48 protein-coding genes, 1 tRNA gene and 1 pseudogene (1 of these 50 only partly in view) are annotated in these 57,494 nt (G+C 72.3%); 19 read left to right on the top strand and 31 right to left on the bottom strand.

What is annotated here, in order from left to right; all coding sequences use genetic code 11:
• The 12 genes from ACZ4U4_RS08780 to ACZ4U4_RS08725 all read right to left on the bottom strand — a co-directional run.
• On the bottom strand, positions 1-456 hold the 5' portion of the coding sequence (locus tag ACZ4U4_RS08780) for an L-threonylcarbamoyladenylate synthase (protein ID WP_030280723.1). Its footprint begins 192 nt before the window's first position; only the first 456 of its 648 coding nucleotides appear in the window; the start codon lies at positions 454-456; its stop codon lies off the left edge, out of view.
• 50 nt (positions 457-506) lie between these two features.
• Positions 507-1,352: a peptide chain release factor N(5)-glutamine methyltransferase gene (prmC, locus tag ACZ4U4_RS08775; protein WP_030280725.1), complete on the bottom strand. Its 846-nt coding sequence runs from the start codon at positions 1,350-1,352 to the stop codon at positions 507-509.
• A gap of 58 nt (positions 1,353-1,410) precedes the next feature.
• Positions 1,411-2,490 carry a peptide chain release factor 1 gene (prfA, locus tag ACZ4U4_RS08770; protein WP_467870515.1) on the bottom strand — a complete coding sequence of 360 codons (1,080 nt, stop codon included), beginning with the start codon at positions 2,488-2,490 and terminating at the stop codon, positions 1,411-1,413.
• 164 nt (positions 2,491-2,654) lie between these two features.
• The gene (rpmE, locus tag ACZ4U4_RS08765; protein WP_467870513.1) at positions 2,655-2,879 is read right to left on the bottom strand and encodes a 50S ribosomal protein L31; all 225 of its coding nucleotides are present in this window, start codon (positions 2,877-2,879) and stop codon (positions 2,655-2,657) included.
• A gap of 221 nt (positions 2,880-3,100) precedes the next feature.
• Complete coding sequence (locus tag ACZ4U4_RS08760) at positions 3,101-4,249, bottom strand: LCP family protein (RefSeq protein ID WP_467870511.1); 1,149 nt, start codon at positions 4,247-4,249, stop codon at positions 3,101-3,103.
• A 367-nt stretch (positions 4,250-4,616) separates the two neighbouring features.
• Positions 4,617-6,677 carry a transcription termination factor Rho gene (gene rho, locus ACZ4U4_RS08755; protein WP_467870508.1) on the bottom strand — a complete coding sequence of 687 codons (2,061 nt, stop codon included), beginning with the start codon at positions 6,675-6,677 and terminating at the stop codon, positions 4,617-4,619.
• Positions 6,678-7,054: 377 nt separating this feature from the next.
• Positions 7,055-7,972, bottom strand: coding sequence for a homoserine kinase (gene thrB, locus ACZ4U4_RS08750; RefSeq protein WP_467870505.1), 918 nt, complete (start codon positions 7,970-7,972; stop codon positions 7,055-7,057).
• 321 nt (positions 7,973-8,293) lie between these two features.
• The gene (gene thrC / locus ACZ4U4_RS08745) at positions 8,294-9,379 is read right to left on the bottom strand and encodes a threonine synthase (RefSeq protein ID WP_467870503.1); all 1,086 of its coding nucleotides are present in this window, start codon (positions 9,377-9,379) and stop codon (positions 8,294-8,296) included.
• An 8-nt stretch (positions 9,380-9,387) separates the two neighbouring features.
• Entirely contained in the window at positions 9,388-10,689 is a 1,302-nt protein-coding gene (locus ACZ4U4_RS08740) for a homoserine dehydrogenase (RefSeq protein WP_467870502.1), read from the bottom strand.
• Positions 10,690-10,827: 138 nt separating this feature from the next.
• Positions 10,828-12,219 (bottom strand): diaminopimelate decarboxylase, encoded by a 1,392-nt coding sequence (gene lysA, locus ACZ4U4_RS08735; protein WP_467870500.1) that lies wholly within the window; start codon positions 12,217-12,219, stop codon positions 10,828-10,830.
• Positions 12,220-12,245: 26 nt separating this feature from the next.
• The gene (nrtL, locus tag ACZ4U4_RS08730; protein WP_467870498.1) at positions 12,246-13,289 is read right to left on the bottom strand and encodes an ArgS-related anticodon-binding protein NrtL; all 1,044 of its coding nucleotides are present in this window, start codon (positions 13,287-13,289) and stop codon (positions 12,246-12,248) included.
• Positions 13,290-13,401: 112 nt separating this feature from the next.
• A complete protein-coding gene (locus tag ACZ4U4_RS08725; RefSeq protein ID WP_467870496.1) occupies positions 13,402-13,968 on the bottom strand; it encodes a response regulator in 567 nt (188 codons plus the stop codon).
• Positions 13,969-14,244: 276 nt separating this feature from the next.
• Here ACZ4U4_RS08725 and ACZ4U4_RS08720 point away from each other — a divergent pair.
• Positions 14,245-14,316, top strand: a tRNA-Arg gene (locus tag ACZ4U4_RS08720).
• Between the two features lie 103 nt (positions 14,317-14,419).
• Here the strand turns inward: ACZ4U4_RS08720 and ACZ4U4_RS08715 are convergent.
• The 8 genes from ACZ4U4_RS08715 to ACZ4U4_RS08680 form a co-directional block, all read right to left on the bottom strand.
• Positions 14,420-14,998, bottom strand: coding sequence for a NifU family protein (locus ACZ4U4_RS08715; RefSeq protein ID WP_467870494.1), 579 nt, complete (start codon positions 14,996-14,998; stop codon positions 14,420-14,422).
• Entirely contained in the window at positions 14,995-16,932 is a 1,938-nt protein-coding gene (gene feoB, locus ACZ4U4_RS08710; RefSeq protein ID WP_467870491.1) for a ferrous iron transporter B, read from the bottom strand. Before feoB ends, ACZ4U4_RS08715 begins: the two co-directional genes overlap by 4 nt.
• A complete protein-coding gene (locus ACZ4U4_RS08705) occupies positions 16,929-17,228 on the bottom strand; it encodes a FeoA family protein (RefSeq protein WP_467870489.1) in 300 nt (99 codons plus the stop codon). Before ACZ4U4_RS08705 ends, feoB begins: the two co-directional genes overlap by 4 nt.
• A 143-nt stretch (positions 17,229-17,371) precedes the next feature.
• The gene (locus ACZ4U4_RS08700) at positions 17,372-18,391 is read right to left on the bottom strand and encodes a cytochrome c oxidase assembly protein (protein ID WP_467870487.1); all 1,020 of its coding nucleotides are present in this window, start codon (positions 18,389-18,391) and stop codon (positions 17,372-17,374) included.
• Between the two features lie 146 nt (positions 18,392-18,537).
• Positions 18,538-19,164 carry a hypothetical protein gene (locus tag ACZ4U4_RS08695; RefSeq protein ID WP_467870485.1) on the bottom strand — a complete coding sequence of 209 codons (627 nt, stop codon included), beginning with the start codon at positions 19,162-19,164 and terminating at the stop codon, positions 18,538-18,540.
• Positions 19,161-19,877, bottom strand: a complete 717-nt coding sequence (locus ACZ4U4_RS08690; protein WP_467870483.1) for a hypothetical protein — start codon at positions 19,875-19,877, stop codon at positions 19,161-19,163. The genes ACZ4U4_RS08695 and ACZ4U4_RS08690 overlap by 4 nt, the downstream gene beginning before the upstream one ends.
• On the bottom strand, positions 19,874-21,157 hold the full coding sequence (locus tag ACZ4U4_RS08685) for a putative T7SS-secreted protein (protein WP_467870481.1): 1,284 nt from the start codon (positions 21,155-21,157) through the stop codon (positions 19,874-19,876). Before ACZ4U4_RS08685 ends, ACZ4U4_RS08690 begins: the two co-directional genes overlap by 4 nt.
• Positions 21,158-21,159: 2 nt before the next feature.
• Positions 21,160-21,432, bottom strand: coding sequence for a hypothetical protein (locus ACZ4U4_RS08680; RefSeq protein WP_467870478.1), 273 nt, complete (start codon positions 21,430-21,432; stop codon positions 21,160-21,162).
• Between the two features lie 242 nt (positions 21,433-21,674).
• Here ACZ4U4_RS08680 and ACZ4U4_RS08675 point away from each other — a divergent pair, with 242 nt between their 5' ends.
• Positions 21,675-22,250 carry a hypothetical protein gene (locus ACZ4U4_RS08675; protein ID WP_467870476.1) on the top strand — a complete coding sequence of 192 codons (576 nt, stop codon included), beginning with the start codon at positions 21,675-21,677 and terminating at the stop codon, positions 22,248-22,250.
• Positions 22,251-22,334: 84 nt separating this feature from the next.
• Here the strand turns inward: ACZ4U4_RS08675 and ACZ4U4_RS08670 are convergent, their stop codons facing one another.
• Together ACZ4U4_RS08670 and ACZ4U4_RS08665 are read right to left on the bottom strand one after the other, a co-directional pair.
• Positions 22,335-23,669 (bottom strand): M64 family metallopeptidase, encoded by a 1,335-nt coding sequence (locus ACZ4U4_RS08670; protein ID WP_467870472.1) that lies wholly within the window; start codon positions 23,667-23,669, stop codon positions 22,335-22,337.
• Positions 23,670-24,013: 344 nt separating this feature from the next.
• The gene (locus ACZ4U4_RS08665; protein ID WP_467870470.1) at positions 24,014-25,300 is read right to left on the bottom strand and encodes a cytochrome P450; all 1,287 of its coding nucleotides are present in this window, start codon (positions 25,298-25,300) and stop codon (positions 24,014-24,016) included.
• A 632-nt stretch (positions 25,301-25,932) separates the two neighbouring features.
• Here ACZ4U4_RS08665 and ACZ4U4_RS08660 point away from each other — a divergent pair.
• The 4 genes from ACZ4U4_RS08660 to ACZ4U4_RS08645 all read left to right on the top strand — a co-directional run bounded on the left by ACZ4U4_RS08660 (position 25,933) and on the right by ACZ4U4_RS08645 (position 29,982).
• Positions 25,933-27,378: an FtsW/RodA/SpoVE family cell cycle protein gene (locus tag ACZ4U4_RS08660; RefSeq protein WP_467870468.1), complete on the top strand. Its 1,446-nt coding sequence runs from the start codon at positions 25,933-25,935 to the stop codon at positions 27,376-27,378.
• Positions 27,375-28,829: a penicillin-binding transpeptidase domain-containing protein gene (locus tag ACZ4U4_RS08655; RefSeq protein ID WP_467870465.1), complete on the top strand. Its 1,455-nt coding sequence runs from the start codon at positions 27,375-27,377 to the stop codon at positions 28,827-28,829. The genes ACZ4U4_RS08660 and ACZ4U4_RS08655 overlap by 4 nt, the downstream gene beginning before the upstream one ends.
• Positions 28,830-28,882: 53 nt before the next feature.
• Positions 28,883-29,353, top strand: a complete 471-nt coding sequence (locus ACZ4U4_RS08650; protein ID WP_467870463.1) for an HD domain-containing protein — start codon at positions 28,883-28,885, stop codon at positions 29,351-29,353.
• A 155-nt stretch (positions 29,354-29,508) separates the two neighbouring features.
• Entirely contained in the window at positions 29,509-29,982 is a 474-nt protein-coding gene (locus ACZ4U4_RS08645) for a VOC family protein (RefSeq protein WP_467870460.1), read from the top strand.
• A gap of 64 nt (positions 29,983-30,046) precedes the next feature.
• Here the strand turns inward: ACZ4U4_RS08645 and ACZ4U4_RS08640 are convergent, their stop codons facing one another.
• The gene (locus ACZ4U4_RS08640) at positions 30,047-31,192 is read right to left on the bottom strand and encodes a ferritin-like domain-containing protein (protein ID WP_467870458.1); all 1,146 of its coding nucleotides are present in this window, start codon (positions 31,190-31,192) and stop codon (positions 30,047-30,049) included.
• Between the two features lie 221 nt (positions 31,193-31,413).
• Here ACZ4U4_RS08640 and ACZ4U4_RS08635 point away from each other — a divergent pair, with 221 nt between their 5' ends.
• The 5 genes and pseudogenes from ACZ4U4_RS08635 (at position 31,414) to ACZ4U4_RS08615 (ending at position 36,461) form a co-directional block, all read left to right on the top strand.
• Positions 31,414-32,361: an AurF N-oxygenase family protein gene (locus ACZ4U4_RS08635; RefSeq protein WP_467870456.1), complete on the top strand. Its 948-nt coding sequence runs from the start codon at positions 31,414-31,416 to the stop codon at positions 32,359-32,361.
• A 71-nt stretch (positions 32,362-32,432) separates the two neighbouring features.
• On the top strand, positions 32,433-33,173 hold the full coding sequence (locus ACZ4U4_RS08630) for a TetR/AcrR family transcriptional regulator (RefSeq protein WP_467870454.1): 741 nt from the start codon (positions 32,433-32,435) through the stop codon (positions 33,171-33,173).
• A gap of 70 nt (positions 33,174-33,243) precedes the next feature.
• The gene (locus ACZ4U4_RS08625) at positions 33,244-33,510 is read left to right on the top strand and encodes a hypothetical protein (protein WP_467870452.1); all 267 of its coding nucleotides are present in this window, start codon (positions 33,244-33,246) and stop codon (positions 33,508-33,510) included.
• 519 nt (positions 33,511-34,029) lie between these two features.
• Positions 34,030-35,037 (top strand): annotated as a pseudogene (locus ACZ4U4_RS08620) (chitinase); the annotation flags it as partial.
• Positions 35,038-35,240: 203 nt separating this feature from the next.
• Positions 35,241-36,461, top strand: a complete 1,221-nt coding sequence (locus ACZ4U4_RS08615) for a C40 family peptidase (RefSeq protein WP_467870449.1) — start codon at positions 35,241-35,243, stop codon at positions 36,459-36,461.
• Positions 36,462-36,499: 38 nt separating this feature from the next.
• On the opposite strand, the gene ACZ4U4_RS08610 is transcribed toward ACZ4U4_RS08615, so the two are convergent.
• The 5 genes from ACZ4U4_RS08610 to ACZ4U4_RS08590 all read right to left on the bottom strand — a co-directional run bounded on the left by ACZ4U4_RS08610 (position 36,500) and on the right by ACZ4U4_RS08590 (position 42,338).
• Entirely contained in the window at positions 36,500-37,762 is a 1,263-nt protein-coding gene (locus ACZ4U4_RS08610) for a styrene monooxygenase/indole monooxygenase family protein (RefSeq protein ID WP_467870447.1), read from the bottom strand.
• Between the two features lie 62 nt (positions 37,763-37,824).
• Positions 37,825-38,445: a GTP-binding protein gene (locus ACZ4U4_RS08605; protein WP_467870935.1), complete on the bottom strand. Its 621-nt coding sequence runs from the start codon at positions 38,443-38,445 to the stop codon at positions 37,825-37,827.
• A 34-nt stretch (positions 38,446-38,479) separates the two neighbouring features.
• A complete protein-coding gene (locus ACZ4U4_RS08600) occupies positions 38,480-38,881 on the bottom strand; it encodes a DUF742 domain-containing protein (RefSeq protein WP_467870445.1) in 402 nt (133 codons plus the stop codon).
• The gene (locus tag ACZ4U4_RS08595; protein ID WP_467870442.1) at positions 38,878-39,369 is read right to left on the bottom strand and encodes a roadblock/LC7 domain-containing protein; all 492 of its coding nucleotides are present in this window, start codon (positions 39,367-39,369) and stop codon (positions 38,878-38,880) included. The genes ACZ4U4_RS08600 and ACZ4U4_RS08595 overlap by 4 nt, the downstream gene beginning before the upstream one ends.
• The gene (locus ACZ4U4_RS08590; protein ID WP_467870440.1) at positions 39,369-42,338 is read right to left on the bottom strand and encodes a nitrate- and nitrite sensing domain-containing protein; all 2,970 of its coding nucleotides are present in this window, start codon (positions 42,336-42,338) and stop codon (positions 39,369-39,371) included. Before ACZ4U4_RS08590 ends, ACZ4U4_RS08595 begins: the two co-directional genes overlap by 1 nt.
• Positions 42,339-42,952: 614 nt before the next feature.
• Here ACZ4U4_RS08590 and ACZ4U4_RS08585 point away from each other — a divergent pair.
• Complete coding sequence (locus ACZ4U4_RS08585; protein ID WP_467870933.1) at positions 42,953-43,798, top strand: hypothetical protein; 846 nt, start codon at positions 42,953-42,955, stop codon at positions 43,796-43,798.
• A gap of 74 nt (positions 43,799-43,872) precedes the next feature.
• Here the strand turns inward: ACZ4U4_RS08585 and ACZ4U4_RS08580 are convergent, their stop codons facing one another.
• A complete protein-coding gene (locus tag ACZ4U4_RS08580; protein ID WP_467870438.1) occupies positions 43,873-44,367 on the bottom strand; it encodes a MarR family winged helix-turn-helix transcriptional regulator in 495 nt (164 codons plus the stop codon).
• A 413-nt stretch (positions 44,368-44,780) separates the two neighbouring features.
• Here ACZ4U4_RS08580 and ACZ4U4_RS08575 point away from each other — a divergent pair, with 413 nt between their 5' ends.
• On the top strand, positions 44,781-45,644 hold the full coding sequence (locus ACZ4U4_RS08575; protein WP_467870436.1) for a lysozyme: 864 nt from the start codon (positions 44,781-44,783) through the stop codon (positions 45,642-45,644).
• A 90-nt stretch (positions 45,645-45,734) separates the two neighbouring features.
• Here ACZ4U4_RS08575 and lon read toward each other — a convergent pair whose 3' ends face one another.
• Positions 45,735-48,218, bottom strand: coding sequence for an endopeptidase La (lon, locus tag ACZ4U4_RS08570; protein ID WP_467870434.1), 2,484 nt, complete (start codon positions 48,216-48,218; stop codon positions 45,735-45,737).
• Positions 48,219-48,410: 192 nt separating this feature from the next.
• On the opposite strand from lon, the gene ACZ4U4_RS08565 reads away from it, so the two are divergent.
• Positions 48,411-49,199 carry a GNAT family N-acetyltransferase gene (locus ACZ4U4_RS08565; protein ID WP_467870431.1) on the top strand — a complete coding sequence of 263 codons (789 nt, stop codon included), beginning with the start codon at positions 48,411-48,413 and terminating at the stop codon, positions 49,197-49,199.
• A 33-nt stretch (positions 49,200-49,232) separates the two neighbouring features.
• Here the strand turns inward: ACZ4U4_RS08565 and ACZ4U4_RS08560 are convergent, their stop codons facing one another.
• Positions 49,233-50,021, bottom strand: a complete 789-nt coding sequence (locus ACZ4U4_RS08560; protein WP_467870429.1) for a rhomboid-like protein — start codon at positions 50,019-50,021, stop codon at positions 49,233-49,235.
• A 185-nt stretch (positions 50,022-50,206) separates the two neighbouring features.
• Between ACZ4U4_RS08560 and ACZ4U4_RS08555 the strand changes: the two genes are divergently transcribed.
• The 5 genes from ACZ4U4_RS08555 (at position 50,207) to ACZ4U4_RS08535 (ending at position 57,351) form a co-directional block, all read left to right on the top strand.
• Positions 50,207-50,962, top strand: coding sequence for a spermidine synthase family protein (locus ACZ4U4_RS08555; RefSeq protein WP_467870427.1), 756 nt, complete (start codon positions 50,207-50,209; stop codon positions 50,960-50,962).
• Between the two features lie 141 nt (positions 50,963-51,103).
• Positions 51,104-51,844 carry a response regulator transcription factor gene (locus ACZ4U4_RS08550; RefSeq protein WP_030280798.1) on the top strand — a complete coding sequence of 247 codons (741 nt, stop codon included), beginning with the start codon at positions 51,104-51,106 and terminating at the stop codon, positions 51,842-51,844.
• Entirely contained in the window at positions 51,841-52,965 is a 1,125-nt protein-coding gene (locus ACZ4U4_RS08545; protein ID WP_467870424.1) for a HAMP domain-containing sensor histidine kinase, read from the top strand. Before ACZ4U4_RS08550 ends, ACZ4U4_RS08545 begins: the two co-directional genes overlap by 4 nt.
• A gap of 259 nt (positions 52,966-53,224) precedes the next feature.
• Positions 53,225-57,004, top strand: a complete 3,780-nt coding sequence (locus ACZ4U4_RS08540; protein WP_467870421.1) for a multifunctional oxoglutarate decarboxylase/oxoglutarate dehydrogenase thiamine pyrophosphate-binding subunit/dihydrolipoyllysine-residue succinyltransferase subunit — start codon at positions 53,225-53,227, stop codon at positions 57,002-57,004.
• Between the two features lie 164 nt (positions 57,005-57,168).
• Positions 57,169-57,351, top strand: coding sequence for a DUF6104 family protein (locus ACZ4U4_RS08535; RefSeq protein WP_030280801.1), 183 nt, complete (start codon positions 57,169-57,171; stop codon positions 57,349-57,351).
• The last annotated feature ends 143 nt before the right edge of the window (positions 57,352-57,494 follow it).

Raw genomic sequence — 57,494 nt, 5'->3', positions numbered from 1 at the left:
CGGGGAGGGGTGTCCCGTGAGGTTGGCGCTGGAGACCGCCATCGGGCCGAACTCGGTGAGCAGCTCGATGGCGACGGGGTGCAGCGGCATGCGCACCGCGACGGTGCCGCGGGTCTCGCCGAGGTCCCAGGTCAGCGACGGCTGGTGGGTGGCGACGAGGGTCAGCCCGCCAGGCCAGAACGCGTCGACCAGCTCCCACGCCTGCTCCGAGAAGTCGGTGACCAGGCCGTGCAGGGTGTTGGGCGAGCCGATGAGGACCGGTGAGGGCATACCGCGACCGCGGCCCTTGGCCTCCAGCAGGTCGCCGACGGCGTCGGCGCTGAACGCGTCGGCGCCAATGCCGTAGACGGTGTCGGTCGGCAGGACGACCAGCTCGCCGCGGCGGACGGCCGACGCGGCCTCACGCAGACCGGTCGCGCGGTCGGTCGCGTCGCTGCAGTCGTATCGCCGTGCCATTTAACGGTCCTCCTCGTGCGGAACGGATACATCGGGCGTCGGGGTGGCCGTCATGGCGACACCCGGCGCGCGGTGGCGAAACGGGGCCGGTTGTTGAGGTCCGGGTGATCGGCCGCGTCGGCCCAGCCCCGTTCCTCGGCGAAGATCCACGGCACCTGGCCGCCCTGGGTGTCGGCGTGTTCGATGACGACGAGCCCGCCGGGCCGCAGCAGCCGGTGCGCGGTCCGCTCGATGCCCCGGATGGTGTCAAGCCCGTCCTCACCGGAGAACAGGGCCAGCTCGGGGTCGTGGTCGCGGGCCTCGGGGGCGACGTACTCCCACTCGGTGAGCGGGATGTACGGCGGGTTGGAGACGACCAGGTCGACCTGGCCGTCCAGCTCGGGCAGCGCGGTCAGTGCATCGCCCTGGTGGAGGGTTACCCGCGAGCCCTCGACGTTGCGCCGGGCGTACGTCAGGGCCTGTTCGGACAGTTCCACGGCGTGCACCGTGGAGCGCGGCACCTCCTGCGCCAGTGCGAGGGCGATGGCACCGGAGCCGGTGCACAGATCGACGATGACCGGCTCGACGACATCCATCGCGCGCACCGCGTCTATGGCCCAGCCGACCACCGACTCGGTCTCCGGCCGGGGCACGAACACGCCCGGGCCGACGTGGAGTTCGAGGTAGCGGAAGAAGGCGCGGCCGGTGATGTGCTGGAGCGGTTCGCGGGCCTCGCGGCGGGCGATCGCCTCCCAGTACCGGGCGTCGAAGTCGGCGTCGGCCACCGTGTGCAGCTGGCTGCGCTTGACGCCGTGGACGTGCGCGGCCAGTTCCTCGGCGTCGAAGCGCGGTGAGGGCACGCCGGCGTCGGCCAGCCGCTGGGTGGCCTGGGCCACCTCGGCGAGCAGCAGGTTCACGGGTTCCTCCAGCCGGGTCGTGCGGGCGTACGGGTCTTACGGGGTGGGTGGTGCGGGCCTACTGCGCGGCGGCGAGCTTGGCCGCCGAGTCGGCGTCCACACATGCCTGGATGACCGGGTCCAGCTCGCCGTCGAGCACCTGGTCCAGGTTGTACGCCTTGAAGCCGACGCGGTGGTCGGAGATGCGGTTCTCCGGGAAGTTGTACGTCCGGATGCGCTCGGAGCGGTCGACGGTGCGGACCTGGCTGCGGCGGGCGTCGGACGCCTCGCGCTCGGCCTCCTCCTGGGCGGCGGCCAGCAGCCGCGAGCGCAGGATGCGCAGGGCCTGCTCCTTGTTCTGGAGCTGGCTCTTCTCGTTCTGGCAGGAGACGACGATGCCGGTCGGCAGGTGGGTGATGCGCACCGCGGAGTCGGTGGTGTTGACCGACTGGCCGCCGGGGCCGGAGGAGCGGTAGACGTCGATCCGCAGGTCGTTGGGGCCGATCTCGACCTCGACCTCCTCGGCCTCGGGCGTGACGAGCACACCGGCGGCGGAGGTGTGGATGCGGCCCTGCGACTCGGTGGCGGGGACGCGCTGGACGCGGTGCACACCGCCCTCGTACTTCAGCCGGGCCCAGACGCCCTGGCCGGGCTCGGTGGCCCCGCCGCCGCCCTTGGTCTTCACGGCGACCTGGACGTCCTTGTAGCCGCCGAGGTCGGACTCGTTGGCTTCCAGGATCTCGGTCTTCCAGCCGGCCCGCTCGGCGTAGCGCAGGTACATCCGCAGCAGGTCACCGGCGAAGAGCGCGGACTCCTCGCCGCCCTCACCGGCCTTGACCTCCAGGATGACGTCCTTGTCGTCGCTCGGGTCGCGGGGGACGAGCAGCAGCCGCAGCTTCTCGGTCAGTTCCTCGCGCCGGGCGTCGAGCTCCTTGACCTCGTCGGCGAAGTCCGGGTCGTCCGCGGCGAGTTCGCGCGCGGTCTCCATGTCCTCGCCGGTCTGCTTCCAGGAACGGTAGGTGGAGACGATCGGGGTGAGTTCGGCGTAGCGCTTGTTGAGCCGCATCGCCTCGCGCTGGTCGGCGTGGACCGCGGGGTCGGCCAGCTTCTTCTCCAGACCGGCGTGCTCGCCGATCAGTTCCTCGACCGCCTCGAACATCGTGGGGTTCCTTAGCTGACTGGTGTTTCCGGGTGCCGGTCACCTGGTGCGGCTGGGGTGCCGCGGCGTTGCCGGACCCCCGGCCGGGTCCGTGGCCTGGACGACAAAACGCCGGTCCGGTCGCCCCTCGGAGGGGCGACCGGCAACCGGCGCCTTGCGGGTCGCTACTTCTTGGCCGAACCGGCGGTCTTGCCGAAGCGCGCCTCGAAGCGGGCCACGCGGCCACCGGTGTCCATGATCTTCTGCTTGCCCGTGTAGAACGGGTGGCACTCGGAGCAGACGTCGGCGCGGATGGTGCCGCCGTCGACGGTGCTACGGGTGGTGAAAGACGCGCCGCAGGTGCAGCTGACCTGCGTCTCGACGTACTCCGGGTGGATGTCGCGCTTCAAGGGGATCTCCTAGGTTCGGGAGTGCTCCGGGTCGTGCCGCGGGTTTGCGTCACGTGAACCGGGGCCGACGGTCCAGTCTGCCAGGACTTGTCGCATCTCCCAAAACCGGGGTGGACCGACGGGTATTCCCCACCCCCGCGGCGGGGAAACCCCCGGACGTCCGGCGGTTACCCGCCGTTCCCGCCCCTCCACATCGCGTGGCGACCGCGAGGCGACGGGCCCTACTTCACGTACGAGCCGGTGCCGCCCTTGTCTCCCGCGGAGTCCTTGAGTGCGGACTTCGGTATGGCGCGGTCCTGCCGCAGCGCCTCCCAGACCTGCTCCGTCTGCCGGGGCAGCGGGGCGACCCGCGCCGGGTCGAGCTTGTCGTACTCCACGGGCAGCGTGACCATGTGGATGCTGTCCGAGCCGATACCGCCGAGGGTCTTGGCGAGGCCGGTGAGCGCACCGATCGAGTTGAGGTCGGTGTCGGTGGTGACGGTCCTGGTCGCGGTGGACGCGATGTCGTAGAGCTTGGCCGGGCTGGTGAGCACGCCGACGTTCTTGACCTGCTGCATCAGCGCCTTGACGAAGGTCTGCTGGAGCTGGATGCGCCCCAGGTCGCTGCCGTCGCCGCCGGGGACGCCGTGCCGGGTGCGGACGAGCCCGAGGGACTGCTCACCGGTCAGGACGTGGTGTCCGGCGGGCAGGTGGAGGTGGCTGGAGTTGTCGTCGATCGGCTTGCTGGTGGTGATTTCGACGCCGCCGAGCGCGTCGATGAGCTTCTTGAAGCCGGTGAAGTCGACCTCGACGAAGTGGTCCATCCGGATGCCGCTGAGCGATTCGACGGTCTTGACGGCGCATGCGGGGCCGCCGACCTCGTAGGCGGTGTTGAACATCACCCGCTGTGCGCCGGCCACCTCCTTGCCGTCCTTCACGCAGGCGGGCCGGGTGATGAGGGTGTCGCGCGGGATGCTGACGACGCTCGCCTTCTTGTGGCCTTTGTAGACGTGCAGCACCATCGCGGTGTCGGAGCGCGCACCGCCCTCGTCGGCGCCGTACTGAGCGTTCTTGCCGGCCCGGGAGTCGGAGCCGAGGACGAGGATGTCGAGGGAGCCGTTGTCGACGTTCTCGGGGCGGTCCTTGCCGAGGGCGGCGTTGATGTCGATGCCCTTGAGGTTGCCGTTGAGCTGGTAGTAGACGTAGCCCAGCCCGGCGCCGGTGAGCAGCAGACAGCTCACCCCGGCGCAGAGCGTGATGGTCAGGGCGCGGCGGCGCCGGCTGGGCGCCTTGCGGCGGCGCCGGCTGGGCGCCTTGCGGCGGCGCCCGGTGGCGCGTATGCGGCTGCTGCGGCTCGCCGCCGTCCTCTGCGTCCCGTTGCTGTCGCCCATGTGCTCCTCGGTCCGTGTGCGCTGCCCCCGCCCGCCCCGTGCGGGCACGGCGCGTCATGTCGTGGGAGACGGGGAGCCGGACGGAAGGGTTGCACAGCGCCCTGTACGCCCCGGCCGGGCGCGGGCGCGCCCGCGCGCCCCGGCGGTTGGCCGGTATGCCCCTCCCGACCTGGTGTGATGGCCGGTTTCCGGACATCGCCAAGCGGCCGGTTCCGGGCATCTCCTGTGCGAAAGGTCTCAGCGGGACACCTCCGGACGGAGGTATACGGACCGGTCGTCGGCGGTTCACACCATCCGGTCCCGGACGGCACAAAGCCCCCGCACTCGCAAGTGCGGGGGCTCCGTGGCGGCGTCGCGCGGACGGGCGTCAGTCGTTGCCGTTGCCCGTGGTCGGCGTCGTCTTCTGGATCTGGAGCAGGAACTCCGCGTTGGACTTCGTCTGCTTCATCTTGTCCAGCAGCAGCTCGATCGCCTGCTGCTGGTCGAGGGCGTGCAGCACCCGGCGCAGCTTCCAGACGATGGCCAGCTCGTCGGCGCCCATCAGGATCTCCTCCTTACGGGTGGACGACGCGTCGACGTCCACCGCGGGGAAGATCCGCTTGTCGGAGAGCTTGCGGTCGAGCTTGAGCTCCAGGTTGCCGGTGCCCTTGAACTCCTCGAAGATCACCTCGTCCATCCGCGAACCGGTCTCGACCAGCGCGGTGGCCAGGATGGTCAGCGAACCGCCGTCCTCGATGTTGCGCGCCGCACCGAAGAACCGCTTCGGCGGGTAGAGCGCGGTCGAGTCGACACCACCGGACAGGATGCGGCCGGAGGCGGGCGCCGCGAGGTTGTACGCGCGGCCCAGACGGGTGATGGAGTCCAGCAGGACGACCACGTCGTGACCCAGCTCGACGAGGCGCTTGGCGCGCTCGATGGCCAGCTCGGCGACGGTGGTGTGGTCCTCGGCGGGACGGTCGAAGGTCGAGGAGATGACCTCGCCCTTGACCGACCGCTGCATGTCGGTGACCTCTTCGGGCCGCTCGTCGACGAGGACGACCATCAGGTGGCACTCGGGGTTGTTGCGGGTGATCGAGTTGGCGATCGCCTGCATGATCATGGTCTTACCGGTCTTCGGCGGGGCCACGATCAGACCACGCTGGCCCTTGCCGATCGGCGTCACCAGATCGATGATCCGGGTCGTCAGACCGCCCGACTCACCCTCCAGGCGCAGTCGCTCCTGCGGGTAAAGGGGCGTCAGCTTCCCGAACTCCGGACGCTGGCGGCCCTGTTCGGGCGCCACGCTGTTGACGGTGTCGAGACGGACCAGCGCGTTGAACTTCTCGCGCCGCTCACCGTCGCGCGGCTGCCGGACCGCACCGGTGACGTGGTCACCCTTGCGCAGACCGTTCTTACGGACCTGGGCCAGCGAGACGTACACGTCGTTCGGGCCGGGCAGGTAGCCGGAGGTCCGGATGAACGCGTAGTTGTCGAGGATGTCGAGGATGCCCGCGACGGGGATCAGGACGTCGTCCTCGGAGACCTGCGGCTCGTTGCCGAAGTCCTCGCGCCCGCCGCGACGGCCCCGGCGGTCGCGGTAGCGGCCGCGGCGGCCACGGCGGCCACCCTCGAAGTCGTCGCCGTCGTCGTGGCGGTTGTCACGGTTGTCGCGCTGACGGTCGCGGCGGTCGCCCTGGTTGCCGGAGTCGTTGCCGTCGTTCTTGTTGCGGCGGCCCTGCTGGCGGTCGCGGCGGTCACCGCGGTCACCCTTCTGGCCGCGGTCCTGACGGTCCCCGCGGTCCTGGCGGTCGCCGCCCTTGTGCTGCTGGTCGGACTGCTCGCCCTTGGCGGGCCGCTCGTCGACGGCGGTGTCGGCCTTGCCCTTGGGCTCGGCCTTGGTGTCGGCAGCGCCCTCGGGGCTGCCGGCGGCCGCGGTGGCGCGGCGGCGACGGCGCTCACCGGCCGGCTGCTCGTCGGAGGGAGCACCTCCCTGGTCGAGCGAAGCCGAGACCTTGGGGGCCGGCTGACCGGGGATGTCGATCTGCTGCTGACCGGCCTGCTTGTCGGCGCTCTTGTCGGCCTTGGCCGGCTTCTCGGCGGCCTTGGTGTCGCCCTCGCCCGTACGGGCCTTGGAGGTGGTGCGGCGCTTGGGCTTGGTGTCGGTCTCGGCGGGCGCGTCGGCCTTGGCGGAGCCGGAGGAACCCGCGGCCTGCCTCTCCTTGATGACCTCGATCAGCTGGCTCTTGCGCATCCGCGCGGTGCCCTTGATGCCGAGGCCGGAGGCGACCTGCTGCAGCTCTGCCAGGACCATGCCGTCGAGGCCGGTACCGGAACGGCGGCGCCGCGTGGTGCCGGCAGCACCGGTGGCAGGCGCGGCGGGAGCGTCCGTGGCGGGCGCGGTGGCACTGCCATCGGTGCGCACGCCCATCAGATCGGTGGTGTCGCTCACGAAGGGTCCTTCCCTGGAGCGGGCGTCGGCCTGTCTGGCTCGGCGACCGGTTGTGCTGTCCGGCTGGTGGTCCTGCGGTGTTGCGAACCGGGCCGGGGCGGTGGTCCCGCCGGATACGGCGGAAAGATCAGTTCATTGGTACGGCGCGAAGGGATGCTGTGTGACCCATGTCCGTCACGCCGATTCCGGAGCGTGCTCACTCCTGCTCGGGCTATTGCTTCGAGCAGTTTGGGAGGCTCCCGGAAGAAAGGTGGTCCCGATAGGGACACGAAGCATCGCGCCACTCAGGCGTCGAGTACTGACTTGAGGTTAACACTACCGGATCCAACAAACATTCCCCCTTCCCAAGACCGGCAATCGTCGATCACCCGCAGCGGTCACCCGGCGAGCGGCAGGACGCATGCACCTGCCGCGTCGAGGGTCAGCCGGTTGGCCGCCCAGCCCTCTCCCGCCAGTGCGGCGACCTTGTCGGCCGAGTCCTCCTCGGCCAGGGCGAGCACCGTGGGGCCCGCACCGGAGATGACCGCGGGGACACCGTCCGCACGCAGTCGGTTCACCAGTGCCACGCTCTCCGGCATCGCGGGGGCGCGGTATTCCTGGTGAAGTCGGTCCTCGGTCGCGGCCAGCAGCAGCTCGGGGCGCCTGGTCAGCGCCTCGACGAGCAGTGCGGCGCGACCGGCGTTGGCCGCGGCGTCCACGTGCGGGACGGTGCGCGGCAGCAGTCCGCGGGCGGTCTCGGTGAGCACCGGTTTCCCGGGGACGAAGACGACGGGGACGATCGAGTCGGCCGGCTCCATCCGGATGGCGCGGGCCGCCCCGGTGTCCGTCCAGGCCAGGGTGAAGCCGCCGAGCAGACAGGCGGCGACGTTGTCGGGGTGGCCCTCGATCTCGGTGGCCAGCTCCAGCAGCGCGGTGTCGTCGAGCCGCTGCTCACCGCCGATGGTGACGGCGCGGGCGGCGACGATGCCGGCGCAGATGGCCGCCGACGACGAGCCGAGGCCGCGGCCGTGCGGAATGCGGTTGGCGCAGACGATTTCCAGCCCGCGCGGCTGCCCGCCGAGCAGGTCGAAGGCGGTGCGCAGGGAGCGTACGAGCAGGTGGCTCTCGTCGCGCGGGAGGGTTTCACTGCCCTCACCTGCGATGTCTACATGCAGACCGGAGTCGGCGACCCGCACCACGACATCGTCGTACAGCCCCAGCGACAGGCCGAGGGCGTCGAAGCCGGGGCCGAGATTGGCGCTGGTGGCGGGGGTGCGCACCCGGACGGCGGCGGCACGGAACGCGGGACCGGCCATCGCTCGATGACTCTCCTTGATTGAAACTGCGGTACTGCCCCGCGCCACCGCGGCGCCGAGGCGCCCGGCCGGCCGGCGGGGACTGTGTCTGACCTGCCCTGCACACCACTGCGTCATGCCGTGCGGAGGGGAGTTGGCTGCCAGCCTATCGAAGGAAGGTTCTGTGGCGACATAGGGCGCACGGGAGGCGCACGATGCGTGTCGCACGCCGAGCCGTGCCTCACTTCCGACTTTGCAGCCTTTGCACTCTTTGCTGCACGGCGGGTCACCTGCTCCGGGAGCCGGTGACCCGCCGTACGCCCGACGTGTGCGGTTGCGGAGCTACCCGAGACCGAGGCGCTGGGCCGCGGCGTCCGCGTCGATCGGGACGGTGACGGGCTGCGGCGCACCGGCCACCGCCCAGTCGGGGTCCTTGAGGCCGTTGCCGGTCACCGTGCAGACGATGCGCTGACCGGGGTCGACCTTGCCCTCGTCGGCGGCCTTGAGCAGACCGGCGACCGAGGCGGCCGACGCGGGCTCCACGAAGACACCCTCCTGCGCGGCCAACAGCCGGTAGGCGGCGAGGATCTGACGGTCCGTCACCTCATCGATGGCGCCGCCCGACTCGTCCCGCGCCTGCTCCGCGAACGACCACGAGGCCGGGTTGCCGATGCGAATGGCGGTGGCGATGGTGTGGGGCTCCTTCACGACCTCGCCGCGCACGATCGGGGCGCTGCCGGACGCCTGGAAGCCCCACATCCGCGGGGTGTGCGAGGCGATGCCGTCGGCGGCGTATTCGCGGTAGCCCCGCCAGTACGCCGTGATGTTGCCGGCGTTGCCGACGGGCAGCACATGGATGTCGGGCGCGTCGCCGAGCATGTCGACGATCTCGAACGCCGCGGTCTTCTGACCCTCGATGCGCACAGGGTTGACGGAGTTCACAAGTGCGACCGGATATTTGTCCGAAAGTCCACGGGCGAGCGTCAGACAGTCGTCGAAATTTCCGTCGATCTGGAGGATCTTCGCGCCGTGCACCAGCGCCTGGCCCATCTTGCCGAGAGCGATCTTGCCCTGCGGGACGAGCACCGCGCAGACCATCCCGGCGCGCACCGCGTACGCGGCGGCGGAGGCGGAGGTGTTGCCGGTGGAGGCGCAGATCACCGCCTTGGCGCCCTCCTCCTTGGCGCGGGTGATGGCCATCGTCATCCCGCGGTCCTTGAAGGACCCGGTGGGGTTGGCACCCTCGACCTTGAGGTGCACCTCGCAGCCGGTGCGCTCGGACAGCACCTGCGCGGGGACGAGCGGCGTGCCGCCCTCCCGCAGGGTGACCGCCTCGGTCGTGTCGCTGACCGGCAGCCGGTCACGGTATTCCTCGATGATTCCGCGCCACTGACCGTTCGCGGCGGACGCGGTGGAATTGGCAGACATGGGTTCCTTTACTCCCCTTCGACCCGCATGATGCTGGCGACACCGCGGACGGTGTCCAGCTCGCGCAGGGCCTCGACGGTCGACGACAGGGCGGCGTCGGCCGCCCGGTGGGTGACGACGACGAGGGACGCCTCGCCGTCGGCGTCGGGCCGCCCTTGCTGACGGACGGTGTCGATCGACACCCCGTGCTCGGCGAAGACCGTGGCGACCTGCGCGAGGACGCCGGACTTGTCGGCCACGTCGAGACTGATGTGGTACCGCGTGACGACCTCGCCCATGGGACTCACGGGCAGCTGGGTGTACGCGGACTCCCCCGGCCCGGTGGTCTCCGCGACCTTGTTGCGGCAGACCGCGACGAGGTCGCCGAGCACCGCGGAGGCGGTCGGCGAACCGCCGGCGCCCGGACCGTAGAACATCAGCTGACCTGCGGCGTCGGACTCCACGAACACCGCGTTGTACGCCTCGCGGACGGAGGCCAGCGGATGGCTGAGCGGGATCATCGCGGGGTGCACGCGGGCGGTGACGGACGCGCCGTCCGCGGCGCGCTCGCAGATCGCGAGCAGCTTGACGGTGCACCCCATCCGCTTGGCGGAGGCGATGTCGGACGCGGTGACCTCGGTCAGGCCCTCGCGGTGCACATCGTCGATGGTCACGCGGGTGTGGAAGGCGATCCCGGCGAGGATCGCGGCCTTCGCGGCGGCGTCGAAACCCTCGACGTCGGCGGTCGGGTCGGCCTCGGCGTACCCGAGCGCGGTGGCCTCGTCCAGCGCCTCGCTGTACCCGGCGCCACTGGTGTCCATCTTGTCGAGGATGAAGTTGGTGGTGCCGTTGACGATGCCGAGGACACGGTTGACCTTGTCGCCGGCGAGCGATTCGCGCAGCGGGCGGACCAGCGGGATCGCGCCGGCGACCGCGGCCTCGTAGTAGAGGTCCGCGCCGTGCCGCTCCGCCGCGGCGTGCAGGGCGGCGCCGTCGGCGGCGACCAGCGCCTTGTTGGCGGAGACGACGCTGGCGCCGTGCGCGAAGGCGGTGGTGATCAGCTCACGGGCCGGCTCGATGCCGCCGATGACCTCGATGACGACATCGACGTCATCGCGTTTGACCAGCTCCATCGCGTCGGTGGTGACCAGCTCGGCCGGGATGCCCTCCCGCACGCGGTCGGGGCGGCGGACGGCGATCCCGGCCAGCTCCACGGGTGCACCGATGCGGGCCGCGAGGTCGTCGGCGTGCGTCGTCATGATGCGCGCCACCTCTGAGCCGACCACACCACAGCCCAGGAGCGCCACCTTCAGCGGACGCGTACGCATCATTCGACCTCTGCTTTTCATCGATACTGCCGTTTTTCTTCTTGGTGATTTCTCAGTCTCACGCACCGGACGGCACTTTCCGCACCTCGTCCGGATACCGAGACATTTATGTCGTCCACGCCGGACACGCGGACGACTGCGTCATCCGACATCCAACCGCAGGAGATCCTCCTCCGTCTCGCGGCGCACGATGACCCGGCCGGAGCCCTCCGCGACGGCCACCACCGGCGGCCGCAGCGCGTGGTTGTAGTTGCTGGCCATCGACCGGCAGTACGCACCGGTCGCGGGCACCGCCAGCAGGTCGCCCGGTGCCACGTCGGACGGCAGGAAGGCGTCCCGGACGATGATGTCGCCGCTCTCGCAGTGCTTGCCGACGACGCGCGAGAGCATCGGCTCGGCGTCCGAGGTCCGCGAGACCAGCGCCACGGTGTACTCCGCGTCGTACAGCGCGGTGCGGATGTTGTCGCTCATCCCGCCGTCGACGGAGACGTACGTCCGCAGCCCCTCCAGCTCCTTGACGGTGCCGACCTCGTACAGCGTGAAGGCGGTGGGGCCGATGATCGCGCGGCCCGGCTCGACGGAGATCCGCGGCACGCTCAGCCCGGCGGCCTCGCACTCCTTGGTGACGATCTCGCCCAGCGCCTTCGCGATCTCGTGCGGCTCGCGCGGGTCGTCGTCCGAGGTGTACGCGATGCCGAGGCCGCCGCCGAGGTCGATCTCCGGCAGCTCCACGCCGTGCTCGTCGCGCACCTCGGTCAGCAGCTGGACGACGCGCCGGGCGGAGACCTCGAACCCGGCCATGTCGAAGATCTGCGAGCCGATGTGGCTGTGGATGCCGGTCAGCTCCAGGCCGTCGAGGGTGAGCGCGCGCCGCACCGCCTCGGCCGCCTGCCCGCCGGCCAGCGCGATGCCGAACTTCTGGTCCTCGTGCGCGGTCGCGATGAACTCGTGGGTGTGCGCCTCGACGCCGACGGTGACGCGGATCTGCACCCGCTGCCGCCTGCCGAGCCGCTGCGCGATGTGCGCGACCCGCACGATCTCCTGGAAGGAGTCGAGCACGATCCGCCCGACGCCCGCCTCGACCGCGCGGGTGATCTCGTCGGTGCTCTTGTTGTTGCCGTGCAGCGCGATCCGCTCGGCTGGCATCCCCGCGTCCAGCGCGGTCGCCAGCTCACCGCCGGAGCAGACGTCGAGGTTGAGGCCCTCCTCGGTCAGCCACCGCACCACCGCGCGGGAGAGGAACGCCTTGCCCGCGTAGTACACGTCGGCGCCCGTGCCGAACGCCTCCCGCCAGGCCCGGCAGCGCGCCCGGAAGTCCTCCTCGTCGAGGAAGTAGGCGGGGGTGCCGAACTCCTCGGCGAGCGTCTTCACATCGAGTCCGCCGACGGTCACCACGCCGTCGGCGTCGCGCCGGACGGTACGCGACCAGACGCGCGGGTCGAGGGAGTTGAGGTCGGCGGGCGGCCCGGCGTAGTGCCCCTCGGGCAGGACGTCGGCGTGCCGGGGCCCGGCGGGGTGGGCGGAACGGCTCATGGTGGTGGGATCCCCTCAGATGTCGTTCAAAGTCGTACGGGTGCACAGACGCCGAGCAGGCGGAGGCCGTTGGCGAGCACCGTTCCGGTGGCCTCGGCGAGGGCCACCCGGGCGCGGTGCACGGCCGAGGGTTTCTCCTCGCCGACGGGCAGCGGCCGACACCCGCCCTGCCAGCGCAGATACGCCTCGGCCAGCGCCTCCAGATGACGCACCACCCGGTCCGGCGCCCGGTACCGCGCCGCGGCCGCGACGGCGTCCGGGAACCCGCCGAGGAGGAGGTGGAGGGCGTGCGCGTCCGGGGCGGGCGCAGAGCTTTCGGCGGTGTCCTCCGGGCCGGCGCCGGTGGGCGTCTCGGGGCCGGTGTCGCCCGGCGCGCCCGTGAAACCCAGCTCGCGGGCGTTACGCACCAGCGCCTGGGTCCGGGCGTACGCGTACTGCACCCGGAAGCGCGGGTTCTCCTCCCGCTGCGCGGGCCGCTCGGGGAGCCGCACCGGGTCGTGCGCGGCCGGCCGCAGCAGCGCCCACCGCGCCTCGTCGTCGCCGAGCCGGGCGACGAGCCGGGCCAGCTCGGCCCGATCGCCGTCGGACGCTACCTGCGGCGCGGCGCCCTCCGGCAGCGCCCCGGCAGCGTCCGCGGACGCGTCGATCCGGGCCAGCGCCTCGGCGACGACGAGGCCGCGCGCGCCCCCGGAGGGCGGCGTGGCCGCGGCGCCGGGGCGGCCCGGGCGGGCGCCGCCGGTGCCGTACCGCGGGCCCTGGGCGAGAACGGTGCGGACCAGTTCGGCCGGTGCGCCGTCCCCCAGGGTGAAGTTCAGAAATCCGGGCCCGGCGACCTCGACCCGCGCGATGCCCGGGCAGCCGGCCAGCCGCTTGCGCAGCACCTCGGCGACCTCGCGGGCGGGCAGTCCGGCCCCCGCGGCGAGCTGCAGTGCGACGTTGGACGCGTAGTCCCCGGAGTGCGGCGCGGGCCGCACCACCACCCGCTCCGGCACCGCCACGGACAGCTCCCGCTCCGCCACGGCACCACGCACGGAGCGCAGGACGGTACGGGACAACTCGGCGGGGGTCACAGGACAAGCGTATGGGAGAAGGGGGGCACCCATGCGACCAGGTTTCGCCTGGTGGACACCGGGCCGCGGGCGGGGCGCCCGTCAGGCGGCCGGGGTGCGGGCGGCGGTCCGTTCAGGACGAGGCGCGGCGGTCGCCGAGATCGCCCCGCCAGCCGTGGTACCGCTCGCCGCCGTACGGCGCGAGGTGGTCCTGCCGGTCCGGATGGTCACCGCATTCGAGGTGCGCGGCATGCTCGGCGAGCCCCGGCTGCTGCCGCACCGGCGCCATCCCGGCGGCCCGCCCGGCCGCCGACCGGTCGGCCACGGCGGCCTCCCCGTCGGCCCGCAGCCGCCGCCCGTCCCGGGCCAGCCGCGCCACCGTCTGCACCATCTCCGCCGGCTCGAACGGCTTCGCCAGAAACGCGTCGACGCCCACCGACCGGCCGCTGTCCGCCTCGTCCCGGGTGCAGGCGCTGATGAGCGCGATGGGGATGTCCCAGGTCCGCGGATCGGCCCGCAGCCGCGCCGCGGTGTGCAGACCGTTCAGCCGCGGCATCACGACATCGAGGGTCACCACATCGGGTCTGACGCGGTGCACGACCTCCAGACATTCGGCACCATCAGCCGCGGTCACGACCTCGAAGCCCTCCAGCTCGAGGTTGACCCTGATCAACTGCCGGATCCCCTCGCTGTCATCCACAACAAGGATCCGACCGCACAAGCCAGGCACACGACGAGACTAGGTGCCCGCCCCCGGCGGCGTACCCCTTTTCCGCACTTCGGCCCCCGTGCGGGGGACGTTTCCCCGACCACTCCCCACACGCCTCCGGCATGCGCTAGGACCCACCCCGAGGCCCTGGTCGGAGCCGCTCCGGCCCCCTCGGAACGATCTTCGTGCCCCTCTCCTGGATCACGTGCCGGAACACCCCATCGGAGCTGGTAGTGTTCTACCCGTCGCCGAGCAACACGGCGAAACGCCCCCGTAGCTCAGGGGATAGAGCAACGGCCTCCGGAGCCGTGTGCGCAGGTTCGAATCCTGCCGGGGGCACTTCGCAGGAAGTGCCGGAAGACCCCGACATCAGTGGAGACGCTGAGGTCGGGGTCTTCTCGTATGTGCTGGCCCGGCCGGAGGGAAGGGCTTCCCCCAGCGGTCACGCCCCGCGGCGGCGCAGCGGGAGCCAGGTGCGCCTTGCCGATCGCTCGGGCTCTTCCGTGGCCCGGAGTTCGACCAGATCGGGGAACCGGTCACGCAGTTCCGACTCCAGGCGGGAGTGGAGGGTGAACCCCGCGGCCGGGCAGTGCGTGCAGGTGCCCGCCATCCGCACCTCGGCGTGCCGGTCGTGGGCGGACACGATCGTCACGTCGCCGCCGTGGGAGCGGATGTAGTCGCCGGTGGGCCCGTCCAGGACGGCTTGGAGTGCGGCGCGCAGCACGTCGTCCTCGGTGACCGCGTCGGCCGGGCGCCACCGCTGAGGGTGGAGCAGTGCGGCGCCGAGCGCATCGCGCACCCGCGCACCCGCGCCGGACCAGCTCCGGCCGTCGGCGAGCCGGATCACCACGGCCTCCGTCTCCACCTCGATGGCGGCGACGGCTTCGGAGCGGAGCATGTCCCCGAGCTCGTCCGGTGCCTCGGCGATCTCTCCGACGACCGGCAGTGTGCCGGCGGGGATCACCCAGCGGACGGCCCGCGGGTCGGCCGTGGCCTCGGGGTGCATGGGGATGACGCTCATGCCAGCAGCCCTACGAGGGTGTGCGTCAGGAAGGCCATGCCCCAGGCGAGGACGAACATGTAGCCGAAGGCGATCGCGGGCCATTTCCACGAGCCGGTCTCGCGGCGCATGACGCCCACGGTCGACATGCACTGGAGCGCGTAGAGGAAGAAGACCAGCAACGCGGCCGTCGTGGCCGGGGTGAAGAGCTTCTCGCCCTGGTGCGGCCCGTCCGTGTAGGTCATGTGTGCCAGGGCCTCGGTCGGCTGGTCCGGGTTCTGGGCGGCGGCGACCTGGCCGAGGGTGGCGACGAACACCTCGCGGGCGGAGAGCGATCCCAGCACGCCGATGTTGATCCGCCAGTCGAACCCGAGGGGTTCGAAGACGGGCTCGATGGCACGGCCGAGGTCGGCGGCGTAGCTGTGGTCGATCTCGTAGGACGAGACCGCGGTCCGGTCGGCCGGGTCGACGCCGGCGGAGCGCAGTTGTGCCTCGCTGTGCATCGGCAGGCTGAGGAGCAGCCACAGCGCGACGGTGACGAGCAGGATGATCCGGCCGACCTTGTGCAGGAAGCCCTTGCAGGCGCTCCAGATGGCGTCGGCCACCGACCGCAGCCGCGGCATCCGGTAGGACGGCATCTCCATGTAGAAGGGCAGCGCCGGCCCGCCCCGGCTGCTGAACCGCTTGAAGACCCACGCCGCCGCCATGGCCGAGAGCGCACCGACGAGGTACAGGGCGAACATGACGACGCCCTGGGCGCCGAAGGGACCGACGTGGGCACCGGGGCTCACCAGCAGGCCGGTGAGCAGCACATAGACCGTCAGCCGCGCCGAGCAGGTCATCAGCGGCGCGCCCATCATGGTCGCGAAGCGGTCCCTGGCCGACGGCAGGGAGCGGGTGGCCATGATGCCCGGGATGGCGCAGGCGAGGGAGGAGAGCAGGGCGACGAACGCCCGGCCCTCCAACCCGGCCTTGGCCATGAGCCGGTCCATCAGGAACGCTGCGCGGGAGAGGTAGCCGCTGCCTTCCAGCAGCGAGATCATCAAGAACAGCAGGGCGATCTGCGGCAGGAAGACCAGCACGCTGCCCAGGCCGCCGATCAGGGCGTTGCCGAGGAAGCCGGCGAGCAAGGGGTTCGGGACGTATGCGGTGACCAGGGTGCCGAGCCAGTCGAAGAGGCTCTGCACCGCGTCCTGCAGCGGCGCCGCGACGGTGAAGATGATCTGGAAGAACGCGAACATGGTCGCGAAGAAGACGAGCGTGCCCCACAGCGGGTGCAGCAGTACGGAATCGATGCGCCGCGTGCGGTGATCGATCTCGGGCACCTCGTAGCCCGCGCTCCGCAGCAGCGACTCCACCCATGCCTGCCGCTGTGCGGGCTCGGTGGGCGGCGGGACGACCGGCCGCTCCCAGGTGGCCCAGTCGGGCAGTACGGACTGCAACTGCGCCAGGTCGTTGCGGGACCCGCTCGTCACCGCGACGACCGGCACGCCCAACGCGCGGCGGAGGGCCGCGACATCGAGGGTGCCGCCGCGACGGGTCAGCTCGTCCCGGAAGGTGAGCACCACACAGATCGGCAGACCGGTCTGCATGACCTGGGCGAGCAGGCCGAGGGAACGGCGCAGCGTCGTCGCGTCGATCGTGACGAGGATGCCGTCGGGTGTGCCGATGCCCGGGTTGTCCGGGTCGAGCGCGTCGGCGACGACCTGCTCGTCCGGGCTGATCGGATCGAGACTGTAGGTGCCGGGAAGATCCTCGATGGCCAGCTCGTGCCCGCCGGCCCGCGCCACGCCCTCGTAGCGTGCGACGGTGACGCCGGGGTAGTTGCCGGTCTTGGTCCGCAGGCCGGTCAGGGCGTTGAAGAGCGTGCTCTTGCCCGAGTTCGGGCTGCCGACCAGCGCCAGTCGGGCCTTGCCGGTGACCGTCTGCGCCACCGGACCGCAGTGCGCGCTCATGCGGTGCGCCGTACGTGGACGCCGGCGGCCTGCACCTTGCGCAGCGCGATCTCGTACTCCACGACCTGGAAGACGACCGGGTCGCCCAGCGGCGCCTTCCGCAGCACGGTGACCTCCGTGCCGGGGGCGAACCCCAGGTCGAACAGGCGTCGCGCGGTGCTGGGCTCCATCGACGGGTCGATGCCGGTCACCTGGCCGCTCATCCCGGGCCGCAGGTCGGCCAGTCGCGTCTCCCCACCGGGTTCCGCCGGTACGGACGGACTGCTCCGACGCGCGCCCGACTGCACTGAGACCATCGCCATCCTCATCCCCGAGCCACCTGACCAACTTAGGGCAGGCTAACTTTTTACCCGGGTAGTAACAATATCTCCGCCTTCCTCACGCCGGCCCTGGGAGGCTGCGGGCCTGCGGGAGGAGCGCCGGGAGTCTGCGCACGTCCTCAGGCGCGCGGGGCGCCGCCTCCCCCGCGCCGGTACCGCTCCCCCACCACGCCCTGGTCGGTCTCCCACCAGGGGCGGGTCAGTTCCTGGGGCGGGGGCGTGGTGGCCGGTGCGGCCGCCGGGGTGGCCGGGGCCAGTTCGCGGTCGAGTCGGGCGTCCAGTGCCGCCGTCCTGCCGCGTTCGGAGCGGACCCACTCGGCGAAGACCGCGATGAGGAAGGGCAGTCCGATCAGTTCGGCGAGGGTGAGCATGAGGCCGCCGCCGATCATCTGGTCGCGCTGCGGGCTGGGGTCCCAGGGACGGTGGTGGGCGGTGTACCAGCCGCCGGCGACGAGGGTGCCGCTCGTCATCACGACGATGCCGGGGACGGAGTCGACCAGCCCGTCGACGAGGACGAGGAGCGCCCGCACCGGATGGCTGCACCAGGAGGGCAGCAGGTCCTCGCGGGTGAGCATCGGCAGGACGAAGAGGGTGCCGACGACGAGGAGTTGCAGATACATCAGCTCGTGCAGCGGGCCGTGGCGCAGGGCGGTCGTGAAGTACGGCGTGAAGTAGATCGCCAGCTCGGAGGCGAGTACCAGGACGGTGCTGACCAGCGGGAACGTCAGCAGGCGCAGCAGGCGGCCGGAGAGCGCGCCGCGCAGCCGGCGGGCGGTCGGCGAGCGGTCGTCCAGGGCCCGCAGGGCGAGTGCCAGCGGGTCGCCGAGGGCAAGGCCGAGCGGGGCGATCAGGTCGAGCACGATGTTCTGCACCGCCGCCGGCCAGAACAGTTCGTGGTCGTAGACGGCCAGCCCGGACATGGTGGCGACGACGATCGCGCCGAGCCCGAGGCCCGCGAAGGCCGCACTGCGGACGAGCGGCCATCGCTCACCGCGGCGCGCCAGCCGTACGACGCCCCAGGCGTAGAGACCGCCCAGCAGCAGCACCAGGGCGAGGGCGTACGGGTCCAGTTGCCAGCTGTCGGCCAACCGCGCCGCGGTCAGCTCCGGCAAACCGGCCGAAAGCGGTGTCGGTGTCACGGGGCACCACGCTAGACCTGCTGCCGGGCGGCGTGCGTGCGGGGCGCCGGGTGGGGGTGCGGACCGCTGCGGGGCCGCCCCGCGTGCCGGGCGACGCGGGGCGGACGGGGTGCTCGGGGCGCCGGGTCAGCGGTGCCGGTCGGGGCTCAGCGGAACCGGCTGGGGCGGGCGATGCGGGCACGTGCGGCCCGGTGCCTGCGGTCGGGGCCGGCGCTCTCGCGTTCCTTGGCGCTGTCCGCCCAGTGCTGCGGCTGCATGAACAGCAGCTCGCCGGTGCCCGGGACCAGGGCCACGCCGCCGAACGGGTCGTCCCCCGCGAACCAGACGCCCGCCTCCATCTCCGGCCAGCCGGAGCGGCTCAGCACCTCCTTCGCGCGCAGCGTGAGCGCGTCCTCGCGGCGACCGCCGAGGCGGAGGTGGAGGGTGTGGGAGGCGTACTGGCCGTCCTTCTCCACCGGGGTGCGGAATTCCAGGGGATAGGTGCGGAGCACCCGCGCGCACTTACGGGTCAGCGCCATGCGCGCCTGGAACACGACCAGGACGATCAGCCCACCGAAGAGGCCGATGAGGGCCACAGGGATCAGATAGTTGTTCTGGAACACGTACAGCTGAACCCAGAGCAGGAAGAGCACCGGGAAGGTCTTCAGGAAGCTTTTCGTGGCGAAGCGGTAGTGGTACTTCAGCACTCCGTCGAGATCCGTGCCGTCGGTCGAATAGGGGGCCGGGACGGATTGCCGGAGCTTGGCTCGTACGCGCTCTTCCGGGGTCGTCATCCGAAAGGGCTCCTTTCTGCTGCGTCGGAGCCCGAGGACCCTCCGGAATTCCCGTTCGCCGCGGACTCCGCCGCCGGGTCGGTGAAGGACACCGTACGGGCCACGCCGAGGAGTACACCTCGGTAGTCCTGGGCCAGTTCCACCGCGGGAGTGACCAGTTGCAGCATGACGATCGAGGCGTTGCCGGGGCGGGGAATGGCCACGGTGCCCTGCCAGACGGTGCCGTCGCGGGATTCCTCCTCCCCGTCCTCCCCTTCGGGCGGAGCGGCCGGTGACGGCGTGCGGCGGACCGTTTCCCATACGTATCCGGTGCCGACGGGGATTTCCACCGGGACGATGCCGTCGGCGGCGCTGGTTCCTGTGCTTTCGCCGCCCAGGAGTTGCATGAGGACGGCGTGGGGATTCATCCCCGTGGTCGCAACGGTGGAGACCGTGAGGACGGACAGGGTCGGTTCGCCGTCGTCGTCGGGGTGCATACCGAGGGCGCACCCCATCACCTCGCGCTTACGGAGCATCGTGAGGACGCCCGCGTAGAGCCGGAATATCTGGTCGGCGCGGTCGCGGTGCTCGGGAGGCAGCAGGGTGATCTGGCGGGCCGTCTCCTGAATTCCCTCGGGGGTGGGCTGGAGGTCCAGCGGGAGGTAGCCGTAAGGCAGTCCGTACCAGAATTCCGGTTTCGGTTCGGCCGCCACGGTGTCGATAAGGCCGTTCACAGGCGGATGCCCCTCATCATTTCTGCTACGTCGGTAATGATTTCGGTGGCGCCGCCCTTCGCGCCGACACCGGTGAGGATTCCCTTGGTGGTCTCGGTGCCGTCGTGCCCGAGGCCCTCCTTCGGGAGCACCCCGGCGGTCTCCAGGGACGACTCCATGTTCGCCGCCACGTTGACGCCATTGAGGGCATGCTGGAGCCCGCTGGTGGTTTGGGTGGCGGCGTCAAGTGCCTTGAAATTGAAGGCCGGTACGATTTCGCTGCCGAATTTGCCCATCTTCGAGCCGAGGGACATGGCCTCGCCGCCTTCGCGGGCTACCGCGGCTGCGAGCCCCGCCTCGCCGCCCGCCCGGGCGAGGGCACCGACGCCCGGCACCATGCCGAGGGTGTCGCCAACCATGGAGGCCCCGGCGAAAAGACCTTCCTTCCAGCCGTATTTTCCTGTCAGGGCGTCTCTGAAGTCCTCGCTGGACAGGTTCTTGGCCATGGACACCGCGCTGGCGGCGACCGCGACACCCGCGAAGACCGGCGCCAGCGGCGTCGGAAGCAGCGCCAGGACACCGGCGATGGCCCCGATGGTTCCGGCGTGGTCTACAACGAGTTCACCGAACTTCTTGAGCCCCTCCCCGATGGCGCTGAGCGTTTTGCTGAACCAGCCCGGCTCTTTGGGTGCCAGCTTGTCGTCGGCGTCGTCGAGCTTGCCGGCGACGTCGTTGGCGCGTCGCGTGTGGAGGCTTTCGAGTTCGCGCGCCTTTTTCAGGACGTCTTCATAGGCATCGTTGGCGGCGTCGGCGTGTTTGGTGGCTTCGTTGAGCGCCCGCTCGGCGGCCCGCAGACGATCCGTGGCGGCGTCCGCCTCCTCCTGGCTGGGGTATTCCTTTCCACCGAGCTTGAGGTCCGGATTCCCCTTGGCATCGTCATAACGTTGCTGGGCACTGTCGGCAGCGGCCTTCTTCTCCCGCGCGGCGTCATCGTATTTCTTCGCCAGATCGCGATGAGACGAGAGATCGTCTTCCCAGCCCTTGAGGGCTTTGGCGGCCTTTTCCAGGGAGTGGCCCGCGTTCATCACGGCAAGTTTGAGGTCGCCGTCCACCGTGTCACGGAAGGCGCTGGCCGCGTCCCCCTGCCAGCTGGAGCTGTGACCGAGAAGATAGACGATCTGCTCGTGACAGCTGTTCAGGGTGTCGGCTGCCGCCTTCACCTTGCCATGAAGACCGGAGACGGATTCAGGGATTCCGGGAACCGGATTCCAACCCAGGCTCGGATAAGGGTTTTTCGCCATGCTCAGCGCTCCCCCGCGTTGGCGGCTTCGTGGTCGTGCATCTTTTTGAGCGCCTTGGAGAGGTTGCTCTCCAGCTCCTTGTAGCTCAGTGCGGTCTTGTCCACTCCCTCGTCGACCGCCTCGATCAATTTCTTCAGCTCACCGGTGCCGTACTTCCAATGCTCCTGGAAGGTCTCACACGCCTCGTCAAGCCGCGCCGTCCCGATCTGTTCGGTACTGACGGACGAGAGGGCTTTGCGCGCACTCTCCAGATCCGATACGGACCTCTTCAACACCCGGCCGAATGATGCGAGTTGTGTGAGATCCACCTTGAACTCGTCGGACACCGGAAAACCTCTTCTCCCCCAGCAAACGAAGTGAACATACGCCGCACGAGGGGCATTTGGTGCACCCGCGTGCCGCCCGATGCGACGCCAGGCTAAGGTATAGCAGCCATCAAACATTCGTAATCTCCGGGCCCGCTGAACGGTTCCCACTCGGCACCGCAGGGCTGATGCTCGAAAAGGGGGAATTTCTGGTGACGTCTGCGGGACACACCCTTCCGGACACGGCCGCCTTCGAGGACGCGGGGACGCGGTCCGCCTGGGCTGCGGAGCGGCGGCGGGTGCGGCTCCTCCTGACCGGCTGGACGGTCCTGTACGTGGGGGCCTTCATCGCACTCACACTGCTCGACGAGTTCGGCGTCATCGCGCTGTCCGACGTGAAGTGGAGCGGGCGCCGGGGTCGCGGGGCCGGAGATCTGCTCGGCCTGGTCGGGGGCCTGATCCTCCTCGTCTACTTCTTCGTCCTCTGCTACTACGTGATCTTCCTGCGCGCCCTGAAGCGCATCCGCCGTCTCTTGGAAGCTCACCCGTGGCGCCCGGTGGCAGAGGTCCGGCAGATCCCCCGGAACAAGGACATCGGCGTACCGGTGCGGCTGCGCCTTGGCGATGCGGACGAATGGACCCGGGACATGTCCACCCGCGCGACCCGCCCCCGACGCCAATGGCCCGAGGCCCTCGAACAGGGTGCCTGGCACGCCGGTGATCTGCAGGGCCCGGGCGTGCTCGCGCTGCCGGGCGGCGGGCGGCCGATGGAGATCAAGCCTCGGTGAGGGGCGAGCGCCTACGCGAGCGGGGGCGGGCACCTGGGAGCTGCTCCCGGGTGCCCGCCCCCGCCGGTTGTGCGGCGCGGCCGCTCAGCCCCTGACCCGCCAGCTCAACTCGGTGGTGAGAAGGTCGCGCAGGGACGGGTCGCGGACCGCGTCCGTGGGGTCGGTGGCGCGGACGGTGACGGTGTGGCGGCGGCCGTCGGCGGGGACGCCGAGGGCGGCGGGGCGCACCGTGGTCGCGCCGCGCGCGGAGCGGGCCTCGCGGCCGTCGACGTACCAGCGCGGGGTGGCGCCCGGCATCGGGGTGACGCGGAGGGCGCCGCTGCGGGCGAGCGGCCGCCCGGTGGGCACCTCGGCGGTGAGCGAGGTGGCATGGCGGTGGAACCCGGCGATCATCGCCTCACGGCCGGGGAGGTTGAACTCCCGCCCCAGGGTGCGCATGATCGAGTTGTCGGTGGGGCGGTTGAGCCCCTTCTCGTAGTAGCCGCCGCCCTCGTACGCGCCGACCTTGCCGCCGTCCGGGGACTCCTGGCCCAGCCAGCGGTACCACTTCTTCTGCTGGGACTTCATCGCGTCCGCGCCGAGGGTGGAGAGGTTGGCCTCGGTGGGCTCGGGGCCGGTGTAGGTGCCCTCCTGGCCGTAGTCGTACTCGTCGGCGAGCTTGCCCAGGGAGTGGCCGGTCTCGTGGACGGCGATCTGGTCGGACTGGTCGTTGTCGGACGAGGCGGTGGCGATGCCGTCGTAACCGACCTGCGAGGAGACGTCGTTGTACCCGGCGCCGCCGTACTTGGACGAGTGGCCGAGGACGACGACGAGGTCGGCGGCGGGGGCCTTGGCGGCGTACGCCTCGACCTTGGCGGTGTCGACGCAGAGCAGCCGCTCGGTGTTGCCGCAGAAGAAGGCGGAGCCGAGGGCGGTGTTGCGGACGACGTCCTGGGTCGGGTCGCCGGAGACGCCGGAGTCGTGGGAGACGGCGTCGACGGCCCAGACGTTGAAAAGTTCGGTGTACGAGGCGTACGGCTCGACGGCCGTCATCTTCTCCCACTTGGCCCGGGCGGCCTTGTGGAAGTCCTCCTGCTGGTCGGCGGTGTAGCCGTCGCCGATGAAGACGACGTCGAGCTTGTCGGCGACCGGGCCGTTCTTGACGAGCGAGGTGACGTCGCCGTCGGCGGCGATGGAGGTGCGCGCGGCCGGGGCGAGCGGGGCGGAGGCGGGCACGGTGGTGTGGTGGGGGTGGCCGCCGGGGCCGGTGAAGTACTCGACGGGCTGCGCGGAGCGGGCGGCCGGAGCCGGTGCGGCGCCGGCGGGCGCGGCGGCGGTGAGCGCGAGGGTGGCGGCGAAGGCCGCCCCGACGGCCGCGGCGGCACGCAGGGGCGCGGGGCGCCGGTGGCCGGAGGTGCGGACGGAGGCGCGTATGCGCATGGATCCTCCCAAGTCCCGCCGACCGTACGGCGGGTGGAGCCGGATGGGCGCGATCAATGTATGGGGCGGGGAGGGGCCGGGCAACGGGGATCCGTCAAGTCAGCATGGAGTAAGGGGAGTTGGCCGGTCGGTGAGCGGTGGGGCGCCCGGCGGCCCACCGGCGAGCGGGTGGAGGCGGCCGGCCGGCCCGTACCGGCGGCCCGTCGGCTCGCCCCAGCCCCCGACCCCGCTCCGCCCCTGCGTCCGTCTCCGGCCGCCCGCCCGGCCCCGGATGCACCACACCCCGGCGCCCCCGCCCGCATCAACGGGACGGGCGCGCCGGGGTGACGCTCCGGGGCGGGGGCTCAGCCGCCCAGGTGCACCGGCAGCGAGTCGATGCCGTAGACGATGGAGAGCTTGCGGAAGCTGAGGTTCTCCGGTTCGACGGCGAGGCGCATCGTCGGGAAGCGGCGGACGAGGGCCGGGTAGGCCGCGCGCAGCTCCATCCGGGCCAGCTCGGCACCGACGCAGCGGTGGATGCCGTAGCCGAAGGCGAGGTGGGAGGGGACGTTGCGCTCGGGGTCGAAGCGCTCCATGTCGGGGCCGAGGCCGCCGTCGCGGTCCGCGCCGCTCAGGGAGCAGAGCACGACGTCGCCGGCGGCGATCCGCACGCCGCCGATCTCCAGCTCCTCGCGGGCGAAGCGCGGGAAGGCGACCTGGACGACGGTGAGGTAGCGCAGCAGCTCCTCGACGTACCGCTCGACGGCTTCGTCGCCGTCCTTGAGCGCCGCGAAGTGGTCCGGGTCCTGGAGGAGGACGAGGGCGCCGAGCGCCAGCATGCTCGCGGTGGTCTCGAAGCCGCCGGTGAGGACGCCGTCGGCGAGGCCGGCCAGCTCCTCGTCGCTGACGGAGTCGCCGTGCTCCTTGACGATCATGCCGAGGAGACCGTCACCCGGGTCCTTGCGCTGCTTCTTGACGACCTCGCGGAAATACTGGAGGGATTCCGATATGGCGCCGAAGGACGCGTTGGCGCCGCTGAAGAGGTCGAAGCGCGCGGCGCTCAGCCGCTCGAAATCCGCGCGGTCCTCATAGGGCACGCCGAGGAGTTCGCAAATCACCAGGGAGGGAATGGGCAGCGCGAAAGCCTGGACGATATCGACCGGTTCGCCGTCCTTGCCCGCCTGCTCCATCGCGTCCAGCCGCTCCTCCACGATCTCGTGGATACGCGGGGTGAGGCGGCTCAGGCGGCGCATGGTGAATTCCGGGGTGAGCAGCCGCCGCAGCCGGGTGTGGACGGGCGGGTCGGCGAAGCCCAGTCCGCCCGGGTTCTGCTCCGCCTCCGCGCCCGCCTTGCCGACGAGGTGGGTGAAGTCCGAGCTGAAGGCGTTCGCCTTGCCGAGCACCGCCTTGACCTCGTCGTAGCCGGTGACCAGCCAGACGTTCGCGGCTATCGGCACCGGCAGCTTGGTGATGGGCTCCTTCTCCCGGACGGCTCCCAGCTCGGGCACCGGGTCGAGTCCGTCGCGCCGCAGCGGCATCAGCACGGATTCGGGAAGGAAGGACATCCGCGAGAGATCGAAGCCCTTCTTCCGGGTGCGCGCGAGATACAGGCGGCCGGCCCAGGCGATGATCCGGGAACGGAGTGTCGTCATGACGCTGATACTGCCTTTCGTCGAGGGGGACGGTCATCCGCACTCGGCGGCCCGGAGGGACCGAGGAAGCGCGGGGCGTCCGCCCGGCGTGCACAGTGCCGCCGTACGCCGTAGGGGGTGTTTTCTCCGGCACCCCCGGCCCCTCGCTTGCGGCGGTCACGGCGCGGGTCCGTGACGTCGGCCGGCATCGCCGGTCGCCCGCGGCCGGCGTGACGCGCTCGGCCCTTGTCTTTCGCGTCGAGTTTACAAAGCGCCCCAGGCGGCGCCGAGGGCCCAACGGCCCTGATATGCGTCGGGGACAACCCTGGAATTCCCCCGACCCCCCGTGCGACCTTCATCCACCTCTCCCGTACGACCCGGGCCACGCCTGAACTTCCGTAACCAGGACGTCGATTTCCGGTACGGAGTTGCCCGGAGTGCGGGCTCCGTTTGTCCGCGCGGGGCGTACGCGTGCCCTTCCCCGGCACGACGATCCGCCGTCCTCCGTCGGAATCCCGCACTCCGCCGCCACCACGGTTCACTCCCTCCCGAGGGACGAACCGGAATTACCCCGGAAGTCATGGCATTCCGACATGAGCAGCACAGGATCCGACATAACACATATAAGCCGCCTTACTTGCTACGTTGCCAGGATGACGGCAACGGCCCCGCCCCCGGAACCGGCGTCGTCCGCCCCGGCGGCGGACCGGCCGCCGCCGCGCCCGCCGGTCTCCCGGCGGCGCGGCGTCGAGCTGGTCCTGCTGACCGGTGCGGTGCTGATCAGCGTCTGCGGGTACGCCGTCGTCGGGCTGACGGTGCGGGGCGCGGTGCCCGCCGGCGCCGCGGGGTACGGCGCGGGGCTCGGCGCCCTCGCGCTCCTGGCCCATCTGGCGGTGCGGTGCGGCGCCCCGCACGCCGATCCGCTGCTGCTGCCGGTCGCCGTCCTCCTCAACGGGCTCGGCCTGGTCCTCATCTTCCGGTTGGACCTGGCGACGCCCGGCCACCACGCGGCACCGGCCCAGCTGGTCTGGTCGGCGGTCGGGATCGCGCTGTTCACGGCGGCGGTGCTGCTGGTGCGCGACCACCGGCGGCTGGCGCGGTACGGGCCGGTGTGCGCGGCGCTGGCGCTGGCGCTGATGCTCGCGCCGCTGGCGTTCCCGGCGGTCAACGGCGCCAAGATCTGGATCCGGCTCGCCGGGTTCTCGATCCAGCCGGGCGAATTCGCGAAGGTGCTGATCACGGTGTTCTTCGCGGCGCGGCTCGCGGCCCACCGCACGGCGCCCCCGGCGGACGGCCCCGGCGCGGCGCGGCGCACGGCGCTGCGGATGCTCCGCCCGGTCGCCGCGGTCTGGCTGCTGACCGTCGCCATCCTCGTCCTCGAACGCGACCTCGGCACCTCGCTCCTGTACTTCTGCATCTTCGTCGTCCTGCTCTACGTGGCGACCGGCAGGCTGGGCTGGCTGGCGGTCGGGCTGCTGCTGGCCGGTGCGGGCGCGACCGCCGTCGCGGTGCTGGAGCCGCATGTGCACAGCCGGGTGGCGGACTGGCTGCATCCGTTCGCCGGTCTCGCGACGGGCGCGGGCCCCGGGCAACTGGCGCAGTCGCTGTACGCGTTCGGGGCGGGCGGGCTGCTGGGCACCGGACTCGGCCGCGGCGACTCGTACCTCATCGGCTTCGCCATGAAGTCCGACTTCCTGCTGGCGACGTTCGGGGAGGAGCTGGGGCTCGCCGGGCTGACCGTGCTGTTCCTGCTCTACGCGATCCTGGTGGCGCGGGGCTTCCGCGCCGGGCTCGGGCTGCGCGACCCGTTCGGCGGGCTGCTGGCGGTCGGGCTCGCCTCGCTCCCCGCGGTGCAGGTCTTCGTCATCGCCGGCGGGGTGATGGGGCTGATCCCGCTGACCGGGATGGCGCTGCCGTTCCTGGCCCAGGGCGGCTCGTCACTGGTGACGAACTGGCTGATCGTGGCCCTGCTGATCCGCCTCAGCGACCGGGCCCGCCGGCCTCCCGGGGACGCGCCGGACGCCCCGGACGGGCCGGCGGACACCGTCGGGACCGAGGCGGTGGCGGTGGCCGGGCGCGCCCCGGAGGCGGGCCGGTGATCCGCTGCACCCGGCACGCCGCCGTCTTCTGTCTGCTGCTCTTCGTCGCGCTGCTGGGCAACGCGGCGTGGGTGCAGGTCTTCCGCGCACCGGAGCTGGCCGCCGACCCGGCCAACCGCCGGGCGCAGATCGCGCGGTACGCCGAGCCGCGCGGTGCGGTGCTCGTCGCCGGGCGGCCGGTGACCGGTTCGCACGACAGCGGCGGGCGGCTGCGGCACGAGCGGACGTACATCGACGGGCCGCTGTACGCACCGGTCACCGGCTTCTCCTCGCAGACGTACGGCACCTCGCTGCTGGAGCGCGCCGAGGACGGGGTGCTGGCCGGGACCGATCCGCGGCTGACGGCGTTCCCCTGGTGGGACGGGCTGACGCGGGCGCGGCGGCGGGGCGGGACGGTCGCGACGACCATCGACCCGGCGGTGCAGCGCGCGGCGTTCGCGGGGCTGGGCCGCCGCACCGGCGCGGTCGCCGCGCTCGAACCGCGCACCGGCCGCATCCTCGCGCTGGTCTCCACCCCCTCGTACGACCCGGCGCAGCTGTCGGGCAACGGGCCCGAGGTGACGGCGGCGTGGCGGCGGCTGACCGGGGCGGCGCGGCAGCCGATGCTCAACCGGGCGATCCGGCAGACGTACCCGCCCGGTTCGGCGTTCAAGGTGGTCACCGCCGCGGCGGCGCTGGAGAGCGGGCTGGTCACCGACCCGGACGAGCCCACCGGATCCCCCGATCCGTACACCCTGCCCGGTACGGACACCGTGCTGGTCAACGAGTCGGACGACTGCGAGGACGCCTCGCTGCGGGAGGCGTTCCGGGTCTCGTGCAACACCGTCTTCGCCCGGCTGGGCGTCGACGCGGGGCTGGCGACGATGGTCCGCACGGCGCGGGCGTTCGGCTTCGACGGGCGGGGGCCGCGTATCCCCTCACCGGTCGCGGCGAGCACCTTCGACACGTCGATGGACCGCGCGCAGCTGGCGCTGTCGTCGATCGGGCAGTACGACACGACGGCGACGCCGCTCCAGATGGCGTCGGTCGCGGCGGCGGTGGCGAACGACGGGGAGCGGGCCGCGCCCCATCTGGTGGACGAGGTGACCGACGCGTCCGGGACGGCGCTCGCCGCACCGGAGCGCCCGGCGCCGGTCCGGGCGATGGGTCCGGCGACCGCCCGGCGGCTCCAGGAGCTGATGGTGGACGTCGTCGAGCACGGCAGCGGGCACCGTGCCGCGATCGACGGCGCGGTCGTCGGCGGCAAGACCGGCACCGCCCAGCACGGCGTCCACAACGAGGGCACCCCGTACGCCTGGTTCATCTCCTGGGCGCGCCGGGCGGACGCCGCGCAACCCGCGGTGGCGGTCGCGGTGGTCGTCGAGGACGCGGCGGCCGACCGCACCGAGATCAGCGGCGGCTCGGGCGCCGCCCCGATCGCGGGCGCGGTGATGCGGGCGGCGCTGCGGTGAGCGGGGCCGCTCCCCCGTACGCCCCGCCCGAACGCCCCCGGCACAATGACCGCATGACGGAACCTGACGGTGATTCGGCGCCCCTGCTGACCGCGGCGGAGGTCGAGGCGCTGGCGCGGCGGGTGCACGCCGGGCAGACGGACAAGGCGGGCCGCCCGTACACGGAGCATCTGGCGGCGGTCGCGCGCGAGGTGCGGGCGCGGGGCGGCAGCCCGGAGCAGATCGCCGCGGCCTGGCTCCACGACGCCGTCGAGGACGGGGCGCTCTCCGCCGGGGAACTGGCGCGGACGGCGCTGCCGGACGCGGTGCGGGCGATGGTCCTCGCCGTCACCAAACGGGCCGGTGAACCGCCCGAGGTCTACGCCGCCCGCGTCCTGGCCACCCCGGGCGCCCTGCTGGTCAAGGCGGCCGATCTGGCCCACAACGCCGACCCGGCCCGCCTCGCGGCACTCGACGCCCCGACCCGGGAGCGGCTGGCGGCGAAGTACGGCCGGATGCGGGGGCTGTTGGGGCTGGCGGAGTAGCGGGGCGGGAGCCCGCAGGGGCAGGGCGCGGTCCCGTGGCGGAGGCGCCGCCCGGACGGCGGCGGGTACCCCAATGGCGGCACCGCCCCCGGGTGGCACGGTCGTTGTCAGGTCAGCGGGGCGTGCGTCCCGTCCGCCGACAGCAGGAGTGCACCATGCCGAGGATCACCCCGAATCTCTGGTTCGACACCCAGGCGAAGGACGCCGCCGAGTTCTACGTCTCGGTGTTCCCCCACTCCCGCATCACCCAGGTCTCGTACTACGGCGAGGCCGGTCCGCGGCCGGCCGGGACGGTGCTGACCGTCGATTTCGAGCTGGACGGGCAGGCGTACACGGCGATCAACGGCGGGCCGGAGTTCACCTTCGACGAGGCGATCTCACTGCTGATCAACTGCGCGGACCAGACGGAGGTCGACTACTACTGGGACGCCCTGGGCAAGGGCGGCCGCACCGGCCCGTGCGGCTGGCTCAAGGACCGCTACGGCCTGTCCTGGCAGGTGGTCCCCGATGCGCTCGGGGAGCTGATGGCCGATCCGGATCCGGCCCGCGCCCAGCGGGCGCTGCAGGCGATGCTGGGGATGCAGAAGCTGGACGTCGAGGCGTTGCGGGCGGCGGCGGACGGGGGCTGAGCGGGGCAGCGCGGCGGAGCGCCCCCGTGGCGGCGGGGCGCCCGCCCGGCCCGAGCCGCCCGCCTCAGCCCTGTCCGGTCCCGCCCGCGGCCTCTCCCCCGTCCTCCGCCGCGGCGCCCGCCGCCACCGTCGCGGCGACCTCGGCGGTGCGGGCCGCCTCCTCCTCGGCGAAGCGCCGCGCGTCCAACTGCTCGGCGATCTCCTCGTCCTGGGCCATCAGCGCGTCCAGCTCCGCATCGCCCAGATCGAGGACGCCCAGGTCGGCGTAGGCGCGCTGCAACCGCGGGCCCCACAGGCCGATGTCCTTGACGCAGGGCACGATGCGGCTGAAGAGCAGCTTGCGGAAGAGGTGCAGGAACTCCGACTGCTCGGTGAGTTCGAGGGCCTCGGCGCGCGGTATGCCGAAGTTCTCCAGGACCTCCACACCGCGCAGCCGGTCCCGCATCAGATAGCAGCCCTCGATGACGAACTCCTCGCGCTCGCGCAGTTCGGCGTCGGAGAGCTGCCGGTAGTGGTCGCGCAGCGCCATCCGGCCGAAGGCGACGTGCCGGGCCTCGTCCTGCATGACGTAGGCGAGGATCTGGTGCGGCAGCGGCTTGGTGGTGGTGTCGCGGAGCATGCCGAACGCGGCCAGCGCCAGGCCCTCGATGAGCACCTGCATTCCGAGGTAGGGCATGTCCCAGCGGGCGTCGCGCAGGGTGTCGTCGAGGAGGGCGCGCAGGCTGTCGTTGACGGGGTAGAGCAGCTGCACCTTCTCGTGGAGGAAGCGGCTGTAGATCTCGGCGTGCCGCGCCTCGTCCATGGCCTGGGTGGCCGAGTAGAACTTCGCGTCGAGGTCCGGCACGGACTCGGTGATCCGCGCGGCGCACACCATCGCGCCCTGCTCACCGTGGAGGAACTGGCTGAACTGCCAGGACGCGAAGTGCTGCCGCAGCGAGCCGCGCTCCCGCTCGGACATCCGGTCCCAGTACGGCGTGCCGTACAGGGCGGTCACCTCGTCGGGGGTGCCGAGCGGGTCGTACGGGTCGACCTCCTGGTCCCAGTCGATGCGGGTGGTGGCGTCCCACTGCTTGTCCTTGCCCTTCTGGTAGAGGGCGAGGAGCCGGGCGCGGCCTTCGTCGTACTCCCAGCTGAAGCGGGCGGCGCCGGCGGCGGGGACCTCCCACAGGAGGTCGTCCGGCTCTCGGGTGTAGGTCTCGCGGCTCGACACGGGCGTCTCCTCGGCTCACCGGGCTGTGGGGCCTGTCGTCACGCTCCGCCCGTCTGCCGGGCGGGCGCGTCGTGCGGTACGGCCCGGCGGCGGGGTCCCTTGCAGGCTCACACGCCCTTACCGGCGGGTCAAGAAGTCGCGTGCGAGGGATTGACGGGCTTACTGACAGGCAGTCTCATAAGGGGTGACCGTTGGTAACCCATGAGCGAGGTGGCCCAGCCATGACGAGCGCGACGACCGCGATGACCGTGCCGGACACCGAAGTGCTGCGGGACGCCCTCGGGCTGCTCAAGGACCGCGAGCAGGTCGCCGAGCGGCTGCTCGACTCCTCGGCCAAGCACTCCTTCGACCCCGACGCCGAACTCGACTGGGACGCCCCGCTCGAAGCGGGCAAGTGGTATTGGCCGCCGGAGCTGGTCTCCCTCTACGACACCCCGCTGTGGCGCCGGATGTCGGTGGAGCAGCAGCAGGACCTCTCCCGCCACGAGGCCGCCTCACTCGCCTCGTTGGGCATCTGGTTCGAGATCATCCTGATGCAGCTGCTGGTCCGCCACATCTACGACAAGCCGGTGACCAGCGCACACGTCCGCTACGCGCTCACCGAGATCGCGGACGAGTGCCGCCACTCGAAGATGTTCGCCCGGCTGATCACCCGCACCGGAGCGCCCACGTACCCGGTCTCCCGCCTCAACCACAACCTCGCCCGGATCCTCAAGACCGTCTCCACCACGCCCGGTTCGTTCGCCTGCACCCTGCTGGGCGAGGAGATCCTGGACTGGATGCAGCGGCTGACCTTCCCGGACGAGCGGGTGCAGACCCTGGTGCGCGGGGTGACCCGCATCCATGTCGTCGAGGAGGCGCGCCATGTGCGCTACGCCCGCGAGGAGTTGCGGCGGCAGATGGTGACCGCGCCGCGCTGGGAGCGGGAGCTGACCCGGGTCAGCTCGGGCGAGGCGGCGCGGGTCTTCTCCCTCGCGTTCGTCAACCCGCAGGTCTACAGCAACGTCGGTCTCGACCGGCGCGAGGCCGTGGCGCAGGTCAGGGCGAGCGGGCACCGCCGCGAGGTGATGCAGTCCGGCGCCAAGCGGCTGACCGACTTCCTCGACGAGATCGGCGTACTGCGCGGCGCGGGCCGCAAGTTGTGGCGCAGCTCCGGCCTGCTGGCCTGATCCGCGCGGCACGGCGGGCGGCGGCCCGGGCGTCTGTGCAACCGCGAAGCCCGGGCCGTTACCCTGCTGGTATGAACGGCAGCGGCACCGCCCCAGCAGTACCCCGACCGGCCTACCGCAGGATGGGCGTGGAGCAGCGCCGCAGCCAACTCCTCGCCGCCGCGCTGGGACTCTTCGCCCACCGCGCCCCCGAGGACGTCACCCTCGACGACGTCGCGACCGCCGCCGGGGTCTCCCGGCCGCTGGTCTACCGCTACTTCCCCGGCGGCAAACAGCAGCTGTACGAGGCGGCGCTGCGCAGCGCCGCCGACGCCCTCGAAGGCTGCTTCGACGAACCGGAGACCGGCCCGCTCACCCAGCGCCTCTCACACGCCCTCGACCGCTATCTCGCCTTCGTCGACGAGCACGACGCCGGGTTCAGCGCGCTGCTCCAGGGCGGCAGCGTGGTCGAGACGTCCCGGACGTCGGCGATCGTGGACGAGGTCCGGCGCGCCGCGGCCGACCACATCCTCCACCACCTCGGCGTGGCGGAGCCGGGGCGGCGGCTGCGGATGACCGTACGGATGTGGATCACGGCGGTGGAGGCCGCCTCGCTGATCTGGCTGGACGAGGAGAAACACCCCGACCTGGGCGAACTGCGGGACTGGCTGGTCGACCACTTCGTCGCGCTGCTGACCTCCACGGCGGCGCGCGACCCGCAGACGGCCCGGGTGCTGCGCCGGGCCCTGGCCATGGAGACCCGCGAGGGCCGCCTCGGCACGCTGGCTCGCGGCACCCTGCCGGTGATCGGCAAGGCGGGGCATCTGCTCTGAGGGCGGCACGCCCGGGCCCGGCGCGGGCCGCCCGGCCCCCGACCCGCCCACCCGGTGTGACACTGACCCCGTGAGAAGCGAGAACACCCCCTTCACCGGTGGCCCGCTGGACGGCCGGGTGCTGCCGGTCCTCCTCGACGCCACCGGCCGGCCGCCCAAGGTCTACACCGTGCCGGTGCCGCACGACGACGGCACCCCGCCGACGGTCCACGTCTACCGCCGCACCCCGGGCCCACCCGGCCGCCTCGGCCTGCCCCGCGGCTGGCGCTACACGTACGACCCCGAGGGGGAGGCGGGGCGGCGACGGATCAAGTGGCCCTGGAACAGGGCGCGTTGAGAGGACGGGGCGCACGCACAGGCATCGCCCCCCGCACGCCCCCCGCCCGTGAGGAGCCACCCGGCGCGGGCCGCCCCACGTACCTCCCGACGCCACTCGCACGCCCGCCCGGTGACACCCCGCCCCGCCAACTCCCCCTCTCCGCACCCTCACCCCACTCTGGTCCGGACCATTGACACCCAATGGTCTAGTCCTGTTTGCTTCCTGCCCGGGGGAGCCGCCCCGCCTCCCTGACCGGATCGACCCCTTCAGGGGCGGCTTCCCTGCCCCGACACCGCGCCACCGCCCGTGCACCGCCCCGTGCCACCGTTCCGCGCCGTCGACCGAAGGAGCAGCACCATGCGCACCGGCTCGCCCCGCACCGCCCGCCCCGGCCGCGCCCGCCGCCGTCGCGCGCTGCCCGCCGCGCTCGCCGCCGTCGCCACCACCGCGGCGCTCACCGCCCTGGCCGGAACCGGACCGGCACACGCCGCACCGGCACCCGCCCCGGCCGCCGCCCGCCCCGCCGCCGCGGCCGGGCACACCCTCGTCGGCTACCTCCACGCGAGCTTCGCCAACGGCTCCGGCTACACCCGCCTCGCCGACGTCCCCGACAGCTGGGACATCATCGACCTGGCCTTCGGCGAACCGACCTCCCCCACCTCCGGCGACATCCGCTTCTCGCTCTGCCCGCAGAGCGAGTGCCCGGGCGTGGAGAGCGAGGACGAGTTCAAGGCCGCGATCAAGGCGAAGCAGGCGGCCGGCAAGAAGGTGCTGATCTCGATCGGCGGGCAGAACGGCCAGGTCCAGCTGACCACCGCCGCCGCCCGGGACACCTTCGTGAAATCCGTCGGCGCCCTCATCGACCGCTACGGGCTCGACGGCCTCGACATCGACTTCGAGGGGCACTCCCTCTCCCTGAACGACGGCGACACCGACTTCACCAAGCCCACCACGCCGTCCGTCGTCAACCTCATCGCGGCGGTGAAGTCGCTCAAGGCGAAGTACGGCGAGAAGTTCACGCTGACGATGGCGCCGGAGACCTTCTTCGTCCAGCTGGGCCACCAGTTCTACGGCTCCGGCCCCTGGGGCGGCCAGGACCCGCGCGCCGGCGCGTACCTGCCGGTGATCCACGCGCTCCGCGACGATCTGACGCTGCTGCACGTCCAGGACTACAACTCCGGCCCGATCATGGGGCTGGACGAGCAGTACCACACCATGGGCAGCGCCGACTTCCACATCGCGATGACGGACATGCTGCTCAGCGGCTTCCCCGTGGCGGGCGACAAGGACAAGGTCTTCCCGCCGCTCAAGCCCTCCCAGGTGGCGATCGGCCTGCCCGCCTCCCCCAACGCCGGCAACGGCCACACCTCCACCGGCGACGTCACCAAGGCGCTCAACTGCCTCACCCAGAACACCGACTGCGGCGGCTACACCCCGCACGGCGCCTGGCCGGACCTCGGCGGCCTGATGACCTGGTCGATCAACTGGGACCGCTTCAACAACTGGGAGTTCCAGAAGAACTTCGACGCCTACTTCGGCCGCTGAGCCCCACGGACCGCCCGCCCGCCCACCGCGCACCGGTCCACCCGGCGCCGATCGGGTGAGTCAGCCGCCCGCTTCTTCCGCCTTCGTACGGAAATCACCACCCACCGTGGCAGCATCCCCTGCGTTCGCACGTCACGGATACGGCCGACGGCCGGAGTACCGGGCACCCCGGCGCCCCGGCCGTCGGAGTCGGAGGTGGTCTGATGTCCGGTCCCGCACCGCGGTCGTCGCGCACCCTGCGAGCGGCCGGTGCCGCGCTGCTCCTCGGCGCCACCGCGCTGGCCGGACCCGCGGCCTCCGCCTCGGCCGCCCCCGCCCCGGACCCGGCCGCGACGGCCGAGGCGTCCGCCGCCCCGGACGACCCGGCCCCGGACGCCGGCAACCCCGCCGCCCTCCTCCGCCGCCTCCAGGACCTCTACCGCTCCGCCGAGGAGTCCACCGAGGCGTACAACGCCACCCAGGAGGACCTCAAGGCCACCCAGGCGCGCGCGAAGACCCTCGACGTCCGGCTGCAGCAGGCCCGCGCCCGGCTCGCCGGGGCCCGCGCCGACGCCGGGCGGCTCGCCCGCCAGCAGTACCAGGGCGGCGGCCCCGCCACCCTCGCCCAGTACGTCCGGGTGCTGCTCGCCGACGACCCGGAGCAGGCGATGGACCGCAGCCATCTGCTGCACACCGCCGCCTCCGAGGCCGCCGCCACCATCGACCGGATGGCCCGCGGCGCACGGCAGGCCGACACCCTCGCCCGGCAGGCGGACGCGGCCGTCACCCGGCAGCGCGCCCTGACCGCACAGCGGGCCCGGCAGCAGACGGCCGTGCAAAGCCGCCTCAAGGACGTCGAGAAGCTGCTCGCCGGACTCTCCGACGACCAGCTCGCCGTCCTCGACCGGCTGGAGAGCGACGGCGCCGACACCGCACAGCGGGCGCTGGTCTCCCGGGGCGCACTCGGCGCGGCGGGCGCCCCCTCGTCCGCGGGCGACCGGGCCATCACCTACGGGCTGCGCCAGGTCGGCAAACCGTACGTCTGGGGCGCGACCGGGCCCGACTCCTTCGACTGCTCCGGCCTCACCTCGCAGGCGTGGTCGCACGCCGGGCGGCCCATCCCGCGCACCAGCCAGGAGCAGTGGAAGCGGCTGCCGCACGTCCCGCTGAACCGGCTGCGCCCCGGCGACCTCGTCGTCTACTTCCCCGGAGCGACCCATGTGGCGCTCTACATCGGCGCCGGCAAGGTCGTCCAGGCCCCGCGCCCGGGCACCGCCGTCCGCATCTCCCCGCTCGCCGCCAACCCGCCGATCGGCGCGGTCCGCCCCGACCCCGGCGCCCGGCCGGTCCCCGGCTACACCGCGCCCCGCCAGGTGACCGCCGACGGCCCGGCGTCCGGCCGGGCGGACGCCGGATACGCGACGTCCGCCGCCCCCGGGCACTGAGCCGGGGACGGCGGACGGCAGCGGTGGAGGGTCCGGGGTCAGGCCCCCGGGCCGCCGAACGAACCGAGGTACGCCTCGGTCTTCTCCGGCTCGTAGAAGAAGTTCTCGAAGTCGGCCGGGTTGTTGAAGCCGTTGGCGAAGCGGTCCGCGACCGGCTGGATCTGGCCGGCGGCGCCGATCAGGTTCAGCACGTGCTCGGGCGGCGGCGCCAGCATCGCGTTGGTCCACTTGGTGACGTGCTGCGCGGTCTGCCAGTAGCGGTCGAAGGTGGCCTGCATCCACTCCGCGTCGAACGGCTGGTCACCGCGCTCGACGATGGAGGCGAGGTAGGCCGCGGCGCACTTGGAGGCGGAGTTGGAGCCCTGGCCGGTGATCGGGTCGTTGGCCACGACGACATCCGCGACACCGAGGACCAGACCGCCGGAGGGCAGCCGGCCGATGGGGTTGCGCACGGTCGGCGCGTACCGCCCGGCCAGCGTGCCCTGCGCGTCGGTCAGTTCGACCTTCGTGGAGCGCGCGTACTCCCACGGCAGGAACTTCTCCAGCAGTTCGAGGGTGAGCGCCAGGTGCTCGTTGGGGTCCTTGACGCCCTGGAACGCGTCGAGCGGACCGCCCGGGACGCCTTCCCAGAAGAGGATGTCGGCACGGCCGGAGTTGGTGAACGTCGGCATGACGAACAGCTCGCCGACGCCGGGCACCAGGTTGCAGCGCACCGCGTCGAACTCGGGGTGCTCCGGGCGCGGGCCCATGCCGTGGACGTACGCGACGGCCAGCGCGCGCTGCGGGGTGTCGTACGGCGAACGGGACGCGTCGCGGCCGAACATCGACACCAGCTCGCCCTTGCCCGCCGAGACCAGCGTCAGGTCGTAGCGGCTGGCGAAGAAGTCCAGGTCGGAGACTGCCGCGCCGTGGATGACGAGCTGACCGCCGCGCTGCGCGAAGGTCTCCATCCAGCCGGCCATCTTGACCCGCTGGTCGACGGACTGGGCGTAGCCGTCGAGCTTGCCGACCCAGTCGATGGCGCGCTGCGAGCCCTCGGGCGACTGGAAGCTGCCGGGGGCGGCGACCGAGACGCCCAGACCCTCGATGCGCGGCGCCTGGCTCTCCCAGAAGTTGAGCTGGAGGTCGCGCTCGTGCTGGAGGGCGGTGTGGAACATGCACTGCGTCGACATGACCCGGCCGGAGCGGATCTCGTCGGAAGTGCGGTTGGACATCAGGGTGACCTCGTACCCCTTGGACTGGAGGCCAAGGGCGAGCTGGAGGCCGGACTGGCCGGCTCCCACGACGAGTATCTTCCGCATGGCGGTGCTCTTCTCTGCGTTGCTGCTGCTTCTGGGAGGGGTGGATCGGTGCCGGCGGCAGCCTATTCGGGCGTTTCGGCCAGCGCGTGGCCGACCAGTGCCAGCAGCGATTCGACGACCGTGGGCCGGTTCCTCGCATCCATGATCACGATGGGTACGTGCGGCGGCACGGTCAGCGCGTCCCGCACGTCCTCCACCGCGTACATCGGTGTCCCCTCGAAGTGGTTGACGGCGACGACGTAGGGCAACTGGCAGCTCTCGAAGTAGTCGAGCGCCGGGAAGCAGTCCTCGAGGCGTCGGGTGTCCGCCATCACGATCGCGCCGATCGCGCCGCGCACCAGGTCGTCCCACATGAACCAGAAGCGCTGCTGTCCGGGCGTGCCGAACAGGTAGAGCACCAGCTCCTCGTCGAGCGTGATGCGGCCGAAGTCCATCGCGACCGTGGTGGTCTTCTTCTCCGGCGTGGCGGTCAGATCGTCCGTCTCCGCGCTGGCCTGCGTCATCACCGCCTCGGTCTGCAGCGGGGTGATCTCCGAGACCGAGCCGACGAAGGTGGTCTTGCCGACGCCGAAGCCACCGGCGACCACGATCTTCGTGGAGATCGGGGCCCGCGAGCGGTCGGTCTGCCAGCCCTGCAGGCCCACGTCGGCGGCGGACTGCGCACCACCGGCGAACAGGTCCACGCCGTCGGCGCCCGCCGCACCGGCCGTTATCGTGTCAGAGCCTGTGAAGTCCACTCAGCACCCTTTCCAGCAGCGCGCGGTCGGGCCGGCCGGTGCCGTGACCGGTGCCGTAGACGCGGATCTTTCCCTGGTCGGCGAGGTCGCTCAGCAGCACCCGGACCACGCCGAGCGGCATCTTGAGCAGTGCGGAGATCTCCGCCACCGAACGCATCCGGCGGCACAGCTCCACGATGGCGCGCATCTCTGGCATGACCCGGTCGCCCCAGCCACCGGACGTCAGCTCGGGACGCTCGGGGGAGGCGTCGAGCGCCGCCACCATCGTCTCGACCAGCAGGACATGACCGAAGCGGGTCCGCCCGCCGGTCAGTGAATACGGCCGTACGCGCGCGGGTTTGCGGTCCCCGCCGCGCACGGGGAGTTGGGGTGTGGTGCTCACTGGGCGCTCTCCATCGACTTACGCAATTCGCTGCGGAGTTCGGGGGTGAGGACATGTCCGGCACGGCCGACGAAGAGCGCCATGTGGTAGGCGATGATGCTCATGTCGCAGTCCGGTGTCGCGTGCACGCCGAGCAGCGAACCGTCGCTGATCGACATCACGAAGAGACTGCCCTCGTCCATGGTGACCATGGTCTGCTTGACCAGCCCGCCGGACATCAGCTTGGCGGCGCCGGAGGTGAGGCTGCCGAGCCCCGAGACGATGGTGGCCAGGTCGGCGCTGGAGCCGCGGGGCCCCTCACCGTCCTCCGCGAGTGCCGCCTCCCCGGTCCGACCGGGGTCGGAGGAGAGCAGCAGCAGACCGTCGGAGGAGACGACGGCGACGGAGAGGATCCCCGGGACCTCGTCGACAAGATTGGTCAGCAGCCAGTGCAGGTTCCGGGCCTGGGTGCTCCGGCCTGCTCCGTGGGCAATGGGCGCTTGGGCCATCAATCGCGTGCCTCCTCGACAACGTGGCTCATCCCCGGGGCCCCCGCTCCGTCGGTGTCCATCTGTGAGCTGGTCTGCTGCGCGGCCCCGTCCTGCGGCGGCGCGGGCTGCGGTGCGGCGGCCGGCCCTCCGGGGCCGTCCGCGAACTCCGCCTCGACCTCGCGGCGGCCGGAGCGCGCACCCTGCTGGAAGCCGCCGAGCCGCCGGCGCAGCGCCTCCGCGTTGGCCTTGCCGGTCTTGCGCGGTGCGGCGGTGTTCGCCTTCGGCGTCACGACCTTGGGCGTGCGCTTGGGCAGGCCCATGTCCGTACGGCGCGGCTCGGGCACCGCGGCCCCGGCGTCCGGCGCGGCCTCCCCGGTGTGCGGCGCGGCCGCCGGGCCGGGCTCCGCGGCCGGAGCGGGCCGGGCGTGCTGGTCCGGCCCTATGGCGTACGGGTCGGCCGGGGCCGCGGGCTCCGGCGGCCTGCGGTGGCTGCCGGTGCCGGGCGCGGCGTAGGGGCCGGACGACATCGGACCGTACGGGCTGCCGCCGTCCGCCGCGGGCATCTGCGGGGCGGCGGGCGCCTCGACGTACGGGGCGACGGGACCGGCCGGGGCGGGACGGCCGCCGGGCGCGTCCGGGCCGACCTGGGTGACCGGCGCCTGCGGGCCGGGCGCCTGCGGAGCCTGGGCCTGCGCGCCCGGGGGCTGTGCCTGCGGCGCTATCGGCCCCTGGGGAGCCTGCGCCTGCGGGGCCGGGACCTGCGGGCCGGTGGGGGCCTGCGGCGTGGGGGCGCCGCGGTCCGGCAGGCCGGCCGCGTCGATGGCACGCTCGGCGGCGGCGACCAGCGGGTCGGCCTGCGGGGCGGGGGCCACGGCGGGCTGCGCGGGGGCCCCGCCGCGCTTCGGCAGACCCGACGGGTCGGTGCGCGGCAGCCGCGTCTGCAGCGCGTTGGAGTTCGCCTCGGCGACCGAACCGGGCAGGCTCGGGCCGGGGGCCGGGGCACCCGCGCGGGTGTTCACCGGGCCGGGACGGGTCGGCAGGATCGAGCCGGGCAGCACCACGACGGCGGTCACGCCGCCCTGCTGCTGGGCGCGGAGCTGCACCCGGACGCCGTGCCGGGCGGCGAGCCGCACCACGACGTACAGGCCCAGGCCCAGGGACTCGTCGATGGTCTCGGAGGTCGAGGCGGCCTCCGCGTCGGCGAGCCGCTCGTTCAGCTCGGCCAGGCGCTCGGCGGTCATGCCGATGCCCTCGTCCTGCACCGAGAGCATCAGCTCACCGGTCTCCAGCAGCCAGCCGGACAGCTCGACATGGGCCTCCGGCGGGGAGAACGCGGTGGCGTTCTCCAGGAGTTCGGCGACCAGGTGGCTGATGTCGTCGGCGGCGAACCCGGCGAGCTGGGCGTGCGGCGGCAGCGACTGGATGATCACCCGGTCGTAGCGCTCGATCTCGCTGACCGCGGCGCGCAGCACGTCCAGCAGCGGCACCGGGCCCGCGTTGCTGGTGCCGTGTTCGGTGTCGGCCAGGACCAGCAGGTTCTCGCTGTTGCGGCGCATCTGCGCGGCGAAGTGGTCGAGCTTGAAGAGCGTTTCCAGGGCCTCGGGGTCCTGCTCCTGCTCCTCCATCGACTCGATGACGTGGAGCTGCCGCTCGACCAGGCTGATGGTGCGCAGCGCGAGGTTGACGTACCGGCCGTGCACACCGGTGCGCAGTGTCGCCAGCCGCTCGGTCAGCTCCGCGACCTCGGCCCGCAGCGCGTCGCGCTCGCCGTCGAGCACCTCGCGCTCGTCGGCCAGGCGCTGGCGGGCGGTGATCAGCCGGCCGCGCTCGCCCTCCAGCTCGGCGGTGCGCCGGGCCACGTCGGCGACCTGCGCGTGCAGGGCGTTGACGGAGCGGACGGCGGCGGCGAACTCGTCGTTGCGGCCCTTGAAGGCGATGGGCTCCTCGTGCGCCGGGTCCGCGGCGACCCGCTTGGCGCCGAGCCGCAGCGCGGCCAACGGGCGGGTCATGGAGCGGGCGGCGGAGATCGAGACACCGAGCGCCAGCAGCAGACAGACGCCGACCAGCGCGATCCGGATCTCCAGCGCGGTGACGTCGTCGTCCCGCAGCGTGGACAGGCGCTGGATCTCCTGGGTGGCCAGCGCCGACTCGACGCCGCGCATCAGGTCGATCCGGGCGGTGAGGCTGGCCTCCACCCGCGAACGGCTGAGCGCCGCGTCGGCGGCGTCCATGTGCGGCTGGTCGGTGAGGCGGGTGAGGTACCGCTCGGCGGTGGTGACGTCCGCGCCGTTGACGGTGGAGTCGTAGCGGTCCTGGGTGCGCTCCGCGGCGATCTGCGAGAAGTCCGCGAGGGAGCCCTGTTCGCGCAGGTGGGCCAGTTGCGCCGCGGCGGTCAGCTGGGGCTGCGGGCCGCCCGCGCGCAGCGCCGCGAGCAGCAGCCCGCGGGTCCCGGCGGCCTGTTCGACGGCGCGGCCGAGCGCGGGCAGCGCGCGGGTGTCGGCGTCGTCGCCGTCCGCACGGCCGGGCAGCGAGCGGGCGATGTCGTCGGCGATGGCGCCGAGTGCCTGGAGGGCGCGGGTGTACGCCTCGTAGGTGGACTGCGCGGTCGCCGGTCCCGCCAGGGCGTCCTGACGGATCTGCGGCAACGTGGCGAGCTGCTTCTCGGCGGCGGCGTAGACGGTGGTCCCGCCGGACGCGTTCTGGGAGGCGGCACGCAGATCGCGCAGCTGCCGGTCGACGCGGGCGCGCAGCGGTGCGTAACCGGCGGCGGTGCTGCCGGCGCGTCCGGTGGCGATGTACGACGTCATGGTGTCGCGCTCGTCCGCCAGGGAGTGGGACAGCGCTATCGCCCGTGAGTCGAGCTGGGCGAGGTCGACGAGGCGCTGACTGGTGTGGGTGTCGTCCACCGCCGCGCTGATGCCGGGGGCACCGGCGCCCGCGACGGCGACCGCGACCACCGCCACCGCACCCATCAGACGGTTGCGCACCCGCGCGGGGCGCCTGCCCGCGGGGTCACCGCCAGTCCTCGCGTCCGTGCCGGGGCCTTGACCCGTGTCCGGTACCGGGACCGGTCGGGCCGGCGTTCCCGGCTTCCCTGCGCTGCCCCGAAGCCGCTTCTTCCGCACCGCTGCTCGCATTCCTGTCTCGCCTGCCCACGCCGTGTGGCGCGCGGGTCCGGCTCGGTTTCCGCTCGCGGGGCGAACCTGCGCGAAACCGCAGCAGTGCACACTTCCGCGAAGGGAAACAGCCCGGCTTTGCGCGGCGCGACGTATGTCCCGGCCCGCCCCCCATGATCCGGGAAGCGACCTTTCCACCGGCTCCGCGCAGTGGCTCGGCAACACTTGCCCGGCCACGCGAATGAGTGAACATCAATCGGAAGTTGACCATCAACTTCCGTGCATGGCCGATTCTCGATGCAACCCGGCGCAACCTTGCGGTGCGTTTGGAGAACCGGTCGGCTCCTGCAAAGATGCCCGCCCGCACCGCGCGCGCCCCCGTACGGGGCGCCCCGCCGCGGGCGCCTGACGGCCGGTCGGCGGCCACCCGCCCGCGCCGCGCCGCCACCGCCGCCACCCGGCGCCGCTCCGGCAGACTGCCCGGTATGCGCATCGAACTCGCCGTCGCACCGGGCGATCCCCAACACCCAAACGAGGACTACGCTTCCGTCGCTCTGCCCGCGTCCGGCCACGGCGGAAGTCTGGTGCTGCTGGACGGCGTGACGCCGCCTGAGGGCGACTACGGCTGCCTCCACACGGTCCCGTGGTTCACCGCGCGCCTGGGGGGCGCGATGCTCGAACTGTCGGTTTCGCACCGGGACATGACGCTCCCTGAGGTGCTCGCGGAAGCCATCTCCCGTACGGCCGCCATTCACCGGTCGACATGTGACCTTTCTCACCCCCGCACTCCGCAGGCCACAGTAGTCGCCGCGCGCTGGTCCGACGAGAGCGTCGAGCACCTCGTACTCTCCGATTCGGCCCTGTTGTTGACGCGCGCGGACGGTTCCGTGGCGCCGGTGCTCGACACCCGGCTCGACGAGCTGACCCCGGCGGTCCGCGCCGAACGCGAGGCGCTGCGAGCGCTGCCGCGCGGGTCGGCCGGGCGGGCCGCGGCCGCCCGTGCGTACGTCCGCTCCGTGGAGGCGCTGCGCAACGCCGAGGACGGGTTCTTCACCGCGGCGGCCGATCCGTCGGTCGCCGCCCGGGCGGTCACCGGGTGCACCCCGCGGTCCGAGGTGCGGGCGCTGACGGCGCTCAGCGACGGCGCCGGGCGCTGGGTGGAGGTGTTCCGCGAGGGGTCCTGGCAGGAGTGCGCGGCGCTGGTGGCGCGCGAGGGGCCGCAGGCGCTGATCGATGCGGTCCGCGCGGCGGAGGCGGCGGACCCGGCGGGCGCCGCGTACCCGCGCGGCAAGGCGCGGGACGACGCGGCGGTGGTGTACGTGGAGCCGTGAGACCGGGGGCGGCCGGGGGCATCCGCACGGCGCGCGGGCCGCGGCGGGCGCCCCCCGGCGCCGCGGGGCGCGCCCTACGACGCGTCCTCCCCCTCCTGTTCGGCGTTGAGGCGGTGCAGCAGGCGGCTCAGTTCGGCGACCTCGGTGCGGTCCCAGGAGGCGAGGCGGCGGGCGTAGCGGGCACGGCGGGCGAGGCGGGCCCGGCCGTAGCGGTCGCGGCCCTCGTCGGTGAGGCGGACCAGGACGGCACGGCCGTCGGCCGGGTCCGGCTCGCGGGCGACCAGGCCCAGCTCTTCGAGGGCGTGCAGCTGGCGGCTCATCGTCGCCTTGCCGACGCCGAAGTATCCGGCGAGGTCGGTGGCGCGCTGCGCCCCGGCGTCGGAGAGGCGTACCAGCAGGCCGTACGCGGCGGGCTCCATGTCGGGATGGACCTCGCGGGCCAGCTCGCCGGAGGAGGCGCGGGCCCGGCGCAGGAACACCGCCAATTCGCGCTCCAGGGCGAGGAATACGTGGTCCACACCCGCCGCGCCGCCGTGGTCCGCCGCTCCGTCGGCTCCGGTGTCGTGCACGTCAGCACCCTTTCCGGCGTTTCCGTTCGTGAAAAGTTTCCGCTCGCCGCCGCCGAAGCCGCAGCTCCGTCAGTATTTCGCAGGATTAGACCAACGGCAGCCCCGTGTCCCCCTTTTATCGCCGCGGTCTACGCGCGTATCGTCATTTCTGGCATGGCCACACCAAGTCAACCCGGGTGTCGCCCTGCCCGGTCCGCGCACGGCGCCCGCACCGACGGCGCCCGCACGCACCGCGCACACCGCACTTCTGCATTTCTGCACGTCGGCACCTGCACTTCCGCACCATGCACCGCACTCCGCCGCGCTCCGCGGCGGTCGTCGCCGTACCCCGGCGGCGCGTGTCACCGGGGCCGTGGTCCGCCGCGGCTCCGTATCCCCCCTCAGGTCATCTCACACGAAAACCGGAGGCACGCATGCTCGTGCACAGGTCGGGCTCCCCGCACCGCACCCGCACCCGCTCCCTGGCCACCGCGGCCGGCGCCCTGCTCGCGACCGCCGCGCTGCTGGTGGGCCTGCCCGGCAGCGCCACGGCCGCCGCGACGCCCGCCAAGGACGCGCCCGAACCGGCCCACCCCGCCCAGGACTGGGCCGGATCGCAGATCGCCGCACACGAGGGCACCGGCTCCGTCCGGCCGGCGACCGGGCTGCTCGCCGGCGTCGAGGGTGTCGACGTCAGCGGTCACCAGGGCAGCGTCGACTGGGCGACGCTCTGGAACAGCGGCGTGAAGTTCGCGTACGTCAAGGCGACGGAGTCGACGAGCTACACCAACCCCTCCTTCGCCCAGCAGTACAACGGCTCGTACAACGTCGGCATGATCCGCGGCGCGTACCACTTCGCCACGCCGAACACCTCCAGCGGTGCCGCCCAGGCCAACTACTTCGTCGACCACGGCGGCGGCTGGTCCAAGGACGGCAAGACCCTGCCGGGCGCGCTGGACATGGAGTACAACCCGTACGGCGACACCTGCTACGGCATGAGCGCCGCCGGGCTCGTCAACTGGATGAAGGACTGGTTCGCGACCTACAAGTCGCGCACCGGACGCGACGCCGTCATCTACACCTCCACCAGCTGGTGGAAGCAGTGCACCGGCAACAACACGAGCTTCGGCAGCGTCAACCCGCTGTGGGTGCCGCGCTACGGCTCCTCGGTCGGTGAACTCCCGGGCGGCTGGGGCTTCCACACCATCTGGCAGTACACCTCGACCGGCCCGAACGTCGGGGACCACAACTCGTTCAACGGCGCGTACGACCGGCTCCAGGCGCTCGCCAACGGCTGATCCGGCGCGTAACCCGCAGGAATCCTGCAAAAAAAGGGGCCCCTCCCGCGTGCTGCGGGAGGGGCCCCGGTGCGGCGCCCGTCGCGTCCGTCACGCCGCGGCGGGCACCGCGCCGTCCGGGGCGGCCGGGGCGCGGACCGGCGTGGCCGCGTCGGTCAGGGCCAGTTCCAACACCGTGCGCACATCGGCGACCGGCCGTACGTCGAGGGTCTGCAGGATCTCCTCGGGGACCTCGTCCAGATCCGGTTCGTTCCGCTGCGGGATGATCACCGTGGTGATGCCCGCACGGTGCGCGGCCAGCAGCTTCTGCTTGATCCCGCCGACCGGCAGCACCCGCCCGGTCAGCGACACCTCACCGGTCATCGCCACATCCGGCCGCACCTGACGCCCCGACAGCAGCGAGGCCAGCGCGGTGGTCATCGTGACGCCCGCGCTCGGCCCGTCCTTCGGGACGGCTCCGGCCGGTACGTGCAGATGGACACCGCGCTCCTTGAGATCGCCGACCGGCAGCTCCAGCTCCGCGCCGCGGGAGCGCAGGAACGACAGCGCGATGTGCGCCGACTCCTTCATCACGTCGCCGAGCTGACCGGTGAGCGTCAGCCCCGAGGCGCCCGTCTCCGGGTCGGCGAGCGACGCCTCCACGTAGAGCACGTCGCCGCCGGCGCCGGTGACCGCGAGCCCGGTGACCACCCCGGGCACGGCGGTCCGCCGTACGGCCGGGTCCTGCGCCGCCTCCGGGGTGTGGTGCGGCCGTCCGATCAGCGGGCGCAGCTCCTCGGTGCCCACGGTGAACGGCAGCTCCTGCTCGCCCAGTTCGTGCCGGGCGGCCACCTTGCGCAGCAGCCGGGCCACCGCGCGCTCCAGGTTCCGCACGCCCGCCTCGCGGGTGTACTCCCCGGCCAGGCTGCGCAGCGCGTCGTCGGTCAGCGTGACCTCGCCGGGCGCGAGTCCGGCCAGCTCCAGCTGGCGCGGGAGCAGATGGTCACGGGCGATGACGATCTTCTCGTCCTCGGTGTAGCCGTCCAGGCGGACCAGCTCCATCCGGTCGAGCAGCGGCCCGGGGATGGCGTCGAGGACGTTGGCGGTGGCGAGGAACACCACGTCGCTGAGGTCGAGTTCGACCTCCAGGTAGTGGTCGCGGAAGGTGTGGTTCTGCGCCGGGTCCAGGACCTCCAGGAGGGCCGCCGCGGGGTCGCCGCGGTAGTCGGAGCCGACCTTGTCGATCTCGTCGAGCAGCACCACCGGGTTCATCGAACCGGCTTCCTTGATCGCCCGGACGATGCGGCCGGGCAGCGCGCCGACGTACGTCCGCCGGTGGCCGCGGATCTCCGCCTCGTCGCGTACGCCGCCGAGCGCCACCCGGACGAAGGAGCGGCCCATGGCCCGGGCGACGGACTCGCCGAGCGAGGTCTTGCCGACGCCGGGCGGTCCGACCAGCGCCAGCACGGCGCCCCCGGCGCGGCGCCCGCCGCCGGTGGCGGCCGCGGCGTCGGCTGCCTCGGTGTCGGCGGCGGCCCGTTCGGCGCGCCGCTTGCGGACCGCCAGGTACTCGGTGATCCGCTCCTTGACGTCCTCCAGACCGGCGTGGTCCGCGTCGAGCACGGCGCGGGCGCCGGTGATGTCGTAGGCGTCCTCGGTCCGTTCGTTCCAGGGCAGTTCGAGGACGGTGTCGAGCCAGTTGCGGATCCAGGGGCCCTCGGGGCTCTGGTCACCGGCGCGCTCCAGCTTGTCGACCTCCTTGAGGGCGGCCTTGCGGACGTCCTCGGGGAGGGCCGCGGACTCGACGCGGGCTCGGTAGTCGCCGCTCTCGTCGTCGCCGTCGCCGGTCAGCTCGGACAGCTCCTTGCGGACCGCCTCCAGCTGCCGCCGCAGCAGGAATTCGCGCTGCTGCTTGTCGACGCCCTCCTGGACGTCCTTGGCGATGGACTCGGCGACGTCCTGCTCGGCCAGATGGTCGCGGAGCGTCTCGGTGGCGAACTTCAGCCGGGCGACCGGGTCGACGGTCTCCAGCAGCCGGACCTTCTGCTCGGTGGTGAGGAACGGCGAGTACCCGGCGTTGTCGGCGAGGGCCGAGACGCCCTCGATCTGCTGGACGCGGTCGACGACCTGCCAGGCGCCGCGCCTGCGCAGCCAGCTGGTGGCCAGCGCCTTGTACTCGGTGACCAGTTCGGTCACGGCCCCGGGCAGCGTCCGGCCGCCCTCGCCGTCGGCGGCGCCCGGCACCGTCTCCTCGACGGCGGTGCCCGCCACCCAGAGGGCGGCGCCCGGGCCGGTGGTGCCGGAGCCGATGCGCACCCGGCCCAGCCCGCGGATCAGCGCGCCGGGGTCGCCGTCGGACAACCGGCCGACCTGTTCGATCCGCCCGAGCGTGCCGATCGCGGCGTAGGTGCCGTCGACCCGGGGCACAAGCAGCACCTCCGGCTTGTTGCCCTGGACGGCGGCGGACTGCGCGGCCTCCACGGCGGCCCGCACGTCCGCGTCCGACAGGTCCAGCGGCACGACCATCCCGGGCAGCACCACCTCGTCATCGAGGGGCAGCACCGGCAGAGTGAGCGTGTGGGACGACGAAGCCATGATCTCCCCTTCGGCAGGCAAGTTGAGTTGTATTCACTCAATGCCTGGGGAGGGGGAGATGTTCCCCGACCGGTGTTCGCCGTGAGCGATCAGGGGGGGCGCGGTCCGGGACGGCGACCGCCCGGCCGTCCGACGCGCCACGCCCGGCGCCGCTGCCGAAAAACCGTTTGCCACCCCTCGTACCGTCGAACCGTGACGGACATCGACGGCTTGCTCGCGGCCTACGACGAGCGGATGCGGGGCGCCCCGGTGGACCTCCCCCGGGGCGTCACCCTGGAACAGGACGGACCGCTGACCCGGCTGACCGGACAGTTCCGCGGCTTCGTCAGCGGCCCGCCCGACCTGGGCCTGCGCGGCGCCGAGCTGGACGCGCTGATCGCCCGGCAGTGCGCGGTGTTCGCCGCCCGGGGCGAGGCCCTGGAGTGGAAGACCCGCGGCCACGACCTGCCGGCGGACCTCCCGGAGCGGCTGCGGGCCGCCGGGTTCGTGCCCGAGGAGCGGGAGACGGTGCTCATCGGCCGCGCCCGGGAGCTGGCCGGGGACCCGGTGCTCCCCGAGGGCGTCACGCTCCGTCAGGTCACCGACGACGCCGATCTGCGGCGCATCGCGGCCATGGAGACGGCGGTCTGGGGCGACGACCACGGCTGGCTGGCCGACGACCTGATCGCCCGGGTCGCCGCCGCCCCGGACGGCATCGCGGTGCTGGTCGCGGAGGCCGGTGACGAGGTGGTCTCGGCGGGCTGGCTGGTGCTGCGGCCCGGCACGGGGTTCGCGAGCCTGTGGGGCGGTTCGACGCTGTCCGCCTGGCGCGGCCGCGGCATCTACCGCGCCCTGGTCGCCGCCCGCGCCATGCTCGCGGTGGCCCACGGCGCGGAGCTCCTCCAGGTCGACGCCTCCGACGCCAGCGCCCCGATCCTGCGCCGCCTGGGCTTCCACGCGGTGACCACGACCACGCCGTACGTCTGGACGCCCGGCGGCTGAGGGGGCCTCACGGGCGCCCGGCCCGGCCCCGGCTCAGCGCCGCCGTGCCCCCGCCACCGGCACGGGGCGCGGCGGCGCCGCACGCGCCACCGGTGTCCGCCGCAGCGCCGGATGCCCCAGATCGCCGTGGAGCCGGGCCGGGCGCGGGCCGGACCTCGCCCGGCGCAGCAGCGGCCAGGCGGTGACGCCGAGGGCGAGGGAGAGCAGGTGACCGCCGGAGCTGAGCGGGTCGGCGAAGGTCAGCAGGTCGGCCGCGGCGTAGCAGGCGGCGCCGCCGAGCAGCGGCCACCGCAGCCGCCCCGGCAGCACTCCGGCCAGCGCTCCGGCGCAGGCCATCACGCCGTAGCTGATGCCGTAGTCGAGGCGGTGCGCCGCGCCGGGCGGCAGTGCCCCGGTGGCGACGGCGGCGCCCACCGGCAGCTCCGTGGCGAGGGTGGCCAGCACATGGCCGCCGAGGAAGACCGCGAGGGTGCGCGCCGCGCCGACCCGCCGCTCCAGCGCCGCCAGCACCACCACGAAGGCGAGCGCGAAGCCGGAGAGCACCCCGCCGTCGATCCACAGCGCGCTCGCCACCAGTACCCGCACCGGCGTCGCCGCCAGATGCGCCACGTCCGTGCTGGAGCCCCGCAGCAGCTCCGCCACCCGCGCCGGGTCCGCGTACGCCGCGAAGAGCGAGGTCGCCACCAGCAGCAGCGCGTACCAGAAGGTGAACGGCGTCCTCCGGGGCCCGGGCAGCAACCGCCCCGGCCACCGCGCCGCACCGCCTCGGCCGTCCAGCGGGGACGGACCGGACTCGGCCCGCACCTCCGTCACACCGTTCACCGCGCCCCTACCGTCCCGTCGTCCCGGCCCCCGGTCCGTCCGCCGTATTCAACGTGCGGCGCCGCCCGCCCGTTCACCGCGCGGCGCCCCGGCCGGCGTGAGGTACGTCACGGCGCACAACCCCGGACGGGCCCGCCGCGTTGTCCGGGCAATCGGTTGGACCCGCGCCCGCACGGTTGGCCAGGATGGTCGGCATGACTCCCGTTCCCCTCGACCCGACCTTCCCCCTCCCGGCCGGCCCCGTGGACGGCCCGGTCACGCTGGACCGCCGCGAGGGCCCGTACGGCGAGGTGGTGCTGCGCCGGCGCGGCGGCGCGGACGGCTCCGGCGGCGCGCCGGTCTTCGAGATCATCGCCAACGGCTGCTTCCTGATGGACACCTCCGACGGCCGCTCCGAGCGGCTGCTGATCGATGCAGCGCTGGCCGGTCTGCCGCCGGAGCGGGCGCGTCCGGCTGTGCTGATCGGCGGCCTCGGCGTGGGATTTTCGCTGGTCAGAGCAGTGGAGGAGGAGCACTGGGGGCGGATCGCGGTGGTCGAGCGGGAGGCCGCGGTGATCGACTGGCACCGCACCGGACCGCTCTCCGCACTGACCGGCCGGGCACTCGCCGACCCGCGCGCCGCGATCGTGCACGCCGATCTGGTCGCCCACCTGCGCGACGAGGCGGCCCCCGGCTCGTACGACGCGCTGTGTCTGGACATCGACAACGGACCGGACTGGACGGTCACCGACGGCAACGACGGGCTCTACTCCCCCGCCGGACTCGCGGCCTGCCGGGCGGCGCTGACGGCGGGCGGGGTGCTGGCCGTCTGGTCGGCCCAGCCGTCGCCCGCCTTCGACCAGGCCCTCCGGAATGCCGGTTTCCAGCACGTTCGCACGGAAGAGGTGCCTGTCACCCGAGGTGTCCCCGATGTGGTTCACCTCGCGCACAAGGGCGCGTAGCCGACAGTCACACCGTGCGCTTACGCTGCTCCCCTGGATGTGACGCGGCGCGGCGATCCGCGCCCTGCGACGGGCCGCCGCGTGCTGCCGCACGTCCACTCACTACGCGACCAGGCACACGGGGACATGCAGGGGCGGGCGATGGACCAGACGCAAACCAGCCAGGGCGGCACCGCCGCGGCCACGCCGGGCGCCCAGCGCCGGGTACTGGTCGTCGAGGACGACCCGACGATCGTGGACGCCATCGCGACCCGGCTGCGCGCCGAGGGCTTCCAGGTGCAGACGGCGACGGACGGCCCGGCGGCCGTCGACACCGCCGAGGCGTGGCAGCCCGATCTGCTGGTCCTCGACGTGATGCTGCCGGGCTTCGACGGCCTGGAGGTCTGCCGCCGGGTGCAGGCGCAGCGCCCGGTGCCGGTGATGATGCTCACCGCGCGCGACGACGAGACCGACATGCTGGTCGGTCTGGGCGTCGGCGCGGACGACTACATGACCAAGCCGTTCTCCATGCGGGAGCTGGCCGCGCGGGTGCACGTCCTGCTGCGCCGGGTGGAGCGGGCGGCGCTCGCCGCGCACACCCCGCGCAGCGGCATTCTGCGCCTGGGCGAGCTGGAGATCGACCATGCCCAGCGCCGGGTGCGGGTGCGCGGCGCCGACGTCCATCTGACGCCGACCGAGTTCGACCTGCTGGTCTGTCTGGCCAACACGCCGCGCGCGGTGCTCTCCCGTGAGCAGCTGCTGGCCGAGGTGTGGGACTGGGCCGACGCGTCCGGGACGCGCACGGTCGACAGCCACATCAAGGCGCTCCGCCGCAAGATCGGCGCCGAGCGCATCCGTACGGTCCACGGCGTCGGCTACGCCCTGGAGACGCCGCCCGCATGACGCCCGGATGGCGGGCGCGCGGCCGCGCCTTGGCCGGGCGCCTGTGGGAGGGGCTGCGGCCGCTCGACCCCTACCGCTCGGTGAAGGCGGCGCTCGGCGCGCTGGTCGTCGTCTCGGTGATCATCACCACCCTGCTGGTCTTCGTCGCCATCCACTCGGCGACCGAGCTGCGGGTGATCACCATCTTCTCGATCATCGCGTCGCTGCTGGTCACCCAGTTCGTGGCGAACAACCTGACGGCGCCGCTGGACGAGATGACGGACGTGACGCGGTCCATGGCGCAGGGCGACTACACCCGCCGGGTGCGCGCGGAGCGGCGTGACGAGTTCGGCGACCTGGCCACCGCCTTCAACCGCATGGCGGCCGACCTGGAGGCGGTGGACACCCACCGCAAGGAGCTGGTCGCCAACGTCTCGCACGAGCTGCGTACGCCCATCGCGGCGCTGCGCGCGGTGCTGGAGAACGTCGTCGACGGCGTCTCCGAGCCCGATCCGGAGACGATGCGGACGGCGCTGAAGCAGACCGAGCGGCTGGGCCGGCTCGTCGAGCACCTGCTGGACCTCTCCCGCCTGGACAACGGCGTCGTGCCGCTGCACTCCCGCCGCTTCGAGGTGTGGCCGTACCTGTCCGGGGTGCTGAAGGAGGCCAACATGAGCCGCGGCGCCTCCACCCTCGCCGGAACGGCCGGGTCCGGCACCCACACCCGTACGGACGTCCATCTCCACCTGGACGTCTCACCGCCGGAGCTGACCGCGTACGCGGACGCCGAGCGGCTGCACCAGGTCGTCGCCAACCTCATCGACAACGCGATCAAGCACAGTCCGCGCCACGGCCGGGTCACCGTGCACGCCCGGCGGGGCGAGGGCCCGCAGAGCCTGGAGCTGGACGTGCAGGACGAGGGCCCGGGCATCCCGGAGGCGGAGCGCTACCGCGTCTTCGAACGGTTCAACCGCGGCGGGCCCGCGCCCTCCGGTCCGGGGACCGACGGCGGTACGGGTCTCGGCCTGGCCATCGCGCGCTGGGCGGTGGATCTGCACGGCGGACACATCGGCGTGGCCGAATCCGATCGCGGATGCCGGATCCGGGTCACTCTTCCGGGGACGGAGTCCGGCCGGGGCTGACGGCCCGTGGCGTAGGGTCGATGCCGGAAGCACACGAACGGCGGTGCACCGCTCTGATCAGGGGGGTGTACCCGGGGCGAGTCGTACCCGCGAGCGGGCGAACCCCGAGTGTTTCCCGCCAAGTCATGCCGCGAAACCCGTCGGCGAATGTGACGTGCGCTACCTGTACCCCTCCCGGACTGCACCAGAGGTCATAGGAGGCGTAGCCTTTATTTCCGCTGTCCACCACCTTAGGAAGCGGAAGAGGGCGGTTGCCGCCGTGTCGCCACAGTCCCCCAACAGCTCGAACATCTCGACCGACCAGGACGGGCAGGGCAAGTCCCCTGCTGCCGCGTTCGGTGCGAATGAGTGGCTCGTTGACGAGATCTACCAGCAGTACCTCCAGGACCCGAACTCGGTAGACCGGGCCTGGTGGGACTTCTTCGCCGACTACAAGCCCGGCGCCGCCGCCCCGGGCCAGCCGGCCGAGGGCCCCGCCCCCGTACCGCCCACCCAGGAGAAGCCCGTGGCCACCCCGGCGTCCGCCCAGCCCGCCGCCCCGGCCGCCCCGGCGCAGCCCGCCGCGTCCGCCCCGGCCCCCGCCAAGGCGGCCCCGGCTCCCGCGAAGGCCGCGCCCGCGAAGCCGGCCGCCGCCGCGAAGCCCGCCGCCAAGACGGACGGCGAAGCTCCGGCCGGTCCCGAGCTGGTGACGCTGCGCGGCCCGTCGGCCGCCGTCGCGAAGAACATGAACGCCTCGCTGGAGCTGCCGACGGCCACGTCCGTCCGTGCGGTCCCGGTGAAGCTGCTGTTCGACAACCGCATCGTCATCAACAACCACCTCAAGCGCGCCCGGGGCGGGAAGGTCTCCTTCACGCACCTCATCGGGTACGCGATGGTGCAGGCCCTCAAGGCCATGCCGTCGATGAACTACTCCTTCCAGGAGAAGGACGGCAAGCCGACGCTGGTCAAGCCCGAGCACGTCAACCTCGGCCTCGCCATCGACCTGGTGAAGCCGAACGGTGACCGTCAGCTCGTCGTCGCCGCCATCAAGAAGGCCGAGACGCTCACCTTCTTCGAGTTCTGGCAGGCGTACGAGGACATCGTCCGCCGCGCCCGCAACAACAAGCTGACGATGGAGGACTTCACCGGAGTCACCGCGTCGCTGACGAACCCGGGCGGCATCGGCACCGTCCACTCCGTGCCGCGTCTGATGCCCGGCCAGGGCCTGATCATCGGCGTCGGCGCCATGGACTACCCCGCCGAGTTCCAGGGCACCTCGCAGGACGCCCTGAACAAGATGGGCATCTCCAAGGTCATGACGCTGACCAGCACCTATGACCACCGCGTGATCCAGGGCGCCGCCTCCGGCGAGTTCCTGCGGATCATGAGTCAGCTGCTGCTCGGCGAGAACGACTTCTTCGACGACATCTTCAAGTCGCTGCGGATCCCCTACGAGCCGGTCCGCTGGCTGCGGGACATCGACGTCTCCCACGACGACGACGTCACCAAGGCCGCCCGGGTCTTCGACCTGATCCACTCCTACCGGGTCCGCGGCCACGTCATGGCCGACACCGACCCGCTGGAGTACCACCAGCGCAAGCACCCCGACCTCGACATCATCGAGCACGGCCTCACCCTGTGGGACCTGGAGCGCGAGTTCGCGGTCGGTGGCTTCTCCGGCAAGTCGATGATGAAGCTGCGCGACATCCTCGGCGTGCTCCGCGACTCGTACTGCCGCACCACCGGCATCGAGTACATGCACATCCAGGACCCCAAGCAGCGCAAGTGGATCCAGGACCGTGTCGAGCGGCCGCACAACTCGCCCGAGCGCGAGGAGCAGCTGCGCATCCTGCGCCGGCTGAACTCCGCCGAGGCGTTCGAGACGTTCCTGCAGACCAAGTACGTCGGCCAGAAGCGCTTCTCGCTGGAGGGCGGCGAGTCCGTCATCCCGCTGCTGGACGCGGTCATCGACTCGGCCGCCGAGTCGCGCCTGGACGAGGTCGTCATCGGCATGGCCCACCGCGGCCGCCTCAACGTCCTCGCCAACATCGTCGGCAAGTCCTACGCGCAGCTCTTCCGGGAGTTCGAGGGCAACCTCGACCCGAAGTCGATGCACGGCTCCGGCGACGTCAAGTACCACCTGGGCCAGGAGGGTGTCTTCACCGGCCTGGACGGCGAGCAGATCAAGGTCACCCTCGCGGCGAACCCGTCCCACCTGGAGACGGTCGACCCGGTCATCGAGGGCATCTCCCGCGCCAAGCAGGACATCATCAACAAGGGCGGCACGGACTTCACGGTCCTGCCGGTCACCCTCCACGGTGACGCCGCCTTCGCCGGTCAGGGCGTCGTCGCCGAGACGCTCAACATGTCGCAGCTGCGCGGCTACCGCACGGGCGGCACGGTCCACATCGTCATCAACAACCAGGTCGGCTTCACCGCCGCCCCGGAGTCGTCGCGTTCGTCGATGTACGCGACCGACGTGGCCCGCATGATCGAGGCGCCGATCTTCCACGTGAACGGCGACGACCCCGAGGCCGTCGTCCGCGCGGGCCGGCTGGCCTTCGAGTTCCGGCAGGCGTTCAACAAGGACGTCGTCATCGACCTCATCTGCTACCGCCGCCGCGGTCACAACGAGACCGACAACCCGGCGTTCACGCAGCCGCTGATGTACGACCTGATCGACAAGAAGCGTTCGGTGCGCAAGCTCTACACCGAGTCGCTGATCGGCCGGGGCGACATCACCCTGGAGGAGGCGGAGCAGGCGCTCCAGGACTTCCAGGGCCAGCTGGAGAAGGTCTTCGCCGAGGTCCGCGAGGCCGTCGCGGCCCCGGGCGCGACCGAGGTGCCGGACCCGCAGGCGGAGTTCCCGGTGGCGGTCAAGACCGCGATCTCCCAGGAGGTCGTCAAGCGCATCGCCGAGTCGCAGGTCAACATCCCCGACCGGGTCACCGTCCACCCGCGTCTGCTGCCGCAGCTGCAGCGCCGTGCGGCGATGATCGAGGACGGCACGATCGACTGGGGCATGGGCGAGACCCTCGCCATCGGCTCCCTGCTGCTGGAGGGCACCCCGGTCCGCCTGTCGGGCCAGGACAGCCGCCGCGGCACCTTCGGTCAGCGCCACGCGGTGCTGATCGACCGGGAGACCGGCGAGGACTACACCCCGCTGCTCTACCTCTCGGACGACCAGGCGCGCTACAACGTCTACGACTCGCTGCTCTCGGAGTACGCGGTCATGGGCTTCGAGTACGGCTACTCCCTGGCCCGCCCCGAGGCGCTGGTCATGTGGGAGGCGCAGTTCGGTGACTTCGTCAACGGCGCCCAGACCGTCGTCGACGAGTACATCACCGCCGCCGAGCAGAAGTGGGGCCAGACCTCCGGCGTCACGCTGCTGCTGCCGCACGGCTACGAGGGCCAGGGCCCGGACCACTCCTCGGCCCGTATCGAGCGCTTCCTCCAGCTGTGCGCGCAGAACAACATGACGGTCGCCATGCCGACGCTGCCGTCGAACTACTTCCACCTGCTGCGCTGGCAGGTCCACAACCCGCACCACAAGCCGCTGGTCGTCTTCACCCCGAAGTCGATGCTGCGTCTGAAGGCCGCGGCGTCGAAGGCGGAGGAGTTCACCACCGGCGGTTTCCGTCCGGTGATCGGCGACGAGAAGGCCGACCCGCAGAAGGTCAACAAGGTGCTGCTCTGCTCCGGCAAGGTCTACTACGACCTGGCCGCCGAGCGGGACAAGCGCGGTGCCGACGATGTCGCGATCATCCGGCTGGAGCGGCTGTACCCGCTGCCCGGCAAGGAGATCCAGGCCGAGATCGCCAAGTACCCGAACGCCGGCAAGTACCTGTGGGTGCAGGAGGAGCCGGCCAACCAGGGTGCCTGGCCGTTCATCGCGCTCAACCTCATCGATCACCTGGACCTGGCGGTCGGTGCCGACATCCCGCACGGTGAGCGTCTGCGCCGCATCTCGCGGCCGCACTCCTCGTCGCCCGCGGTCGGTTCCGCCAAGCGTCACCAGGCGGAGCAGGCCCAGCTGATCGCCGAGGCGTTCGACGCGTGAGTCGTCCGCCCCGGTGACCCGGGACACCGGAGGGCCCGTCCCCGTGTGGGGGCGGGCCCTCCGCCGTGTCCGGCCGCGGCCGCGGGGGCGGGCGGCTGCGCGGCACCCTCTCCGGCCTGCCTATCCTGGCCGGGAACGTCCTACTGACCCCTGGTGGAGAGCCCGTGTATTTCACTGACCGCGGCATCGAAGAGCTGGAGAGCCGACGCGGCGAGGAGGAGGTCACCCTCGGCTGGGTGGCCGATCAGCTGCGTACGTTCGTCGATCTGAACCCGGACTTCGAGGTGCCGGTGGAGCGGCTGGCGACCTGGCTGGCGCGGCTGGACGACGAGGACGACGACGAGTAGTCGCAGCTGACGCGCGCCCGGCGGGGCGACGGAACCGGGGGCGGGGGGGGGGGGGGGGGGGGGGGGGGGGGGGGGGGGGGGGGGGGGGGGGGGGGGGGGGGGGGGGGGTGTGGTACCGATGTTGGTGGGGGGCAGTGGTTCTA

It is taken from the genome of Streptomyces sp. NPDC029159, from assembly GCF_055564055.1.
This window is presented reverse-complemented; position numbering and strand designations above follow the sequence as displayed.

Excerpts from the sequence above, each read along its gene's own strand:
- ACZ4U4_RS08695 (WP_467870485.1), bottom strand. The coding sequence starts at position 19,164 with ATGACGACCCCGGAAGAGCGCGTACGAGCCAAGCTCCGGCAATCCGTC.
- ACZ4U4_RS08595 (WP_467870442.1), bottom strand. The coding sequence starts at position 39,369 with ATGGCCCAAGCGCCCATTGCCCACGGAGCAGGCCGGAGCACCCAGGCC.
- lysA (WP_467870500.1), bottom strand. The coding sequence starts at position 12,219 with ATGAGCCGTTCCGCCCACCCCGCCGGGCCCCGGCACGCCGACGTCCTG.
- ACZ4U4_RS08665 (WP_467870470.1), bottom strand. The coding sequence starts at position 25,300 with ATGACGACACTCCGTTCCCGGATCATCGCCTGGGCCGGCCGCCTGTAT.
- ACZ4U4_RS08645 (WP_467870460.1), top strand. The coding sequence starts at position 29,509 with ATGCCGAGGATCACCCCGAATCTCTGGTTCGACACCCAGGCGAAGGAC.
- lon (WP_467870434.1), bottom strand. The coding sequence starts at position 48,218 with ATGGCTTCGTCGTCCCACACGCTCACTCTGCCGGTGCTGCCCCTCGAT.
- ACZ4U4_RS08685 (WP_467870481.1), bottom strand. The coding sequence starts at position 21,157 with ATGGCGAAAAACCCTTATCCGAGCCTGGGTTGGAATCCGGTTCCCGGA.
- ACZ4U4_RS08555 (WP_467870427.1), top strand. The coding sequence starts at position 50,207 with ATGGTCGGCATGACTCCCGTTCCCCTCGACCCGACCTTCCCCCTCCCG.
- ACZ4U4_RS08630 (WP_467870454.1), top strand. The coding sequence starts at position 32,433 with ATGAACGGCAGCGGCACCGCCCCAGCAGTACCCCGACCGGCCTACCGC.
- ACZ4U4_RS08740 (WP_467870502.1), bottom strand. The coding sequence starts at position 10,689 with ATGATGCGTACGCGTCCGCTGAAGGTGGCGCTCCTGGGCTGTGGTGTG.
- ACZ4U4_RS08660 (WP_467870468.1), top strand. The coding sequence starts at position 25,933 with ATGACGGCAACGGCCCCGCCCCCGGAACCGGCGTCGTCCGCCCCGGCG.
- ACZ4U4_RS08615 (WP_467870449.1), top strand. The coding sequence starts at position 35,241 with ATGTCCGGTCCCGCACCGCGGTCGTCGCGCACCCTGCGAGCGGCCGGT.
- thrB (WP_467870505.1), bottom strand. The coding sequence starts at position 7,972 with ATGGCCGGTCCCGCGTTCCGTGCCGCCGCCGTCCGGGTGCGCACCCCC.
- ACZ4U4_RS08650 (WP_467870463.1), top strand. The coding sequence starts at position 28,883 with ATGACGGAACCTGACGGTGATTCGGCGCCCCTGCTGACCGCGGCGGAG.
- prfA (WP_467870515.1), bottom strand. The coding sequence starts at position 2,490 with ATGTTCGAGGCGGTCGAGGAACTGATCGGCGAGCACGCCGGTCTGGAG.
- ACZ4U4_RS08545 (WP_467870424.1), top strand. The coding sequence starts at position 51,841 with ATGACGCCCGGATGGCGGGCGCGCGGCCGCGCCTTGGCCGGGCGCCTG.
- ACZ4U4_RS08715 (WP_467870494.1), bottom strand. The coding sequence starts at position 14,998 with ATGAGCGTCATCCCCATGCACCCCGAGGCCACGGCCGACCCGCGGGCC.
- ACZ4U4_RS08760 (WP_467870511.1), bottom strand. The coding sequence starts at position 4,249 with ATGGGCGACAGCAACGGGACGCAGAGGACGGCGGCGAGCCGCAGCAGC.
- feoB (WP_467870491.1), bottom strand. The coding sequence starts at position 16,932 with ATGAGCGCGCACTGCGGTCCGGTGGCGCAGACGGTCACCGGCAAGGCC.
- ACZ4U4_RS08575 (WP_467870436.1), top strand. The coding sequence starts at position 44,781 with ATGCTCGTGCACAGGTCGGGCTCCCCGCACCGCACCCGCACCCGCTCC.
- ACZ4U4_RS08705 (WP_467870489.1), bottom strand. The coding sequence starts at position 17,228 with ATGGTCTCAGTGCAGTCGGGCGCGCGTCGGAGCAGTCCGTCCGTACCG.
- ACZ4U4_RS08585 (WP_467870933.1), top strand. The coding sequence starts at position 42,953 with ATGCGCATCGAACTCGCCGTCGCACCGGGCGATCCCCAACACCCAAAC.
- ACZ4U4_RS08635 (WP_467870456.1), top strand. The coding sequence starts at position 31,414 with ATGACGAGCGCGACGACCGCGATGACCGTGCCGGACACCGAAGTGCTG.
- ACZ4U4_RS08670 (WP_467870472.1), bottom strand. The coding sequence starts at position 23,669 with ATGCGCATACGCGCCTCCGTCCGCACCTCCGGCCACCGGCGCCCCGCG.
- thrC (WP_467870503.1), bottom strand. The coding sequence starts at position 9,379 with ATGTCTGCCAATTCCACCGCGTCCGCCGCGAACGGTCAGTGGCGCGGA.
- ACZ4U4_RS08550 (WP_030280798.1), top strand. The coding sequence starts at position 51,104 with ATGGACCAGACGCAAACCAGCCAGGGCGGCACCGCCGCGGCCACGCCG.
- ACZ4U4_RS08610 (WP_467870447.1), bottom strand. The coding sequence starts at position 37,762 with ATGCGGAAGATACTCGTCGTGGGAGCCGGCCAGTCCGGCCTCCAGCTC.